The 55,208-nt window shown below is 72.6% G+C and carries 57 protein-coding genes (2 of these 57 only partly in view); 35 read left to right on the top strand and 22 right to left on the bottom strand.

The annotated features are described in order from the left end of the window. The 3 genes from ACPA54_RS12455 to mshD all read right to left on the bottom strand — a co-directional run. A protein-coding gene (locus ACPA54_RS12455; protein ID WP_423528930.1) for a CHAD domain-containing protein crosses the window boundary here: on the bottom strand, positions 1-168 show its start. It extends 915 nt beyond the left edge of the window; the window shows 168 of its 1,083 coding nt (coding positions 1-168); the start codon lies at positions 166-168; the stop codon falls past the left edge of the window. Next, positions 155-2,359, bottom strand: coding sequence for an RNA degradosome polyphosphate kinase (locus ACPA54_RS12450; RefSeq protein WP_423528928.1), 2,205 nt, complete (start codon positions 2,357-2,359; stop codon positions 155-157). Before ACPA54_RS12450 ends, ACPA54_RS12455 begins: the two co-directional genes overlap by 14 nt. A gap of 187 nt (positions 2,360-2,546) precedes the next feature. Further along, positions 2,547-3,494 carry a mycothiol synthase gene (gene mshD, locus ACPA54_RS12445; protein WP_423528926.1) on the bottom strand — a complete coding sequence of 316 codons (948 nt, stop codon included), beginning with the start codon at positions 3,492-3,494 and terminating at the stop codon, positions 2,547-2,549. Between the two features lie 203 nt (positions 3,495-3,697). Here mshD and ACPA54_RS12440 point away from each other — a divergent pair, with 203 nt between their 5' ends. Together ACPA54_RS12440 and ACPA54_RS12435 are read left to right on the top strand one after the other, a co-directional pair. After that, positions 3,698-4,009 (top strand): hypothetical protein, encoded by a 312-nt coding sequence (locus ACPA54_RS12440; protein WP_423528924.1) that lies wholly within the window; start codon positions 3,698-3,700, stop codon positions 4,007-4,009. Next, on the top strand, positions 4,006-6,357 hold the full coding sequence (locus ACPA54_RS12435) for an outer membrane protein assembly factor BamB family protein (protein WP_423528923.1): 2,352 nt from the start codon (positions 4,006-4,008) through the stop codon (positions 6,355-6,357). The genes ACPA54_RS12440 and ACPA54_RS12435 overlap by 4 nt, the downstream gene beginning before the upstream one ends. Positions 6,358-6,587: 230 nt before the next feature. Here ACPA54_RS12435 and ACPA54_RS12430 read toward each other — a convergent pair whose 3' ends face one another. The 3 genes from ACPA54_RS12430 to ACPA54_RS12420 all read right to left on the bottom strand — a co-directional run bounded on the left by ACPA54_RS12430 (position 6,588) and on the right by ACPA54_RS12420 (position 9,935). Continuing rightward, entirely contained in the window at positions 6,588-7,844 is a 1,257-nt protein-coding gene (locus ACPA54_RS12430; protein WP_423528922.1) for a hypothetical protein, read from the bottom strand. Positions 7,845-7,973: 129 nt separating this feature from the next. Next, on the bottom strand, positions 7,974-8,990 hold the full coding sequence (locus ACPA54_RS12425) for a LacI family DNA-binding transcriptional regulator (protein ID WP_423528920.1): 1,017 nt from the start codon (positions 8,988-8,990) through the stop codon (positions 7,974-7,976). 198 nt (positions 8,991-9,188) lie between these two features. Further along, entirely contained in the window at positions 9,189-9,935 is a 747-nt protein-coding gene (locus tag ACPA54_RS12420; protein ID WP_423528918.1) for a response regulator transcription factor, read from the bottom strand. A gap of 312 nt (positions 9,936-10,247) precedes the next feature. Between ACPA54_RS12420 and ACPA54_RS12415 the strand changes: the two genes are divergently transcribed. The 3 genes from ACPA54_RS12415 to ACPA54_RS12405 all read left to right on the top strand — a co-directional run bounded on the left by ACPA54_RS12415 (position 10,248) and on the right by ACPA54_RS12405 (position 12,794). Further along, the gene (locus ACPA54_RS12415; protein WP_423528916.1) at positions 10,248-11,024 is read left to right on the top strand and encodes an alpha/beta hydrolase; all 777 of its coding nucleotides are present in this window, start codon (positions 10,248-10,250) and stop codon (positions 11,022-11,024) included. Between the two features lie 154 nt (positions 11,025-11,178). Then, a complete protein-coding gene (locus ACPA54_RS12410; protein WP_423528914.1) occupies positions 11,179-11,439 on the top strand; it encodes a MoaD/ThiS family protein in 261 nt (86 codons plus the stop codon). Further along, positions 11,436-12,794, top strand: coding sequence for a hypothetical protein (locus tag ACPA54_RS12405; RefSeq protein ID WP_423528912.1), 1,359 nt, complete (start codon positions 11,436-11,438; stop codon positions 12,792-12,794). Before ACPA54_RS12410 ends, ACPA54_RS12405 begins: the two co-directional genes overlap by 4 nt. 70 nt (positions 12,795-12,864) lie before the next feature. Here the strand turns inward: ACPA54_RS12405 and tnpB are convergent, their stop codons facing one another. After that, on the bottom strand, positions 12,865-14,319 hold the full coding sequence (gene tnpB / locus ACPA54_RS12400; RefSeq protein ID WP_423528910.1) for an IS607 family element RNA-guided endonuclease TnpB: 1,455 nt from the start codon (positions 14,317-14,319) through the stop codon (positions 12,865-12,867). Continuing rightward, positions 14,319-14,450, bottom strand: coding sequence for a hypothetical protein (locus ACPA54_RS12395; protein WP_423528908.1), 132 nt, complete (start codon positions 14,448-14,450; stop codon positions 14,319-14,321). The genes tnpB and ACPA54_RS12395 overlap by 1 nt, the downstream gene beginning before the upstream one ends. A gap of 342 nt (positions 14,451-14,792) precedes the next feature. Between ACPA54_RS12395 and ACPA54_RS12390 the strand changes: the two genes are divergently transcribed. The 7 genes from ACPA54_RS12390 (at position 14,793) to ACPA54_RS12360 (ending at position 18,958) form a co-directional block, all read left to right on the top strand. Beyond that, positions 14,793-15,419, top strand: coding sequence for a sigma-70 family RNA polymerase sigma factor (locus ACPA54_RS12390; RefSeq protein ID WP_423528907.1), 627 nt, complete (start codon positions 14,793-14,795; stop codon positions 15,417-15,419). Further along, a complete protein-coding gene (locus tag ACPA54_RS12385) occupies positions 15,416-16,531 on the top strand; it encodes an anti-sigma factor family protein (protein WP_423528905.1) in 1,116 nt (371 codons plus the stop codon). Before ACPA54_RS12390 ends, ACPA54_RS12385 begins: the two co-directional genes overlap by 4 nt. Before the next feature lie 102 nt (positions 16,532-16,633). Next, a complete protein-coding gene (locus tag ACPA54_RS12380; protein WP_423529021.1) occupies positions 16,634-16,714 on the top strand; it encodes an Ms5788A family Cys-rich leader peptide in 81 nt (26 codons plus the stop codon). Positions 16,715-16,990: 276 nt separating this feature from the next. Next, complete coding sequence (locus ACPA54_RS12375) at positions 16,991-17,830, top strand: sulfurtransferase (RefSeq protein ID WP_423528903.1); 840 nt, start codon at positions 16,991-16,993, stop codon at positions 17,828-17,830. A gap of 36 nt (positions 17,831-17,866) precedes the next feature. Next, the gene (locus ACPA54_RS12370; protein WP_345677167.1) at positions 17,867-18,157 is read left to right on the top strand and encodes a DUF1416 domain-containing protein; all 291 of its coding nucleotides are present in this window, start codon (positions 17,867-17,869) and stop codon (positions 18,155-18,157) included. 259 nt (positions 18,158-18,416) lie between these two features. Continuing rightward, positions 18,417-18,740, top strand: coding sequence for a DMT family transporter (locus ACPA54_RS12365; RefSeq protein WP_345677166.1), 324 nt, complete (start codon positions 18,417-18,419; stop codon positions 18,738-18,740). Continuing rightward, positions 18,737-18,958: a DUF3099 domain-containing protein gene (locus tag ACPA54_RS12360; RefSeq protein WP_423529019.1), complete on the top strand. Its 222-nt coding sequence runs from the start codon at positions 18,737-18,739 to the stop codon at positions 18,956-18,958. The genes ACPA54_RS12365 and ACPA54_RS12360 overlap by 4 nt, the downstream gene beginning before the upstream one ends. A gap of 55 nt (positions 18,959-19,013) precedes the next feature. Here the strand turns inward: ACPA54_RS12360 and ACPA54_RS12355 are convergent, their stop codons facing one another. Continuing rightward, positions 19,014-19,376, bottom strand: a complete 363-nt coding sequence (locus tag ACPA54_RS12355; protein WP_423528901.1) for a DsrE family protein — start codon at positions 19,374-19,376, stop codon at positions 19,014-19,016. A 344-nt stretch (positions 19,377-19,720) separates the two neighbouring features. Here ACPA54_RS12355 and ACPA54_RS12350 point away from each other — a divergent pair, with 344 nt between their 5' ends. After that, positions 19,721-20,233 carry a heme-binding beta-barrel domain-containing protein gene (locus ACPA54_RS12350; protein WP_345677163.1) on the top strand — a complete coding sequence of 171 codons (513 nt, stop codon included), beginning with the start codon at positions 19,721-19,723 and terminating at the stop codon, positions 20,231-20,233. Positions 20,234-20,273: 40 nt separating this feature from the next. Here ACPA54_RS12350 and ACPA54_RS12345 read toward each other — a convergent pair whose 3' ends face one another. After that, a complete protein-coding gene (locus ACPA54_RS12345) occupies positions 20,274-21,461 on the bottom strand; it encodes an LCP family protein (RefSeq protein ID WP_423528899.1) in 1,188 nt (395 codons plus the stop codon). 75 nt (positions 21,462-21,536) lie between these two features. Between ACPA54_RS12345 and ACPA54_RS12340 the strand changes: the two genes are divergently transcribed. Then, positions 21,537-22,013, top strand: a complete 477-nt coding sequence (locus tag ACPA54_RS12340; RefSeq protein ID WP_423528897.1) for a Fur family transcriptional regulator — start codon at positions 21,537-21,539, stop codon at positions 22,011-22,013. Between the two features lie 10 nt (positions 22,014-22,023). Beyond that, positions 22,024-22,989: a CAF17-like 4Fe-4S cluster assembly/insertion protein YgfZ gene (gene ygfZ / locus ACPA54_RS12335; protein WP_423528895.1), complete on the top strand. Its 966-nt coding sequence runs from the start codon at positions 22,024-22,026 to the stop codon at positions 22,987-22,989. A 39-nt stretch (positions 22,990-23,028) separates the two neighbouring features. Here the strand turns inward: ygfZ and ACPA54_RS12330 are convergent, their stop codons facing one another. Together ACPA54_RS12330 and dtd are read right to left on the bottom strand one after the other, a co-directional pair. Further along, a complete protein-coding gene (locus ACPA54_RS12330; protein ID WP_423528893.1) occupies positions 23,029-23,217 on the bottom strand; it encodes a hypothetical protein in 189 nt (62 codons plus the stop codon). A 123-nt stretch (positions 23,218-23,340) separates the two neighbouring features. Further along, the gene (dtd, locus tag ACPA54_RS12325; RefSeq protein WP_423528891.1) at positions 23,341-23,766 is read right to left on the bottom strand and encodes a D-aminoacyl-tRNA deacylase; all 426 of its coding nucleotides are present in this window, start codon (positions 23,764-23,766) and stop codon (positions 23,341-23,343) included. 113 nt (positions 23,767-23,879) lie between these two features. On the opposite strand from dtd, the gene ACPA54_RS12320 reads away from it, so the two are divergent. The 3 genes from ACPA54_RS12320 to ACPA54_RS12310 all read left to right on the top strand — a co-directional run bounded on the left by ACPA54_RS12320 (position 23,880) and on the right by ACPA54_RS12310 (position 26,654). After that, positions 23,880-24,434, top strand: a complete 555-nt coding sequence (locus ACPA54_RS12320; protein ID WP_423528890.1) for an RsiG family protein — start codon at positions 23,880-23,882, stop codon at positions 24,432-24,434. Positions 24,435-24,539: 105 nt separating this feature from the next. Then, positions 24,540-25,574 (top strand): asparaginase, encoded by a 1,035-nt coding sequence (locus ACPA54_RS12315; RefSeq protein ID WP_423528888.1) that lies wholly within the window; start codon positions 24,540-24,542, stop codon positions 25,572-25,574. Positions 25,575-25,640: 66 nt separating this feature from the next. After that, a complete protein-coding gene (locus tag ACPA54_RS12310; protein ID WP_423528886.1) occupies positions 25,641-26,654 on the top strand; it encodes a DUF2804 domain-containing protein in 1,014 nt (337 codons plus the stop codon). Between the two features lie 42 nt (positions 26,655-26,696). On the opposite strand, the gene ACPA54_RS12305 is transcribed toward ACPA54_RS12310, so the two are convergent. Then, a complete protein-coding gene (locus tag ACPA54_RS12305) occupies positions 26,697-27,164 on the bottom strand; it encodes a DUF6228 family protein (RefSeq protein WP_423528884.1) in 468 nt (155 codons plus the stop codon). A 119-nt stretch (positions 27,165-27,283) separates the two neighbouring features. On the opposite strand from ACPA54_RS12305, the gene ACPA54_RS12300 reads away from it, so the two are divergent. The 3 genes from ACPA54_RS12300 (at position 27,284) to ACPA54_RS12290 (ending at position 28,793) form a co-directional block, all read left to right on the top strand. Beyond that, positions 27,284-27,685, top strand: a complete 402-nt coding sequence (locus ACPA54_RS12300; protein WP_423528882.1) for a helix-turn-helix domain-containing protein — start codon at positions 27,284-27,286, stop codon at positions 27,683-27,685. Between the two features lie 9 nt (positions 27,686-27,694). After that, positions 27,695-28,309 (top strand): hypothetical protein, encoded by a 615-nt coding sequence (locus tag ACPA54_RS12295; protein ID WP_423528880.1) that lies wholly within the window; start codon positions 27,695-27,697, stop codon positions 28,307-28,309. Positions 28,310-28,478: 169 nt separating this feature from the next. Further along, on the top strand, positions 28,479-28,793 hold the full coding sequence (locus tag ACPA54_RS12290; protein WP_345677212.1) for a DUF2516 family protein: 315 nt from the start codon (positions 28,479-28,481) through the stop codon (positions 28,791-28,793). Between the two features lie 150 nt (positions 28,794-28,943). Here the strand turns inward: ACPA54_RS12290 and ACPA54_RS12285 are convergent, their stop codons facing one another. Together ACPA54_RS12285 and ACPA54_RS12280 are read right to left on the bottom strand one after the other, a co-directional pair. Beyond that, positions 28,944-30,413, bottom strand: coding sequence for a C40 family peptidase (locus ACPA54_RS12285; protein ID WP_423528878.1), 1,470 nt, complete (start codon positions 30,411-30,413; stop codon positions 28,944-28,946). A gap of 289 nt (positions 30,414-30,702) precedes the next feature. Further along, entirely contained in the window at positions 30,703-31,536 is an 834-nt protein-coding gene (locus ACPA54_RS12280; protein WP_423528877.1) for a class I SAM-dependent methyltransferase, read from the bottom strand. A 368-nt stretch (positions 31,537-31,904) separates the two neighbouring features. On the opposite strand from ACPA54_RS12280, the gene mshA reads away from it, so the two are divergent. The 3 genes from mshA (at position 31,905) to ACPA54_RS12265 (ending at position 34,756) form a co-directional block, all read left to right on the top strand. After that, the gene (gene mshA / locus ACPA54_RS12275; RefSeq protein ID WP_423528876.1) at positions 31,905-33,239 is read left to right on the top strand and encodes a D-inositol-3-phosphate glycosyltransferase; all 1,335 of its coding nucleotides are present in this window, start codon (positions 31,905-31,907) and stop codon (positions 33,237-33,239) included. 123 nt (positions 33,240-33,362) lie between these two features. Beyond that, complete coding sequence (locus ACPA54_RS12270) at positions 33,363-33,890, top strand: type III secretion system chaperone family protein (RefSeq protein ID WP_423528874.1); 528 nt, start codon at positions 33,363-33,365, stop codon at positions 33,888-33,890. A 107-nt stretch (positions 33,891-33,997) separates the two neighbouring features. Next, the gene (locus ACPA54_RS12265; RefSeq protein ID WP_423528872.1) at positions 33,998-34,756 is read left to right on the top strand and encodes a phosphoglyceromutase; all 759 of its coding nucleotides are present in this window, start codon (positions 33,998-34,000) and stop codon (positions 34,754-34,756) included. Positions 34,757-34,889: 133 nt separating this feature from the next. Here the strand turns inward: ACPA54_RS12265 and ACPA54_RS12260 are convergent, their stop codons facing one another. Continuing rightward, a complete protein-coding gene (locus ACPA54_RS12260) occupies positions 34,890-35,075 on the bottom strand; it encodes a hypothetical protein (protein ID WP_423528870.1) in 186 nt (61 codons plus the stop codon). A 413-nt stretch (positions 35,076-35,488) separates the two neighbouring features. Here ACPA54_RS12260 and ACPA54_RS12255 point away from each other — a divergent pair, with 413 nt between their 5' ends. Both ACPA54_RS12255 and ACPA54_RS12250 read left to right on the top strand, forming a co-directional pair. Next, the gene (locus ACPA54_RS12255) at positions 35,489-36,715 is read left to right on the top strand and encodes a sensor histidine kinase (RefSeq protein ID WP_423528868.1); all 1,227 of its coding nucleotides are present in this window, start codon (positions 35,489-35,491) and stop codon (positions 36,713-36,715) included. Beyond that, positions 36,712-37,392 carry a response regulator gene (locus ACPA54_RS12250; RefSeq protein WP_358351960.1) on the top strand — a complete coding sequence of 227 codons (681 nt, stop codon included), beginning with the start codon at positions 36,712-36,714 and terminating at the stop codon, positions 37,390-37,392. Before ACPA54_RS12255 ends, ACPA54_RS12250 begins: the two co-directional genes overlap by 4 nt. 335 nt (positions 37,393-37,727) lie before the next feature. Here the strand turns inward: ACPA54_RS12250 and ACPA54_RS12245 are convergent, their stop codons facing one another. Then, positions 37,728-38,447, bottom strand: coding sequence for a copper chaperone PCu(A)C domain-containing protein (locus ACPA54_RS12245; protein WP_423528866.1), 720 nt, complete (start codon positions 38,445-38,447; stop codon positions 37,728-37,730). Between the two features lie 473 nt (positions 38,448-38,920). Here ACPA54_RS12245 and ACPA54_RS12240 point away from each other — a divergent pair, with 473 nt between their 5' ends. The 6 genes from ACPA54_RS12240 to ACPA54_RS12215 all read left to right on the top strand — a co-directional run bounded on the left by ACPA54_RS12240 (position 38,921) and on the right by ACPA54_RS12215 (position 45,272). After that, the gene (locus ACPA54_RS12240; protein WP_231779029.1) at positions 38,921-39,403 is read left to right on the top strand and encodes a CarD family transcriptional regulator; all 483 of its coding nucleotides are present in this window, start codon (positions 38,921-38,923) and stop codon (positions 39,401-39,403) included. 455 nt (positions 39,404-39,858) lie between these two features. Continuing rightward, positions 39,859-40,593, top strand: a complete 735-nt coding sequence (ispD, locus tag ACPA54_RS12235; RefSeq protein ID WP_423528864.1) for a 2-C-methyl-D-erythritol 4-phosphate cytidylyltransferase — start codon at positions 39,859-39,861, stop codon at positions 40,591-40,593. Then, positions 40,571-41,134: a 2-C-methyl-D-erythritol 2,4-cyclodiphosphate synthase gene (gene ispF / locus ACPA54_RS12230; protein ID WP_423528862.1), complete on the top strand. Its 564-nt coding sequence runs from the start codon at positions 40,571-40,573 to the stop codon at positions 41,132-41,134. Before ispD ends, ispF begins: the two co-directional genes overlap by 23 nt. A gap of 76 nt (positions 41,135-41,210) precedes the next feature. After that, complete coding sequence (cysS, locus tag ACPA54_RS12225) at positions 41,211-42,620, top strand: cysteine--tRNA ligase (RefSeq protein WP_423528860.1); 1,410 nt, start codon at positions 41,211-41,213, stop codon at positions 42,618-42,620. Positions 42,621-42,780: 160 nt separating this feature from the next. Beyond that, positions 42,781-43,752, top strand: a complete 972-nt coding sequence (rlmB, locus tag ACPA54_RS12220) for a 23S rRNA (guanosine(2251)-2'-O)-methyltransferase RlmB (RefSeq protein ID WP_423528858.1) — start codon at positions 42,781-42,783, stop codon at positions 43,750-43,752. A 191-nt stretch (positions 43,753-43,943) separates the two neighbouring features. Then, positions 43,944-45,272, top strand: coding sequence for a TQO small subunit DoxD (locus ACPA54_RS12215; protein ID WP_423528856.1), 1,329 nt, complete (start codon positions 43,944-43,946; stop codon positions 45,270-45,272). A 299-nt stretch (positions 45,273-45,571) separates the two neighbouring features. Here the strand turns inward: ACPA54_RS12215 and ACPA54_RS12210 are convergent, their stop codons facing one another. Next, positions 45,572-46,681, bottom strand: a complete 1,110-nt coding sequence (locus ACPA54_RS12210) for an ABC transporter ATP-binding protein (RefSeq protein WP_423528854.1) — start codon at positions 46,679-46,681, stop codon at positions 45,572-45,574. Positions 46,682-46,930: 249 nt separating this feature from the next. Between ACPA54_RS12210 and ACPA54_RS12205 the strand changes: the two genes are divergently transcribed. Both ACPA54_RS12205 and ACPA54_RS12200 read left to right on the top strand, forming a co-directional pair. After that, a complete protein-coding gene (locus ACPA54_RS12205) occupies positions 46,931-48,037 on the top strand; it encodes a LacI family DNA-binding transcriptional regulator (protein ID WP_423528852.1) in 1,107 nt (368 codons plus the stop codon). 139 nt (positions 48,038-48,176) lie between these two features. Continuing rightward, positions 48,177-50,015 (top strand): tetratricopeptide repeat protein, encoded by a 1,839-nt coding sequence (locus ACPA54_RS12200; RefSeq protein WP_423528850.1) that lies wholly within the window; start codon positions 48,177-48,179, stop codon positions 50,013-50,015. Between the two features lie 545 nt (positions 50,016-50,560). Here ACPA54_RS12200 and ACPA54_RS12195 read toward each other — a convergent pair. The 3 genes from ACPA54_RS12195 to ACPA54_RS12185 all read right to left on the bottom strand — a co-directional run bounded on the left by ACPA54_RS12195 (position 50,561) and on the right by ACPA54_RS12185 (position 53,676). Then, positions 50,561-51,541, bottom strand: coding sequence for a hypothetical protein (locus ACPA54_RS12195; RefSeq protein WP_423528848.1), 981 nt, complete (start codon positions 51,539-51,541; stop codon positions 50,561-50,563). 81 nt (positions 51,542-51,622) lie between these two features. After that, on the bottom strand, positions 51,623-51,904 hold the full coding sequence (locus ACPA54_RS12190) for a heavy-metal-associated domain-containing protein (RefSeq protein ID WP_423528846.1): 282 nt from the start codon (positions 51,902-51,904) through the stop codon (positions 51,623-51,625). 305 nt (positions 51,905-52,209) lie between these two features. Continuing rightward, entirely contained in the window at positions 52,210-53,676 is a 1,467-nt protein-coding gene (locus tag ACPA54_RS12185) for a carboxylesterase/lipase family protein (protein ID WP_423528844.1), read from the bottom strand. Positions 53,677-53,812: 136 nt separating this feature from the next. Here ACPA54_RS12185 and ACPA54_RS12180 point away from each other — a divergent pair, with 136 nt between their 5' ends. Further along, positions 53,813-55,039, top strand: a complete 1,227-nt coding sequence (locus ACPA54_RS12180) for an ROK family protein (RefSeq protein WP_423528842.1) — start codon at positions 53,813-53,815, stop codon at positions 55,037-55,039. Positions 55,040-55,047: 8 nt separating this feature from the next. Here ACPA54_RS12180 and ACPA54_RS12175 read toward each other — a convergent pair whose 3' ends face one another. Continuing rightward, positions 55,048-55,208, bottom strand: the 3' portion of a protein-coding gene (locus ACPA54_RS12175) for a type II toxin-antitoxin system HicA family toxin (protein WP_423529017.1). Its footprint extends 13 nt past the window's final position; 161 of the gene's 174 nt are visible here — the last part of the coding sequence; its start codon lies off the right edge, out of view; the stop codon is at positions 55,048-55,050.

The raw sequence follows: 55,208 nt of genomic DNA, 5'->3' as shown, positions 1-55,208 counted from the left end.
ACGCACCTTCGTGCCGCCCCTTTTGCCGGCCTTGCCGGTGGTGCCGGTGGTGCCGGCGTCCGTGCCGTCTTTGTGCGCCCGCGGGCGCGGAACCTGGGGTTCCGCCGCCGTGCCGCCGGGGTCCGCCGTGCCGCCGTCCGCCTTGGTCCGCCGTTCACTCCGGCCCACGCCGCCGCCTCCTCAGTTCGATGAGGTGCTCCTGTACGTCCCGCAGCACGGTGCCGTCGGGGGCCGTGGCGTGCCGCGTCCACGTCCCATCGGGGCCGAGGTGCCACGACGCGGTCTCGGCGCTCATTCCGAGGTCGACGAATTCGGCGATCTGGTCCCGGTGCCGGCCGCTCAGACGTACCGCGGCCTCGACCCGCCGGTCAAGGTTCCGGTGCATCAAATCCGCCGAACCGATCCACACTTCGGGCTCTCCGCCGTTCGCGAACACCCAGACCCGCGAGTGCTCCAGGAAGCGGCCCAGGATGCTGCGCACCCGGATGTTCTCCGACAGCCCGCGTACTCCCGGCCGCAGCGCGCATATGCCGCGGATCCACAGGTCGACCGGCACACCCGCCTGCGAGGCCCGGTAGAGGGCATCGATCACGGTCTCGTCGACTATCGAGTTCGACTTGAGCCGGATGTACGCGGGATCGCCCTTCTCCTGGTTGGCGATCTCCCGCTCGATGCGTTCGACGAGGCCGTTGCGCAGCGAGTGGGGCGCGACGAGCAGCCGCCGGAACGTCTGCGCGCGCGAGTACCCGGACAGCCGGTTGAACAGGTTCGACAGGTCCTCGCCGACCTGCGGGTCGACGGTGAGCAGACCCATGTCCTCGTACAGGCGTGCGGTCTTCGGGTTGTAGTTGCCCGTGCCTATGTGGCAGTAACGGCGCAGCGTGTCGCCTTCCTGCCGGACGACGAGCGACAGCTTGCAGTGCGTCTTGAGGCCGACGACGCCGTGCACGACGTGGCAGCCTGCCTGCTCCAGCTTGCGGGCCCATTCGATGTTGGCGCTCTCGTCGAAGCGGGCTTTGAGTTCGACGAGGACGAGGACCTGCTTGCCGGACTCGGCGGCGTCGATGAGCGCGTCCACGATCGGCGAGTCGCCGGAGGTGCGGTACAGGGTCTGCTTGATGGCCAGGACCTGCGGATCGGCGGCGGCCTGCTCGAGGAAGGCCTGCACCGACGTCGCGAACGAGTCGTAGGGGTGGTGCACCAGCACGTCGCGGCGCCGCATCGCGGAGAACACGTCGGCGGAGTGCGCGGTCTCCACCTCGGCCAGGTCGCGGTGGGTGCCCGCGACGAACTTGCGGTACTTCAGCTCGGGGCGGTCCAGGTCGGCGATCGCGTGCAGCCCGGTCAGGTCGAGCGGCGCGGACAACGGGTAGACCTCCTTCTCCGCGATGCCGAGTTCGCGGACGAGCAGGTCGAGGACCATCGGATCGATGGTTTCCTCGACCTCCAGGCGCACCGGCGGGCCGAAGCGGCGGCGCATGAGTTCCCGCTCCAGGGCCTGGAGCAGGTTCTCGGCGTCGTCCTCCTCGACTTCCAGGTCCTCGTTGCGGGTGACCCGGAAGGCGTGTCGGCCGAGGATCTCCATACCGGGGAACAAATCGCCCAAGTGTGCGGCGATGACGTCTTCCAGCGGCACGAACCGGGCGGGGGAGACCTCGATGAAACGCTGCAGCAGCGGCGGCACCTTGACGCGCGCGAAGTGCTGGTTGCCGGAGCGCGGGTTGCGCACGACCACGGCCAGGTTCAGCGACAGGCCGGAAATGTAGGGGAACGGGTGCGCGGGGTCGACGGCCAGCGGGGTCAGCACCGGGAAGATCCGCTCGCGGAAGAGCGTGTAGAGCGACTGGTGCTCGCCCTCGGTCAGGTCGTCCCAGCGCAGCAGCTCGATGTCGGAGTCGGCGAGCGCGGGCAGCACGTCGTGGTGGAAGCAGGTCGCGTGTCGCGCCATGAGGGCGCGGCTGCGGGACCAGATGTTCTCCAGCACTTCGCGGGGCTGGAGGCCGCTGGCCGCGCGCACGGCCATGCCGGTGGCTATGCGGCGCTTGAGGCCGGCCACCCGGACCATGAAGAACTCGTCCAGGTTCGACGCGAAGATGGCCAGGAACCGGGCCCGCTCCAGCAGCGGCGTCGCGGGGTCCTCGGCGAGTTCGAGGACACGTTCGTTGAACGCGAGCCAGCTTCCCTCGCGGTCCAGGAACCGGTCGGCGGGCAGGTCGGACGGGCGGTCGGATCCGACGACGGCGACCGCGGAACCCCCTGCGGCGGCGTCCGCGTCGCGGGCCCCGGCGTCGACAGGAGTGACGACGGGAGCGACGGCGAGGTGGCGCGGACGGGCGGAGGCGGGCAGATCGGCGGTCATCGGATCATCCTCTCCGGCGTCGATGTCTCCAAGGTAAAGAGCAAATGGCGAAACAGCCTGCCGGGAGGTGCGGCAAGGCACGGGGAGCCGTCACGTGGCGGGCCCGCCCCCGCCGGGCGGCGGGGGCGGCGGGAGGCCGTCGGATAGTCGGGTTGTCGGGTGCGGCGGCGCCGGGGCGCCGGGCCGGTCAGCCGGTGTACCGGTACATCACATCCACGGTATGCACACGGAAGCCCAAGCGGGTATAGACGGAAACCGCGGCTTCGTTGTCGGCGTCGACATAGAGCAGGACCTCGGCGAGCGGCCCTCCGTCCGCCTCCGTCTGGGCCAGATGGCGCAGTCCGACCGCGGTGAGCAGTTTGCCCAGGCCGCCGCCCTGCGCGGCCGGGTCGACCCCGACCACGTAGACCTCGCCGAGGGGGCCCTCGTCGGCGGTCGCCGGGTGCACCTTGGTCCAGTGGAAGCCGACCAGGCGCCCCGACTCGTCCTCGGCGAGGAAGAACCCGGCCGGGTCGAACCACGGCTCGGCGATCCGGCGGCGCAGGTCGTCCTGCGTCCAGGCGCCCTGCTCGGGGTGGTGCGCGAAGGCCTTGGCATTGAGCGCCAGCCACGCGTCGTCGTCTTCGCCCGGCACGAAGGTGCGGACCGAGATCCCGGGCGGCGGGGCGGTGTCCGGCACCGCCAGGTCGGTGGCACGGCGCATCTGCCACAGCTCACGGAAGGCGGCGAAGCCGAGTTCGGTCGCCAGGTGCTCGGCCGCGCCCTGCTTGCCGTGCGCCCATACGCGCAGCCGCCCGGCGGCGTCCTTGTGCCGGGCTTCGTCGAGCAGCGCGGCGACGAGCTTGCGCCCGTTGCCGCGGCCGCGCGCGGCGGGGCCGACGAACACTTCGCCCGCGGGGCCCTCGCCCGGGTCGGACACGTCGAGGTGCGCGTAGCCGGCGACCGTGCCGTCCGGTTCCCGCAGCAGCAACTCGCGGGCGCCGGGCGCTCCGTGCCGCAGCTCCAGCCGGGTCTGTTCGGACAGCGGTGCCGCCCCGTCGACCCGCGCGGCCTCCTCGGCGAGTGCCAGCACCGCCACCACATCCGCGGCATCCGCGCGGCTCGTCCCGTCGATGAAAGTCTCGGAGTGCACCATGGGGCAACGGTACGGGGCGGGCCTGCCGGCAGCGGGCGGCGCGGCGGGCCCACCACGGGACAAGAGCGGATGAATCATCCGCAACCGGTGCACAGGCGCCGTCCAACTCGGAGGCTGGACCCCTGACTTGGGCGGCGATGGGGCCGGGCCCGATAACGTGTCGAGGCTGATCGCAGCAGATCCCCCAAGAACAGGATTCGACCATGTCGTACGCGCCTCCGCCAGGCCCGCACGGCGGCATCCCCGGTCAGCGCCAGTGGGGTGCCGCGCCATCGCCGCAGGCTTACCGAGGACCGGCCCGACCGCGGAAGTTCCTGGTGGTCGTGGTCGGGCTGCTGGTGAGCGCCGCGGCCCTCGCGGGCATCGCGGCGACGGTGCTGTGGTGGGACAACACCATGCGGCAGATGGGCGTCACCGATACCAACACCGTCAAGGACAAGCTGCCCGGCCCGCGCGGGCTCGGCGCCGACCTGCCGCCGTCTCCGGCCGCGCCGTCCGCGGGAGGCCGTTCGTGACGAACCCGCCGCCGCCGTTCCAGGTACCGGACGACAACGAGCCGCCGCAGAACGCCGACCCGGTGCAGCCGCCGGCCGGGCCCGGCGCAGCGCCGTGGGGCCAGGGCGCGCAGTACCCGCCGCCGCAGGGGCAGGCGTACGGGGCCCCGCCTCAGCAGCCTTACCCCGGGCAGCAGCCGCAGCCGGGACAGCAGCCTTACCCGGGACAGCAGTTCGCGCCCCCGCAGGCACCGCAGCCGCAGAACCCGCAGTTCGCCCCGCCGCCGCCCGCGCAGCAGTACCCGGCGCCGGGGCAGCAGTACGGGCCGCCGCCGGGGCAGCCGGCCGCCCAGCCGTACGCCGCGCCTGGGCAGTTCGCCGCGCCGCCCCCGGCGGGCGGCCAGCCGCCGCAGCCCGGATCCCCGTTCGGCCCGCCGCCCGCCGCCCCGCAGCCGTCCGCGTGGGCTCCGCCGCCCCCGGCCGACGCCCAGCCGCAGCCGGCCGCGCAGCAGTGGGCTCCGCCGCCCGCCGCACAGCCGTCTCCGCAGTCGTCGCCCCCGATGGGCGCGCCGGCCGCACAGCCGTTCGTCCCGCCGCAGAGCGGCCCCGGGCAGTGGCAGGGCGGGCCTGGCGGTCCGGCCGCCGCCGCGGCCGCAGGCGGGGCAGGGGCGGCCGCCGGTGCCGCGTGGGCGCCGCCGCCTTCGCCGGCTCCCGGCGGGTCCGCAGGCGACCCGTGGGGCGGGCCCGGACCGGCGTCCGGGACCATGCCGCCGCCGTCCGGTGCGCCGCCGTACGCGGCGGCCCCGTACACGAGCAGCCCGCAGCCTTCCGGGCCGTTCGACGCGATGCTGCCGCCCGGCGCGTACCCGCCGCCGCACCAGAGCTTCGGCACCGGTGCGCCGTCCCACGGGACGCCGCATTCCGGCCGCCACGAACTGCACTTGGGGCCGCCGCGCGCGCCGCGGCCGCCGAAGCAGACGCGGTCGGTTCTGCTGGCGTCGGCCATCGCGGCGGTGCTGGTCGGCGTGGCCGCGGTGCCGATGGCGATCCACCAGGCGAACCGCGACGTGTCCGACGGTTTGGGCAAGTCCCAGCAGCAGGGTGACGTGCTCTGGTCGATCATGGAGCACCGCGACGGGCCGACGAGCCCGGAGAAGCCGGCGTTGGAGCGCCCCGGCGCGTGGTTCACCGACACGACTGTCGTGGTGGCGGAAGCGGCCCGGCTTGTCTCGTACAACCAGGACACCGGCAAGACCGAGTGGGAGTACAAGGCGCCGGAAGGCTCGCTGGTCTGCGATGTGACGCCCCAGACCGATACGCGGTACGCCTTGGCCGCGTTCGGCAAGGACGACCAGTGCACGACGCTGGAGGCCGTCGACCTCAAGACCGGCAAGAAGGTCTGGTCGGTCGATGTCGGCACCGATCCCGGCGCGATCCCGGGTCTCTCCGGGTACGGCCTGACCAAAGGCATCGCGGTCACCGGCGACACCGCGGTCTTCGACGGCAAGGCGTACCGGGTGTCCGACGGCAAGCCGCTGTGGGACTCGGCGACCGCGCTGCCCAAGGGGTGCACCGACCCGGAGTACCTCGGCGGCAAACGCCTGGTGGCCAAGTGGACCTGCGGATTCCAGGCGCCGACCTCGGTGGCCGAGATCGATCCGGCGACCGGCAAGCCGAAGTGGACGTTCACGGCGCCGAAAACGGCGTCCGTGTTGGACGACGTCAAGATCGCCGCGGTGGATCCGGTCATGGTCATGCAGGGGCAGGCCATAGGACTCGGCAAGGAGCCGCCGACCGTCATCGTGCTGGACGACAGCGGCAAGGAGAAGTTCCGCCTGCAGGACCACCCCGTCATCAACCCGCCGGGGACGTCGATCAGCGCCGCGGCTCCGGTCCTGGCGACCGACAAGGTCGTGTATGTGCCGGGCAGCGACATGTCCGCCTTCATGGGCACCGGCGGCAGCGACGTCAACCAGATCACCGCTTACGACCGCGAGAGCGGCAAGAAGCTGTGGACCAAGACCGTCGCGGGTACGAACACGGTCGGGATGAAGCAGCAGGCGAAGGTCTACCCGATCCGGGTCGACGAGAACGGCGACGTGCTGGTGGCCGCGGCGGGCATGGCGCGCCCGATCCACTTGGTGAAGCTGTCGGCCTCGGACGGGACGGTGACCAACCTCAAGGAGTTCCCGGGGCGGGTCGGGTGGGGCACGAACTTCATGTGGGGGCCTAGTGTTTTCGAACGCAATGGTCAGGTGACGTTCGTCGGCGCGCCGTCCGAGCAGAACATCAAGGTCAGCACCAAGGACATCGTCGGCAAGACCGTGGAGTCGGACACCGCGTACTACCGGGTCATCACGATGCGCTAGCCGCACCGACCTGCGAAGAGGGGTGGGGGCGGCCCGGGGGGGGGGGCCCCCCCGCGGGGGGGGCGCGGGGCGGCCGCGGGGGGGGGGGGGGGGGGCCCGTGGGGGGGGGGGGGGGGGGGGGGGGGGGGGGGCCCCGCCGCGCCCCCCCCCCCCCGGCGCGTGGGGGGGGCCCCCCCCTCGGGGGCGCCCACCCCTCTTCGTGTCCCCGTTCGCTTCCGCGGGCGGTTCGGTCAGCGCGAACCGTTGGGGCCGCTGCGGAAGTTGATGCCGTTCCACTTGTGGAGCCGGGACATCTCCCAGATGGCGAGTACCGAGATGATGGTGGCGCCGAGGACGCCGGTGCCGGCCTTGACGTTGTCCGGGACGGTGTTCGACCCGGCGGCGAGACCGTTGAGCAGGCCGTCGCCGAGCTTGAGGGTCAGGTCGTTGACGGTCATCGTCCAGGCCAGCCAGATCGTCAGCAACGGAAGCAGCAGGGGGTGCCCGTCGGCTGCCGCGAACAGGTGCTTGGTGACCTGCCACAGCGCGCCGACGGCGAACAGGATGCACCACACGGCGATGAACGCGGCCACCCAGGACAGGATCAGTTCCTTCTGAGTGCCGTCCTTGTTGATCAGGAAGACCTTGTGTTTGGTCCCGGCCGCGTTGCGGACGAGCACATACGCGGTGATGCCCACGGCCATGACCCCGCAGAAGATGAAGATCACCTTTATGGGGTGCACCAGTTGGCGGACTGTGTGGTCGCGCACATGGGGGTGGGCGAACAGCGACAAGAGGACGCCGATCACCACGATGCCGAGGGCGCAGAAGATCGGCGCCAGGACGATGCGGTGGACGATCGACGAGACGGCTTCCTGACCGACGCTGAGCGCGTCCAGCATGTTGTTCGCCTTGCCGACCATGTCGGTGCTCTGGTCCTGCAGCTTCTGCAGTCCCGGGTCCACCGTCCGCCCTGTCGGGATGCCGGTCGGCATCGACGTCGAGAAGTTCGTCGGCAGCTTGGGGTAGCCCGACGGGAACAGCGAACTGAGATCCGTCGGGTAGTTCGTGGGGAAGTTCGTCGGCAGCCCCGTCGCCTGCGGCATGGGCGTCGGCAGCGCGCCGTTCGCGAGTGCCTCGCCGATCGGCGACGACGTCGGGCCCGGGGCCGGCATGCCGTTGGTGACCGGCATGTTCGGCATCAGCGGCGTGTTGTTCTTCCGGTGCCGGTAGAAGATCGCCAGGAAGACGCCGAACACCAAGGTGAGGCCCAGCCACGCGCGGGCGCGGTTGACGTTCTCCATCATGGGGTCCGGGCGGCCGTGCCGGTACTTCGGCTTGAGCAGCTTGCCGGCCAGGATCACCGGGAAGGTGACGGAGACGATGTTTCCCAGCCACCGCCGTTCCGTCTCGATCGGTGTCTCGCCCCGGGCGTTGCGTGGTGGTTCCGGGGGGTGCAGGCCCGGTGCGGCCGCCGTGCCCGGCGGGTAATGCGTCGGGTTCGCCATGCGGATGAAGCCCCTCCCCGTGAAGCCAAGATGTGGAACAGGGACGGAGCTTAGCGACGGACGGAGTCTGCGGGGCGGCCGCCTTCTCCATCAACCGTTTGGTTCAGTCCGGCAATTGCCCCGGCGGCGTCAGCAGCCGCAGCTGCGGCGGACCACGAGGCGCGCCGGGAAACTGCGGATTCGCACCTCGCCCGGTGCGGCCGGTTCCCGCTCCATGGCCAGGTCGACGGCCGCCTCGGCGATCGCCGCGCGGTCGGCGGCGACGGTGGTGAGCGGGACGTCCGCGAAGGCCGCTTCGGCGATGTCGTCGAAGCCGACCACCACGAGGTCGTCGGGCACCCGCAGTCCCAGTTCGCGGGCCGCGCGCAGCACGCCTATTGCCTGGTCGTCGGTCGAGCAGAACAGCGCGGTCGGCCGGTCCGGCTCGGCGAGCAGGTCGCGGGCCACGCCGTAGGCGCCGAAGCGGTTGAACGGCGCCCCGCGCAGCAGCCCGTCCGGGGCGATCCCGGACTCCGCCAGGGCCCGGCGCCAGCCGCTGACGTGGTCGGTGACCGGGTCGCCCAGGTCCGGCGTCGACGGCGGGCCGCCGAGGCAGTGGATGCGGGTGAGGCCGTGCGCCTCGATCAGGTGCCGGGTGGCCAGGTAGGCGCCCTGCACGTCGTCCAGGACGACGGCGTCGCCGTTGAGCGCGTTGGGCTGGCGGTGCATGAGCACGACGCGGACGTCGCGCGTGGCGATCTCGGCCGCGGCCCGCTCGGACAGGCCCTGGCTGACCAGCACCAGCCCGGATACCTGCATGCCGAGGAACGCTCGGACGTAGTGCAGTTCCCGGTCGTCGTCGTAGTCGGAGTTGCCGATGAGGACCAGGCGGCCCTTGTCGAACGCCGCCTTCTCCACCGTGTGCGCGAGCTCGGCGAAGAACGGCTGGCGGGTGTCCGGGAGGACCAGGCCGATCAGATTCGTACGCCGACTCGCCATCGCCTGCGCGACGCTGTCGGGGCGGTAGCCGAGCTGCTCTATTGCGGCGAGGACGCGCTCGCGTGTCGCGGGGGCGACAGGCCGCGGTCCGTTGTTCACCACATAGCTGACCACCGCGGTCGACGTCCCGGCGAGGCGGGCAACGTCGTCGCGGGTCACCTTGGGCACGGACCCATTGTAGGGACGACGGCCGAGGCTCATATCCGCACCGTCTCCGCTCGTTCCGCGCTCTGTGACCGACCCGCGGTCGGAATGTCCTCGATGTGCGGCATGTCGATGTCGTGTTGCGACCGCATGCTGCCGGAATCACCGGCGGAATTCGACCGGAATCGTACGCAAAGCAAACCAAACGCTCCCAGTGAACTCTCAGGAAGCCTGACCGGGCACCGGCTCGCCGACCGGCACACCGGTGCCGCGCGCATCGGCTTCCGCGCTGCGGTCCGGCACCACGAACCGGTAGCCGACGTTGCGCACCGTCCCGATCAGCGACTCGTGCTCCGGCCCGAGTTTCGCGCGCAGCCGCCGCACGTGCACGTCGACCGTGCGGGTGCCGCCGAAGTAGTCGTAGCCCCACACCTCCTGAAGGAGCTGGGCGCGGGTGAACACCCGGCCCGGGTGCTGCGCCAGGTACTTCAGCAGCTCGAACTCCTTGAACGTGAGGTCGAGCACCCGGCCGCGCAGCTTCGCGCTGTACGTGGCCTCGTCGATCGTCAGGTCGCCATTGCGGATCTCGGTCGGCTCGTCGTCCGCGCCCTGCGCCGCCTGCAGACGGCCGATGGCCAGTCGCAGGCGCGCCTCGACCTCGGCCGGGCCGGCCGTGTCGAGCAGCACGTCGTCGACGCCCCAGTCGGCGGTGAGCGCGGCCAGGCCGCCCTCGGTGGTGACCAGGATCAGCGGCGCGCCGACGCCCGTGGTGCGCAGGACCCGGCACAGGCTGCGCACCTGGGGCAGGTCGCGGCGGCCGTCCACCAGGATGACGTCCGCGGGCGGTGCGTCGACCAGCGCGGAGGCCTCCGCGGGCGCGACCCGCACCTGGTGCAGCAGCAGACCCAGCGCGGGCAGCACCTCGGCCGACGGCTGGAGTGCGTTGGTGAGCAGCAGCAGGGCACTCAAGTGGGCTCCCCTCGCCCGGCGCGGACGATGGAGTCCACACCTGTTCGGTGGCGGGCGCACGACGGCGTAACGGACGTCGTGGGTCCGGTTCCGCACCGCATGACACCTCCACGAAAACACGAAAGGACCCGGGGCGTCGTCGCCCGGATCCTCATGTCGGGTCCGCTGGGGGTGGTGATAGCCGGTCCGGAGACATCAGGTCGGCACCTTCCAGCCCGGCCGGGCGAACCGGCCGTTTCCACCCCAGTGGACTCGCGAGTCAGGATAGCCGACATGGCATGGCTTTCCGATGGAGAAGGCGAACGTCCCGTAATGCGGACGGACGCGACCACAGATTCCGGGGTACCCGGTCACGATGTGCTGATCAGTGCGGACGGCGTCCGCATCTCGGCCGTCCACCATCCGGACGCGGCCCGCGGTCTGTGTTTCGTGGTGGCGCACGGATTCACCGGATCGTGGCGCCGTCCCAAGGTCGCCGCCGTCATGGCCGGGCTGCACCGGCACGGCGGCGTGGTCGGTTTCGACTTCCGCGGCCACGGCGCGTCGGGCGGCGCCAGCACCGTGGGCGACCGCGAGGTCCTCGACCTGGACGCCGCCGTGGCCTGGGCGCGCCGGCTCGGCTACCGGCGCCTCGCGACGATGGGCTTCTCGATGGGCGGCTCGGTCGTGGTGCGGCATGCGGCGCTGTACGGGGGAGTCGACGCGGTGGTCGCGGTCAGCGCGCCGTCGCGCTGGTACTACCGGGGGACGCCGCCGATGCGGCGGCTGCACGCGGCCATCGACCACCCGGTCGGCCGCTTCGTCATCCGGACGGCCCTGCACACGCGCGTGTCGGCGCGCCGCTGGAGTCCGATCCCGGCGGCGCCCAAGGATGTCGCGGCCCGGCTGTCGCCGATTCCCCTGCTGGTGGTGCACGGGGACAGCGACACCTACTTCCCGATCGACCACCCCCACCAGCTGTATGCGGCGGCCCGCGAACCCAAGGAACTGTGGATCGAACCGGGGCTCGGGCACGCGGAGAACGCCGTAGGGCCGGAATTGGTCGAACGGATGGCGCGGTGGGTGGGGGAGCACGTGGCCGAGAGGTGAGGCGGCCGCGGTATTTCGGCCGTCGCATGCTGGTTCCCGAGGTGCCGGTCGGGTGCGGACAGCGGCTCCGCGGGCGGGATGATGGGGCACTCTTGGGGGACTCTTGTGGGCCGCTGTCGTTGAAACAGTGGTTCTGTCGAAGGAAGTAGGCGCGATGGCGGTCGGCACGATGCGGTACTGGGCCGCGGCCAAGGATGCCGCGGGCACGGCCGAAGAGCCGTACGACGCGGCGACGCTCGCCGACGCGTTGCGCGCGGCGGGGGAGCGGCACGGCGACTCCCCGCGCTTCGCACCGCTGGTGCGCACGTGCTCGTTCGTCGTGGACGGCCACCCGGTCGGCAAGCGCGACCACGCCGCGGTGGCCTTGACCGAGGGCGGAACCGTCGAGGTCCTGCCGCCCTTCGCCGGCGGATGAGCACGCCGCCGCAGCAGGGGCCGGGCTACGGGGAGTGGACGCCGGGCGCCTCATATGACTCCTATGACGAGTACGCGGGTGGGGGCGAGTACGCGGCCGGGCCCGGGCAACCGGTGACGCCGGAGTACGCGGCCGGGCCGGGGCAACCGGTGACGCCGGAGTACGCGGCCGGGCCGGGGCAACCGGTGACGCCGGAGTACGCGGACCCCGGAGCGCCGGGGGGCATTCCCGCACAGCAGGCCTACGGATACGAGGCGCCGTACTACGCCGGTGAGCCGGCCGCCGGGCCGGACTACGGCGCGTCGTACGGCTATGCGCCCGAGCCGACGCCGATCGGCGTCGGCGACGGATCGCCGTACGGAGACGCGGCTTCGTATGCCGCCGACCCGGGCGTCGCCGACTACGGATACCCGCCGTCGGCGGACTGGTCCGAGCAGCCCACCGCGTGGCCGGAGCAGGACGCGTGGGATGCCGGCAGGCACCCGGGCGGTGCCGACCCGGCCTGGGACGACGTCGATGCCGCCGCGCTGCCGATTCCGGCGCCCTCTCCGCCTCCGGAGGCCGAGAGCCTGCCCAAGCAGGAGAAGCCGAGCCTGCGGGACCTGGTGCCGATCTGGCATCCGCCGGGGTTGGTTCCGGCGGCGTTGACCGGCGGCGTGGCCGCGCTGCTCGCGGTCACCGCCCTGGCCGGTGGACCGGTGGCGGTGGGCGGCGTCTTCCTGCTGCAACTGCTCACCGCCGCGGGATGGTTCCGCCTGCACGGCATGTGGCCGGCGCGGCAGGGCATCGCGATCGGCGTGCTCGCGGGCATCGCGGCGGATGCCGCGGTGTTGGCGGGCGGCGATCACGCGGTGCGGGTGCTGCCGGGGGTGCTGGCCGGCGTGCTCGCGTTGGCGCTGGTGCAGCAGTTGGTACGGCGCGACGGACGGCCCGAGTTGTTGCCCGCGTTGACGGTTACGGCGTCGGCGGGGCTGCTGGCCGCGCTGGACGTGCTGTATGTGGTCGCCGCGGACCTGGAAGGACCGGGCGTGCGCGACGGGGCCGCGGTTGTGGTCGCGGTGGCGGCGGTCGCGGTCGCCGTGCTTGCGGCGGCGCTGCCGGTGCCCGGGGTCGTGGGGCATGGGCTGGGTTTGGCGTTGGCGGCCGGGGTGGGGGTTGTCGGCGGCTCGGCGGTGGGGCTGGGCAGTTCGGCGGTGGTGCTGGGGGCCGGCGCCGGGTTGTTGGGGCTGATGGGGCGGCGGGTCGCCGGGTACGACCATCCGTCGCGGTTCGTGCACATGACCGCGGGGGTGGCGTTGCCGTTGGCTTTGGCGGCGCCGACGGCGTACTTGCTCGGCCGCGTGGTCATCGGCTGATCCTTACCGTTGCGTGGAGCTTCGGTAGCTCTCGGCATTCCGGTTCTTTCGACCTGGAAGGTCCGTCGCATCACCAAAGCGTGTGGGCTTCGGTTTGAGTACGGTCTCTCGTTTCCGTCTGCCGCGGCTGCGGCAGGGTTGCGCCGCCTGCCCGCCTCGTCCCGGCCGCGTGGCCGGGTCGGGTGGCGCGGGTCTTGTGGTCGGCTCCACGAGGTTTCGGCGCCGCGGGGGCGGTGCCCTGGTCTCCGGCCACTCCGGTACCAGTTACTGCGGTTGCCGCGAGTGCGGCGAGGTTGCGCGCGGCGTTGTCGTCCCGATCTCGCACCAGGCCGCACACGTCGCATGTGTATGTCCGGATGTGCAGCGGCAGCTTGGCTTTCACCGCGCCGCACCCGGAACAGGTCTTGGAGGAGGGGTACCAGCGGTCGGCGACCACCAGGCGGGTGCCGTTCCGCAGGCGGGTCTTGTACGTGAGTTGGCGGCGGATCTCCCCGAATCCGGCATCCGCGACGCGGCGGGACAGGCGCCGGTTGCGGAGCATCCCGGCGACGTTGAGGTCTTCGACCACGATCGTGCCGTACTCGCGGGCCACCGCGGTGGTGAGCTTGTGCAGGGCGTCCTCGCGCAGGTTCGCCACCCGATGGTGGACCCGGTTGCGGGCCGCGTTCGCTTTCTCCCAGCGTTTCGAGGGCTTCTGCCCGGTGCGGCGGTCGGGGCCTTGGCGGCGGGAGACGGTGCGGGACCTGCGGCGCAACTGCTTCAGCGCGGTGTCCAGGTGCTGTGGATTGGCCACCTGCCGGACGTCCCCGGCGCTGTCGGCCATGACCGCGAGGGTCTTCACGCCCAGGTCGATGCCCACTGCCGTGTCCGGGCGCTCGACCCGCGCGAAGTCCCGCTTGACCTCGACCTGGAACGAGGCGAACCAGCGTCCTCGCTCGTGCCGGACGGTCGCCGACAGGATCCGGGCCGTCCCGGACCGGATCCGCGCGAGGAGTTTGACCGTGGGCTCGTGGGCGCGGATCGTGCCCAAGCGGGGCAGGGTGACGTGCCGGCCGTCCTCGTCGATGCGGACGACGCCGGTGGTGAACCGGCACGACAGACGCGCCTTCCGCTTCGTTTTCAAACGGGGCATGCCCACCGCCCGGCCACGGCGCCTGCCCTGCTTCGACTTCGCGTAGTTGTCGAACGCGGCCGCGGCGTTCGCCAGGCCGGTGTTGTACGCCTCCTTGGAATTCTCCTGCCACCAGGACGCGAACAGCGGGTCGGTGTGCTTGGCGGCGTTGAACGCCTTCCGCAACGACGGAAGCGACCACGGCCGCCACCCGGTCAACTTGTCCTCGGGAATGCCGTAGGTCGCCTCCGCGCGGCGCTGCCACCACGACGCGGCCACCCACCCCACAGCCCAGTTGTACGCCGTCCTGGCAGCACCGCAATGCGAACGCAACGCCCGCTCCTGGGCCGCGTTCGGATCCAACGCGAACCGATACGCCTGCACCACAAACCCGGGCTGAGGACGGAACTTCATCACCCGGCGCCCCCGCAGGTCGCTTCGATGGCGCTGCCGGCGTCGACGATCGCGCCCCGCTTGGCATCGACGAGCAACTCCGATGCAAGGAGCAGTAGTTCTGTCAAGCCTTCGTGCCGCATGCTTCGCATGGACAGGACGCTAGGACCAGATCGCAACCCTGGGCAACCGGATGGGTACAGAAAGACACCTTCGAATGGATAATCGATCCCGCGGCCGCGGCCTTTCGGCACCGAAGCTTTCGGGTGCAGGATCGTGGGCCGGCACGGTATGCCTCGAAGCGCGTACCACCCACCCGTAGCGCTTCACAAGACCAGTACAACAACGGGGGAAGCCAAGATTCACTGGCGAATCACGCAGCACTGCTAGCTCCCCCGACAAGATCCCGGCAAGATGCCCTCATGTCGTGGAGACGCCGTCGGGAACGCCCGAACTCCGCTGAACCGCCGCCGGGTTCCGCACGTGCCGACGGTATGAGCGGTGAACCGGTCCTCGCCCTCCCGTCCTCGGGCGTACTCGCGCCCGAGGGCGCCGCAGCCCTGCCCGGGAACACACCCGACGACCCCGCCTTCCGCCACCTCTCCACCGCCGACGAAGCCGTCATCCGCGCGCTCTACATGGAGCACGCCGGACCGCTGCTCGGCTACGTCCTCCGCCTCAACGGCGGCGACCGCCCGTGGGCCGAGGACATCGTCCAGGAAACCCTGCTGCGGGCCTGGCGCCACCCCGAGGCGCTCGACCCGGCGCGCGGCCCGGTCCGCGGCTGGCTCTGCACCGTGGCGCGCAATCTCGTCATCGACGGCGGACGCGCCCGCCGGGCCCGGCCTCCGGAGACCGGCGACGGGCCGCTCGCCGCGGTCGCCGACCTGCGCGCGGAGGACGAGTTCGACCGCGCCCTGCTGTCCTGGGAAGTCGCCGAGGCGCTCGGCGCGTTGAGTCCGGAGCACCGTGCGGTGCTGATCGAGACGTACTACCGCGGCCGCTCCGTCGCGGAGGCCGCCAAGGTGCTCGGGGTGCCCGCGGGCACCGTCAAATCGCGTACGTACTATGCGCTTCGCGCGCTGCGCGTCGCCCTGGAAGAACGGGGGCTGGTGCCGTGACCGGCAACGACGAGCCGCACGCTTTCCCGCCGAGGCCCGCGGAACCGCCGCGGCGCCCCGAACCGGCGACGCTCGAACCGGCGGACACCACAGGCGCCACGGACATCCTGGGCACCGCCGCCGCCCCGTCCGACGCCGCCCCCGAGCCGCCGGAGACCGCAGCCGTCCCCGCGACGACCGCCGCCGCCCCGGCCAAGCCGACGACGCCCGCGCCCGGCGCCCCGAAGGAGACGGAGCCCGCACCCGTCCCCGCCAAGCCCGCCGCCGCGCCGGCCGGGCCGGCGGAGCCCGCCCCCGCCGAGTCCGAGCCTGCGTTCCCGCCCGCCACTCCCACCCCCGACCAGCAGATCTGCGGCGCTCTCCGCCTGGACCTCGGCGCCTACGTCCTCGGCACCCTCGACGAGACCGAGACCCGCTGGGTGCGCTCGCACGTCGCCGTCTGCCCTGAATGCCGCGCCGAGTACGACGAACTCGCCGTCCTCCCGGCCTTCCTGGCCCGCCTCACGCCCGCCGAGGCGGAAGCCACCGGCACGTCGCTCACCACCCCGCCCGAGCGGGTCTTCGCGGACGCCGCCGAGAAGCTGCACCGCGACCGCCGCACCCGGACGGTCCTGCTCGCCGCCGCCGCGGCCTGCGCCGTGCTGTTCGGCACGCTCGGCTGGGTGCTCGGCAGCAACGACGACACCAAGTCCGCCGCCGCGCCGCCGCCTTCGAGCACGTCCAGTGCCAAGCCCGCGCCGCCCGCCCCGTCCGCGGCCCCGGCCGGCGAGCAGCGGGTGTCCGCGAACAGCCCGTCCGGCACCGCGGTGACCGTCGCCTACCGCCCGGTCGACTGGGGCACCGCGATCGACATGAACCTCAAGGGCGTCGCGCCCGGCACGCGCTGCCAGTTGGACGTCTACGGCACCCGCAACCGCAACGAGACCGCGTCGTCGTGGATCGTGCCGCCCGGCGGCTACGACGCCCCGGCCGGAGTGTCGGTCCCGGGCGGGACGAGCATCCCGCCGGCTGAGATCACCCGGTTCGTGATCTCCGTAGTCGGCCAGGAACGCGTACTCATCGCCGCAACCCCTACTCCCACACCGCAACAAAACGCGACAAACAACCCCTGACTCGGGCCGGAAATCGGCCACCATCTCGACATTCGGGCATTTGCGTCTCGAAATATGGAACGGGCATGACAGTCGCGGTCATACCTCCCTACGATCGGTGGCGTGAAGCGACAGGCAGACCTCACCAAGCGGCGCGCAGTGGACCTGTGCCGCACGGCCACCTGCCTGTGTTGCCCGCGCTGACGCGCACCCGGGAGCACAGGTCGGCCGCACCCTCGATGTGACCGTACCGACCGTGATCCGCGGCCGAGCGCCCTCCCGCGGCATGCATCCGCATGCCTGCCGGGAAACCGCGCCGCCGTGCACCGGACGACCCCCGCCGCACCCGACCGGGCCCCGAGCCCGCATTCCGGCGGACCCGCGCGTCGCCACAGCGCCCCCCGAACTTTTCCCTGCCCGTGCAGAGCCCCTTGGGCCTGCCGCCTCCGTGCGGCTGCGCCCACACACCGGAGGTACACAATGAGCCGCTCCGACGTACTCGTCGACGCCGCCTGGGTCGAGGCCAACCTCGACAACCCGAAGGTCGTCCTGGTCGAGGTCGACGAGGACACCGCCGCGTACGAGAAGAACCACATCCGCGGCGCGGTCCGCATCGACTGGCGTTCGGACCTGCAGGACCCGGTCAAGCGCGACTTCGTCGACCAGGAGGCGTTCTCGGCGCTGCTGTCGGCCAAGGGCATCGCGAACGACGACACCGTCGTCCTCTACGGCGGCAACAACAACTGGTTCGCGTCCTACGCGTACTGGTACTTCAAGCTGTACGGCCACGGCGACGTCAAGCTCCTCGACGGCGGCCGCAAGAAGTGGGAGCTGGACTCCCGCGAGCTGGTCGTCGAGGTGCCGGAGCGCGCCGCGACGAACTACGCCGCCAAGCCGCAGGACACCTCGATCCGCGCCTGGCGCGACGACGTCCTCGCCGCGATCGGCACGACCAACCTGGTCGACGTCCGTTCGCCCGACGAGTTCTCCGGCAAGCTGCTCGCCCCGGCGCACCTGCCGCAGGAGCAGTCGCAGAAGGCCGGCCACGTCCCGACCGCGAAGAACATCCCGTGGTCGAAGGCCGCCAACGACGACGGCACGTTCAAGTCGAACGAGGAGCTGACCGTCCTCTACTCCGGCGAAGGCGTCGACCTGTCCAAGGACACCATCGCCTACTGCCGTATCGGCGAGCGTTCGGCCCACACGTGGTTCGTGCTGCACGAGCTGCTCGAGCAGGGCAACGTCCGCAACTACGACGGTTCCTGGACCGAGTACGGCGCGCTCGTCGGCGTGCCGATCGAGCTGGGCTCCGGCAAGTAAGCGCTTCAGCGCAGCAATCGGCAAGGGAGCAAAGAGATGTGCGGCGCTAAGGCCGGCGGGCCGGATCTGGCAGGAGTAGACGTGGCGAACGAGACGATCATCCAGGGTTCCGTGACCAAGGGCGGGCAGCCGATCAACGGCTACGTCCGTCTCCTGGACGCGGGCGGCGACTTCACGGCGGAGGTTCCGACGTCGGCGACCGGGCAGTTCCGGTTCTTCGCGGCGCCGGGCAACTGGACCGTGCGCGCGCTCGTCCCGGGTGCGACGGTCGACCGTTCGGTCGTCGCCACCAAGGGCGACGTCGCCGAGGTCGAGATCGCGGTCTGACCGAGGCTTTTCACGCGGCACGACCGCACAGCGCGGGTCTCCTTCGGACGTACACCCACGGGCATCCGAATGCGGCGGTCGTGTCGGACGCCGGGCGGCGTCCCTCCCATCCGGGAGGGGCGCCGCCCGGCGCGTTTCCGGACCCCGGGTGCGCGTGGCAGGGCCGTGCGTCGGGCAAGATCGGCGTTGTGACAAACCCATCGTCGGCAGAAACGATTCCGGTGCCGGAGCGCGGCGGACTGCGAAGGAGGGGCCGCTGATGGCCTGGCTGCTCGTCATCATCGCGGGCTTCCTGGAGACCGGGTTCGCGCTGCTGCTCAAGGCCAGCCACGGGTTCACCCGGTTCTGGCCGACGGTCGGGTTCGCGGCGTGCGCGATCAGCAGCTTCGGGCTCCTCACGCTGTCCCTGAAGACCCTCGATGTGGGCCCGGCCTACGCGGTGTGGACCGGCATCGGTGCGGCGGGCACCGCGATCATGGGCATCTGGCTGTACGACGAGCCCGGTTCGGTCCTGAAGCTGGTCTCCATCGGGCTCATCCTGGCGGGCGTGGTGGGGCTCAACCTGTCCGGCATCAGCCACTGACGCCGCGGACGTACCGTGGAAGCGTGCGTACGCGCAAGAAGCTCTACTTCGCGCTCATGGGGACGTGCCTGACGCTGTTCGTGCTCTCCTGGGCGGCGATCCGCTTCGTCTCGGTGCCCGCGGCGGTGGCGATGAGCGTGGTCGCGATGGTCATTCCCCCGGTCGCGGCGATCGTGGCCAACCGCCGCGGGCCGGGGGACAAGTGGTGGGACGAATAACGGGGCGGGTCCGGAGCGGCGCCCGGCGGACGAGCGCCGCACGGAGGCGAGTGCCTCAGTAGACGAGCGCCTGTGCGCCGTCCGCGAGCGACTCGTGCACGAAGACCTGCGCGCCGGCGATCCGGACCCCCGGGATCACGTCGTCGCCGGTGATGTTGCGGCGTGCCGCGCACTGCGAGCACAGCGTGACCCGGCCGCCGGCCAGCACGGCATCGAGGAGGTCGGGCAGCGGGGCCGCCTCCGGGAGGTTGAACTCGGCGGCGCGGCCCGGCAGGGCGAACCACGCCGACTCGCCGGCCAGCCACAGCGAGACGTCGACGCCGCCCGCCACCGCGACGGCCGCGACGTTGAACGCCTGGGAGCAGCGCTCGGGCGCGTCGAGGCCCGCCGTCACCTTCACCACGAGAGATCGCTTCATCCGGATCACGGTAGCGGCGTGCGGCGCGGCGGCTTTGCGCCGTTCGCCGCGCGGCAACGTGTCGTACGGCACCCTGACCGCGTCCGGAGTGGGTCCCGGCCGTACACTGATGCCGATTTGGCCCGGCACGCGGCTACGCGCGGCAGTTCCGCACGAGCCGACGAGCCACGAGTCCGCGCGAGGAGCACCACGTGCACGTCTTCTTCATCACGCTGCTGGTCCTGGTCGGCATCCTGGTCGCCTGGTTCGCCGCCCTGACCGTCGCGAAGCTCTACAAGGGCCAGAGCTGACGGGTTGCCGGTAGGCTCGGGGCTGCCCGAAGTCCCCGTACCAGGCCGGATGACATGATCGAAATTCCGGACGACATGCACCCCGACGTCGTCCCGCTCGCGTTCCTGCTCGGCACGTGGGAAGGCGCCGGTGTCGGCGACTACCCGACGATCGACGCGTTCCGCTTCGGCCAGCAGGTGACTTTCACGCAGGACGGCAGGCCGTTCCTGGCGTACACCTCGCGGACCTGGCTCCTGGACGACGACGGGAACCGGGTGCGTCCGCTGGCGACCGAGACGGGCTACTGGAAGTCCAAGCTCGACGGCAGCGTCGAGGTCACCCTCGCGCACCCGACCGGCATCGTGGAGATCTGGCTGGGCGAGACCGACAACGGGCGGGTGGAGATCCGCACCGACGTGGTCGCGCGCACGGTCGACGCCAAGGAGTACACCGCGGGGCACCGCCTCTACGGCCTGGTCAAGGGCGAACTCATGTACGCCTACGACATGGCCGCGATGGGGCAGCCGCTCCAGGCGCACGTCTCCGCGCAGTTGAAGAAGGTCGACACGGAGATCGCCGCCGACTAGGGCGCCCGCGCCGCGTTCCCGCGGCGGGGACGCACGGCGGTCAGCGGATCATCGACGGCTCCGGCAGCTCCGCGTTGGGGTAGCGCCGCAGGTAGATGTCCATGCTGTCGTCGCGCAGGTTGTCCCACAGGAACTTGCTCTGCTCCGGGGCCAGGATCGCCGCATCCTGGCCCTGGATCGTTTTGAGTTCGGACACCGGCGCGGTCAGGAACTTCACGTCGTCGCCGTGCACCCGGCGCAGGCTCCACGCCAGGTCGCGCAGGTCGCCGTTGGACATGCGGTCGTCGACGCTGACCGCCGCGGTGAGCGCGTCGAGCAGGTCGGGCAGCCCCAGCGGGTCGCGCAGGGTGCCTTTGGACAACAGCTTCTCCATCACGGCGCGCATGAAGTTCTGCTGGCGCTGTACGCGGTCGAGGTCGCCGCGGGGGAGGCCCTTGCGTTCGCGGACGTACATCAGGGCGTCCTCGCCGTTCATGTGGTGCTTCCCGGCGGTCCAGCCGCGGGCTTCGCCTTCCTGCGGGATGTCCTGGGCGATCTCGACGTCCACGCCGCCGAGGGCGTCGGTCAGGCGTTTGAAGCCTTCCCAGTCGATCGCGGCGAAGTGGTCGACGCGGATCGCGGTCAGCGTCTGCATGGTGTCGATGAGCATCGGGGGGCCGCCCCACGAGAACGCCGCGTTGATCTTCGCGTCGCCGCGGCCGGGGACGGTGACCCACGCGTCGCGCGGGATCGACACGACGTACACCTGCTCCCGGTCGGCCGAGATGTGCAGGAGCATCGTGGCGTCGCTGCGTTGCGCGCCTTCCTGCCACAGCGGGCCCTTGGCGTCACGGCCGGTGGTGGGCATGTCGGAGCGCGCGTCGAGGCCGACGAGGACGAAGTTCGTGCCCTTGCCGCGCGGCGGCTGGTCGGCGGTGACCGGGAAGGCGTTCTCGATCCGGTCCACCCGGCCCGCGTAGTGGTCGATGAACCACCACACGCCGACGGCGGCGAGCAGGACGAGCGACAGCATCATCACGAGCATCGACACGAGGACGGTGCGGACGCGGCGGCGCCGCCGCCGTTTGCGCCGGGCCGGGTCGGAGTCGGGAGTCTCCGGCGCGGCGTCCGGGTCCGCCTCGGGGTCCGCCGCGGGACCCGCTTCGCTGTCCGGGTCCGCGGGGATCTCGAGGATCCGCAGCCCGGCGTCGTCCGGTATGTCCCCCACCCGGGACTCGTCGTCGTCCACGAGGGGCATTGTGACGCCGCGGGGTCGCTCGCACGTGCGAATCCGCCAAGTCCGCGGATTGCCTAGAATTCAACGGTGACCACGGACTGGACGCAGGAGCTGCGGCAAAAGGGCTATCGGCTGACGCCGCAGCGCCAGCTCGTCCTGGAAGCGGTGACCGCCCTGGGGCACGCCACCCCGGACGAGATCCTCACCGAGATCCGCAAGACCGCGAGCGGCATCAACATTTCCACCGTGTACCGCACGCTGGAACTCCTCGAGCACCTCGAGCTGGTCAAGCACACCCACCTGGGGCACGGCGCGCCGACCTACCACCCGGCGGGCCGCAGCGACCACCTCCACCTGGTGTGCCGCGACTGCGAAGCGGTCACCGAAGTCGAACTCGGCCTCGCCGAGCCGCTCGCGCACACCGTGGAAGCGCGGTTCGGCTTCGACATCGACCTCCGGCACTTCGCGATCTTCGGCCGCTGCGCGTCGTGCACGAAGGCGCGCGGCTCGGGTGCGGCGGGCGCCGGGTCGCCCGCGCCGCCGCCCGCTGCGCCCGGTGCTTAAGCTGGACGGCATGGCCGTCACGAGTCCCGCCGTCAGCCCGCTGCTCTCCCTCCCCGGCGCGGTCGCCGCCGAGGCGCCCGACGAGGGCGTCGCCGCGCATTACGGCGACCCGCTGCGCGAACAACGCCGCCTCGCGAACGGCCAAGGCTTCGTCGACCTGTCGCACCGCGGCGTGGTCCGCGTCTCCGGCCCCGACCGGCTGTCCTGGCTGCACTCGCTGACCACCCAGCACCTCACCGAACTCCCGCCCGGACAGGCCACCGTCACGCTCGTGCTGAGCCCGCACGGGCACATCGAGCACGCGATGTACGTGGTGGACGACGGCGAAGCGCTGTGGGCGCACGTCGAACCGGGCACCGCGCCCGCGCTGGTCGCGTTCCTCGACCGCATGCGGTTCCTGCTGCGCGTCGAGGTCGAGGACCTGACCGACGCGTACGCGGTCGTCTACGAGCCGGTCCCCGAGCCGCCCGCCGACTCTGCCCTCCCGGCCCGCGTCACCGACACCGGCCGCGAGCTGTTCCTGCCCCGCGAGCGTCTCGCCGCCTACGGCGCCGAGCACGCCGACCCGGCGGGCGTGTGGGCCTACGAGGCACTGCGGATCGAGGCGCACCGCCCGCGCGTCGGCAACGAGACCGACCACCGCACGATCGTCCACGAACTCGGGTGGATTCCCTCGGCCGTGCACCTCGACAAGGGCTGCTACCGGGGGCAGGAGACGGTCGCGCGCGTGCAGAACCTCGGCCGCCCGCCGCGCCGCCTGGTGTTCCTTCACCTGGACGGCACCGAGGAGAAGCTGCCCGCGACCGGGGCGCCGGTCGAACTCGACGGCCGGCAGATCGGTTTCGTGACCAGCGCGGCACGCCACCACGAACTCGGCACCGTCGCGCTCGCGCTGGTGAAGCGGAACACGCCGGTCGACGCGGTGCTGTCCGCGGACGGCGTGCCCGCGTCGCAGGACGTGATCGTCCCGGCGTGATCCGGTCGGCGGCGCTCGCGGGCGCCGCCGTTCGCACCGTCAGGGCAGCCGACGGTTGCGCATGTTGCGGATCCGGCGCCGCTGCCCGCGGTCGAGTGTCAGCCACGCCACGACCGGGATCCCGATCAGCGCGCCGAACACGAACCACGCCAGCCAGCCCGGGATGATCCACAACGCGATGATCGCCAGGACGACCCCGGTGGCGATGTACGGGCCGCGATTGGACATGTCGAACCCCCTCGGAAAGGCCTTCGCCCTGCCATTGTCCGCCGTCGGCGGGGTTGCTCAAGGGGGATATCCCCCCAACCGGTGAACTCGCGGCGCCGCGGGTCCGCCGATCGGGGGTGGTGGTCAGATGTCCAGGACCAGGGTGATCGGCCCGTCGTTGACCAGCCCGACCTTCATGTCGGCGCCGAAGACGCCGGTCTCCACGTGTGCGCCGAGCGTGCGCAGTTCGGCGACGACCGCGTCGACCATCGGCTCGGCGACTTCGCCCGGTGCGGCGGCGTTCCAGGTGGGGCGGCGGCCCTTGGACGCGTTTCCGTAGAGCGTGAACTGGCTCACGACCAGGAGCGGGGCGCCGAGGTCGGAGCAGGACTTCTCGCCGTCGAGGATGCGCAGGCTCCACAGTTTCGCGGCGAGCCGCTTGGCGTGCTCGCGGGTGTCGTCGTGGGTGACGCCGACCAGGACGCAGAGGCCCGGGCCGAGGATCGACCCGACGACCTCGCCGCCGACCGTCACGGATGCTTCGGAGACACGCTGTACGACTGCTCGCATGCGCCCATTGTCCCGGGCCCGTCGCGCGGACGGACGGTTGGTCCCGACCCGTCCGGGGCCAATCGCCCGCGCGCGGCACGCGCGGGTCGGCGGGGCGTGGCACGATGCGTCTCATGGCAGACCCGCTGAAGCCTTCCGCACCGCGCTCCGAAGGCGTGCCGGCCGTGCCGTCGCCCGAGGCGGTGCGCGCGCTCGACCTCGCCACGGTGCGCACGCTGCGCCGCGAGGCGCAGCTGGAGGAGAGCGACCTGTCGTATCTGCGGCGGCTGCTCCAGGGGCGCATCGACATCCTGCGCGCCGAGTCGGCGCGCCGCCGTGACCCGGCGGCGGGCGGGCCGGCGCCGGTGATGGAGCAGTTGTCGGAAATCCTGTCCGAGACGCCCGCGCCCGCGCGCGGCGGCGCCCGGCACGTCACGGTGCATCCGCCGGGGACGTCGCGGTACCGGCAGCGCATCGAGCGGGTGCTGGCCGATGTCGCGTGGTCCGACCTGCCGGCGCTGGACGACGCCGGGCTGCTGGCCGCGCTGGACCGGCTGACGGGATACGAGCACGAGGTGTCGGCGCGCCGCCAGGAACTCCAGCGGGTGGCCGACCAATGCGGCGCGGAGATCGCGCGCAGGTACCGTGAAGGGGAGGCCAGGGTCGACGACCTGCTCTCCGGCCGCTGACCGGCGGTCCGGGCGGCGGGCGGCGGTGCCGGCCTCCGCGCCGCGGGCCGTGCGTCCGCGGGTGCGCCGACCGTGCCGATCTTGTCCCGGAGAGAGCGTCCGTCCATGACCGTTCCGCCGTCCCCAGGTTCCCCGGAGTCCGCGATAACCGCCGTGCACGCGGCGGCGTCGGGGCCCGGCGCGGACCGCGTCCCCAAGGACGCGCCGCCGGTGCTCGCCGAAGTGGTGCGTTCGGGGTTCGTCGAGGGGCGGCACCGCGGCGCGCTGGTGGCGCTGGACGCGGACGGGTCGGTGGCGTTCGCGCTCGGCGACGTGGACCGCCCGGTGTTCCCGCGCTCGTCGGCCAAGCCCGCGCAGGCCGTCGCGGCGCTGCGGGCCGGGGTCGAGCTGGACGGGGAGCTGCTGGCGCTGGCCGCGGCGAGCCATTCGGGCGAACCGTTCCACCTGGACGGCGTACGCAAGATCCTCGCCGCCGCGGGGCTGGACGCGGGTGCACTGCGTACACCGCCGCAGCTCCCGTTCGGCGAAGCCGCATGCGAGCAGTACCTGCGCGCGGGCGGGCAGCCCGATCCGCTGGTCATGAACTGCTCGGGCAAGCACGCCGCGTGGCTGGCCGCGTGCGTGGTCAACGGGTGGGACACGGACTCCTACCTCGACCCGGTGCATCCGCTCCAGCAACTGGTGCTGCGGACCGTCGAGGAGCTGGCCGACGAGCGGATCGCGCACCTGGGCGTGGACGGCTGCGGGGCGCCCGTCCCCGCGCTGAGCCTGACCGGGCTGGCCCGGCTGTACCGGGCGATCGCCGCGTCGTGCGCGGGCACGCCGCAGTCGCGGGTGGCCGCGGCGATGCGCGCACACCCGGAGTACGTGGCCGGGACCGGCCGCGTCGACACCCTCGTCATGCGCGGCATCCCCGGGGTCGTCGCCAAGATGGGCGCCGAAGCGGTCCAGGCCGTGGCCCTGCCGGACGGCCGCGCGCTGGCGTTCAAGGTCGACGACGGGTCGGTGCGCACTCTCGGCCCGATCCTCGCCGCGGCGCTGCGCCGGCTCGGCGTGGACGCGCCGGTGCTCGCCGAGCTTGCCGAACTCCCGCTGTACGGCGGCCCGCACCCGGTCGGTGCGGTCCGCGCGGCGTTCTGACCCGAGGGCCCGCCGGAGGCCGCGGAATCCGTTGACGCCGGGTGCGGCGCGGGGCAGGCTTCCGCCATGCCTGATCCGCGCAACCTCGTCGACGCCGGAACTCGCCACTACGGCCGCTTCGGCGCGCGGCCCGCGAACGTCAACCCGCTCGACGAATTCGGCGGCCTCACGCGCGTGCTGCGCGGCCTCCGGCTCAAGGAGTGGATCGGCTTCACGCTGCTGCATCCGGACTGGTACGCGTCGCTGATCATGCAGGACGCGCACTACCTGGCCAGCTCGGAGTTCTACGCCTACGACCGGGCCCGCGGCGCGCTGCACCAGCACGCGGCCAACGCGCGCGGCGGATCGCTCGGCCTGCCCGCGGACCTGCTCGGCGGCAGCCGGTGCGCATTCCGGCGCGGCGGCTACGCGCTCGCGTACGAGTTCGCCGAGGCGTCCGGCCGCCACCGGCTGCGCTTCGACATCGCGGCGACGGCCAAGGCCCCGGCGGTCTCCGGCGAACTGGAGCTCGACGCGGCGGCCGCGACGGCTCCGCTGTCGGTGAGTTCGCGGCTGCCGGGAGGCGGGCGGATGTACACCCACAAGGCGGTGTTCCCGGTCGAGGGCACGCTGCGGGTGGGCGATGCGGAAGTCGTCTTCGACGGGGAGCACGACCTGGCGATCCTCGACGAGCACAAGTCGCTGCTCCCGTACCGCACGTCGTGGCTGTGGGGGACCTTCGCGGCGCCCACCGCCGCGGGCGTGGTGGGTGCGAACTTCGCCGACCGTGCGGAAGTCCCCGGCGAGCAGGAGGAGTCCTGCATCTGGTCGCCGACGGCGGCCGAACCCCTCGCCGACATCGTCTTCACCCCGGAGTCCGACGACCCCGCCGCGCCGTGGCGGATCCGCTCCGCGGACGGCCGCCTGGACGTCCTGTTCGAACCCGAGGGCCGCAAGGTGGTCAGACACCAGCTCGGGATCCTGGCGATCGACTACTTCCAGGCGTTCGGCACGTACACCGGCACGCTCCGCACTGCGGGGGCGACGCACACGGTCAGTGGCGTCCACGGCGTCTGCGAGAGCATGCGCGCGAGGCTCTGACGGGTCGCGGCGGTCGCGGACGCGGGGTGCGGGGCCGGCGGCTCAGCCGCGCGGGCCGTCACCGTCCGGGGCGAGGAACCGGCCGATGTCGTCGGCCGCGGCGGACAGCTGCGCGCCCGCTTCCAGCCACGTCGTGGCCGACGCGCTCCAGGAGCCGTCCGCCGACCGCCAGGGCCGTACCGTCCAGGTGATGCCGACGTGGCCGCGGGACCGGAACACCGCGGTGAGCGCGAGATCCCGGTCCGCGGTCCGCCAGGTGCGCTCGCCCGTCCAGCCGCGGAAGTCGCCCGCGAGCGCGGCCAGGAACGCGCCGGGGTCACCCGACGCAGGCCACGCCACGATGTCGTCCAGCCGGGCGGCCAGGCCCGGCGCCCGCAGCTCGACGGCGTAATGGACGGGGTCGGGAACGAAGCCGGTCCGGTCCCGGAACCGCACCTCGACGAGCGGGTTGTCGCCGCAGCGAAGGGTGACGCCCGCGGCTTCGTCGGCGCCGGTCTCCTGGGAAGGCATGGGGCGACGCTAGGGCGACGGGCCCCTCTCCGTCATCTGCGTTCCCCGGCCGCGACACGTCGTACAGTTGCAAGCAACCTGCTTGCAAAAGTTAGCATCGGCGAGGCATGGTGGAGGGCATGGCCGGCCTGAATGTGGGATCGCTCGGCGAATACATCCGCGAGCAGCGGCGCAGTGCGCAGTACTCGCTGCGGCAGCTCGCGGACGCGGCGGGCGTGTCGAATCCGTACCTGAGCCAGATCGAGCGCGGGTTGCGGCGGCCGAGCGCGGAGATCCTCCAGCAGATCGCGAAGGCGCTGCGGATCTCCGCGGAGACGTTGTACGTGCAGGCCGGGATCCTCGAAGAGCGCTCCGAGGGCGTTCGCGAGGTGCAGACCGCGATACTCGCCGACTCGCACATCAGCGAGCGGCAGAAACGCGTGCTGCTGGAGATCTACGAGGCGTTCCGCAAAGAGAACGCCGTGGCGGACGTGCAGGCCGCCCACCCGAACGCGCAGGACGGCCTCGACCCCGAGGAGTGAGGAAACACCATGGCGATTGCCACGGACATCAGGAAGACCCTGGCGGACAGCACCCCCTTCCACGCGGTCGTCGGCGCGGGCGACCTCGCCGTCGAGAAGATCCGCGGGGTGCCCGAGCAGGTGGCGGGCATCGCCGCGAAGGCGCCGAAGCTCGACGTCGCGAAGCTGAAGGCCACCAAGATCGACGTGCCGAAGTTCGAGATGCCGAAGTTCGACGTGTCGGCGGTGCCGACCGACCCGAAGGTGATCCGCGAGAAGGTCGCGGGCACCGCGAACGACGTGCAGGACTTCGCCAAGACGCAGTACGGCAAGGCGCGCGTCCAGGTCGAGACCCAGTACGGCAAGGCCGGCGACTACGCCGAGCGACTCCGCGAGATCTACGCCGAACTCGCCGCCCGCGGCCAGAAGATCGTCGAGGAGCGTCTGGGCACCCAGGACGACACGGCCGCCGCGCCGCTGCCGGCCGTCGCGCAGCCGCCCGCGGCCACTGAACCCGCCACTGAACCCGCCACTGAGTCCGCCGCTGTGCCCGCCGCCGAGCCCGCGCCGAAGCCGGCCAAGCCGGCCGCCCGCAAGGCGCCCGCGAAGCGCCCCGCGAAGAAGACCCCGCCGCCGGCCGAGTGACCGCGGACGGGCGGCCGCGCATGGTCCCGTCCGGCGCGCCACCGTGCGAGACTGGCGGCACCGGGGGCGCGCGGGCGCCCTTCGGGTCCGGGACCGGGCCGTCCGGCCGGATCCGGAAGACGACGGTGGTGGAGGAGGAACGATGCCGGGTCAGGTTCTGGCCGGCGGGGTGCTGCTGAGCACGTTCGGGAACGTGGTCGCGTGGCTGTTCCTCGGCCTGCTCCTGTTCAAGGTCTTCTGCTTCGTCGACGCGGCGTTCCGGCGCGAGGACGCGTACCGGGCCGCGGACAAGCAGAAGAAGGTCTTCTGGCTGGTCATCCTGGGTGCCGCGGTCGCGTGGGACCTGCTGCTCGGCTCGCTGATCGGGGTGATCGCCGGGATCATCGCGGCGATCGTCTACATGGTCGACGTGCGTCCGGCGCTCAAGGAGGTCGGCAACGGCCGCCGCGGCGGCGGCCGGATGGGACCGTACGGCCCCTGGTGACCCGCCCGCGGCCCCGCCGTGGAGGAACACCGGGCGCGCAACGGAGCACGGGAAAAGGCCGGAACACCCCCCGAGGGTGCTCCGGCCTTTCGCGTGCGTCGATCCTAGGGGCTCCCCCCACCCGGCGCGGGAGCGCCGGGCGGACCGGGATCAGGTCGGGCCCGTGGACGTCGCCGTGGTGGTGGACTTCTCGCTCGCCCCGCTCTGCGTCGCGGTGCCGGTCGCGGGCGGCGTGGTGCCGGGCGCCGACGAGGTCCCGGACGGGGTGCCGGTGCCGCCGGGCGTGCCGGACCCGCTCGGGGTGCCGCTGCCGCTCGGGGTTCCGGACCCGCCGGGCGTACCCGTCCCGCCCGGCGTCTCGGTGCCGCCCGGGGTGCCGGTGCCGGTGCCGGGCGACGTGGTGCCGCCGCCAGGTGTGGTGGTTCCGCCGCCCGGGGTGTTGGTCGGGGTGTTCGTCGCGGGCGGGGTGCTCGGGTTGCCCGTGCCGGGGTTCGACGGCTTGGGCGCGTTGGGCATGTTCGGCACCGGCGGCGCCTGCACGGTGCCCGCGCCGCCGTCCGGCCGGACCACGCCGAGTATCGGCATCGAACCGGCCTGCGCGATGGTGACCCAGCGGCCCGGCCGCGGCGCGTGCACCATCAGGCCGTTGCCCAGGTACATCGCGATGTGGCTGGCGTCCGCGAAGTACACGATCAGGTCGCCGGGCCGCATGTCGGAGACCGGCACGCGCGGCAGCCGCGCCCACTGCTCCTGCGACGTCCGGGGAATCCGCAGGCCGGCGGACAGCCACGCCTGCGAGGTCAGACCCGAGCAGTCGTAGCCGGCCGGGCCGGTGCCGCCCCACACGTAGGGGATGCCGATCTTGCTCAGCGCGAACGAGATCGCCTGCTTCGCGGCGGGCGTGGTGAGCTGGTCGGGGCGGGTGAGTATGCCGTACTGCGTCAGCTGGGCGTTGTTGGTGTTGGCGATCTGGGCGTCCAACGCCTCCAGCGCGGCGAGCTGTTCGGGCGTCAGACCGGCGATGAGCTTCTCGGCCTCGGCGACCTTCGTCTCTATGTCCGTCTTGGCCCTTTGCGATTCCTCTTCGAGGCGCGCGCTCTCGGCGAGCTGCGCGTCCTCGCTCTTCTGCATGTTCTTGAGCTGCTGCTCCGCCTGCTTCTGCCGCCGGATGGTGTCTTCCTGCGACTGGCTGATGCGGGCGAACGTCGGGGCCTGCTGGAGGAATTGCTGCGGGTTCGAGGACAGCATCAGCGACATCAGCGGGTCGACGCCGCGCGTCGTGTACTGCAGACGGGCGATGCGGCCGATCTCGTCGCGGGATTCGGCGATCTGCTGCTGTGTCCAGACGATGCCCGCGCGGATGTCGTTGACCTTGACCTGCTGCGTGCCGCGTCGCTCGTTGCTCGCGTTGTAGCGCTCGGTGGCCTGCTCCGCTTGGCGGTACAGGTCCTGCAACTGCGTCTGCACGGTGGCCAGATTGAACGGCTCGAGCGGCTGCCGACCCGGGTCCGGGGCGGCGGCTGCCTGCCCGGCGAAGAGCACCGCGCACAGCAGTGCCACTCCCCCCGTGGTCGCGGCACGCCTCATGCGCCGCCGACGGCGGACCCCCGGTATCGCCATGCGCTGACCCTTCCGATCAGTCGGATGCGCTCGCGCCGCGCCTCTGTTCGGATTCCGAACGCGGTCGAACCGGTTCTCAAGAGGACGGAGGTGGCTCTTGAGAACCGGTTCCAGCGACGGATCCTTGCATGTTCCGGCGGGGAACGGCAGAGGAGTTTGCGTGATCGTCCGGATACTTTAAGGGGTGGCTCCGGTGAAATACGGATAAAACGCAGCCGGAAAATCCGTGTCGCGGCCGGATTTTGCCGGGTTACCCCGCAGTCCAGTGGCGCAGTGATGTGACGAACAGTCAGATCGGCAGGGGGGCTACGGCATCCCAGTCGAGTGTCACTTCGCCGCCGCGCGCCCGCGCCGGCGTGGTGCGCACCGGCCAGTCCGGCGCCAACGACCGTACCGCGGCGGCCCATCGCTGCCGCGCGCCCAGCGGGGCCAGCGGGGCGAAGGTGTCCCACGCGCGGTCGAACGCGGTGAGGAACGCGTGCACCGGCTCGCCCGGCACGTTGCGGTGGATGAGCGCCTTCGGCAGCCGTTCGGCCAGATCCGACGGACGGCCGAGCGTCGCCAGCCGCGCCGCGAGGGTGAGCGTGCGCGGCCGCGCGTCCGCGCCGACGGCCACCCACGTGGCCAGGCGCCCGAGTTCGTCGCAGGTGCCCTCGACGAGCACGCCGTCCGGCGCGAGCCGTGCGCACATCACCGACCAGGCCTGCGCGACGTCGCCCTCGCCGTATTGGCGCAGCACGTTGAACGCCCGGATCAGCACCGGCCTGCGGCCGCCCGGCAGCGGCACCTCGAACCCGCCGCGCACGAACGACAGCCCGGGGCCGGCGAACGGCAGCGCCGCCGCGACGCGTTCCGGATCGATCTCGATGCCGACCATGTCCACGTCGCCGCGCACGGCGGCGAGGCGGCGGCGGAACTCGACGGTGGTGACGGGGGAGGCGCCGTAGCCGAGGTCGACGACGAGCGGATCCGCGGCCGAACGGAGCAGCCCGGCGTACTCGGCGGCGACCCACCGGTCGATCCGGCGGAGCCGGTTGGCGTTGGTGGTGCCGCGGGTGACGACCCCCGTCGGCTTCGCCGTCGCGCGGGGGCCGTGTGCACTCCCGGCGCCGCGCTTGACCATGCGGGGAAGTCTAGGTCGTGGCCGGGCGCCGGGCCGGAAGCGGGCCGCCCGCGGACCGGCGTTCGAAGGGGCGGCAGAACTTAGCGCATATGTTCGATTGCCGAGCGTGTCCGACATCACGCATGGGGGGTGGGAATCGGCGGCAAGCACCTATCGGTTATCACTTGACTAGGGGTGTTGTCGTCCGAATTAACGGCAGCGCCCGGGAGGGGAACCGGATCGAGGTGCGCCCGCCGCCTGGCGGCCGGGTGCCGAACGGCGTGCCCGGCGCCGCGGACGGCGGGACCGGGAGCGGGCATGGGCACAGGCACAGGTATGCAGTCGCAGGCAGAGGAGGACCTGGTGGGCGAGCGAAGCGAGGCGCGCGGATGAGCCATCACGTGCCGCGGGCGGCCGCGCCCGGAGCGCGCAAGCACACGCTGGCCGGGCGTCGGGGGGCGCCGCGCCGGATCGCCACGTTGAGCGTGCACACCTCCCCGCTGCATCAGCCGGGCACCGGCGACGCGGGCGGCATGAACGTCTACATCGTCGAGATGTCCAAGCGCTTGGCCGCGCTCGGCGTCGAGGTGGAGATATTCACCCGCGCCACCGGGCGCGACCTGCCGCCCGTCGTGGAGATGGCGCCTGGCGTGCTGGTTCGGCACGTGACCGCGGGCCCGTTCGAGGGCCTGTCGAAGGAAGACCTGCCGGCGCAGCTGTGCGCGTTCACCTCCGGTGTGCTGCGTACCGAAGCCATGCGCGAGCCCGGCTACTACGACCTGGTGCATTCGCACTACTGGTTGTCCGGGCAGGTCGGTTGGCTCGCCAAGGAACGCTGGGGCGTCCCGCTCGTGCACAGCATGCACACCATGGCGAAGGTCAAGAACCTGTCACGCGCCGCGGACGACCCGCCCGAGCCGTCCGCCCGCGTCATCGGCGAAAGCCAGGTCGTCGAGGCGGCCGACCGGCTCGTCGCGAACACCGTCGAAGAGGCCGAGCAGCTCATCGGCTTGTACGACGCGGACCCGGAGCGGCTGGCCGTGGTCAACCCCGGGGTCGACCTCGACACGTTCCGGCCGGGCGACGCCGCCGAGGCCCGGCGCCGCGTCGGGGTGCCGGAGGACGCCACGGTGATCCTCTTCGCGGGCCGCATCCAGCCGCTCAAGGCGCCGGACGTCCTGCTGCACGCCACCGCGCACCTGCTGCGCGCCCACCCGTCGCTGCGCGAGAACCTCGTCGTCGCGGTCGTCGGCGGCCCCAGCGGCACCGGCCTCGCCGCGCCCGAGCACCTGCACAAGCTGGCCGCGTCGCTCGGCGTGCAGGACGTCGTGCGGTTCCGCCGCCCGGTGCCGCAGGACGTGCTCGCCGACTGGTACCGGGCCGCCTCGGTCGCGGTCGTGCCGTCCTACAACGAGTCCTTCGGCCTCGTCGCCATCGAGGCGCAGGCGTGCGGCACGCCCGTGGTCGCGGCGTCCGTCGGCGGCCTGCCCACCGCGGTCTGCGACGGCGTGTCCGGGATCCTCGTGGACGGCCACGACCCGGCGGACTACGCCGCCGCGCTCGGCACCCTGGCGCTCGCGCCGCGGCTGCGCGACCGGTACGCCGAGGGCGCGGTCCGGCACGCCGCCAACTTCGGCTGGGCGGCCGCCGCGGCTTCCATGGCCGACGTGTACGCGCAGACCGTCGCGGAAGCCGGACGCGTCCGGAGCCTCGCGGCACGCTAGGGCGTGAGACCACCGATCCGGCCCGCGGTACGCCAAGGCGTGTCCGGGGTGTCAAGATCCCCCGGACAAGCCCTAGCGTGGACAGCCCGACAACCGACCGACATCCGAACCCTGAGGTGCACCGTGCAGCACACCCGGGCGCAGGCGGCCGAGACCATCCGGCTCGCCCTCGACGACGCCGAGGTCACCTGGGAGCGCCCCGACGACGACACGTTCGTCGTGACGCTCCCGGGCACCCGCAAGCTCAAGACCACCTGCGCCCTGAAAGTCGGCCGGCACACGGTCACGGTGACCGCTTTCGTGGTGCGCCGCCCCGACGAGAACCACGAGGCGTTCTACCGCTGGCTGCTGACCCGCAACATGCGGCTCTACAGCGTCGCGTTCTCCCTCGACAAGCTCGGCGACGTGTACCTGACCGGCCGGGTCCCCCTGCACGCGGTCACCGCCGACGAGGTCGACCGGATTCTCGGCGTGGTCCTGGAAGCCGCCGACGACAGCTTCAACACGCTGCTCGAACTCGGCTTCGCCACGTCGATCCGGCGCGAATGGCAATGGCGCACCGAGCGCGGCGAATCCACCCGCAACCTGGACGCGTTCACCCACCTCCTCGACACGCCGGGCGAACCTGCCGCGGAACCCCCGGCCGGCTGAACCGCGGCACGCCGCGGACCGGCGGGGCGGGCGCACCGCCGGTCCGGCGCCGCTGCCGGTCCAGACCGGCAGAAAGCCGTACCTCCGCCTCCATTACGCTCGCCCTCATGGCCGACACCGCATACAAGCTCGTCCTCCTCCGCCACGGTGAGAGCGACTGGAACCGCAAGGGTCTCTTCACCGGCTGGGTCGACGTCGACCTGACCGATACCGGCGAGAAGGAAGCCGCCCGCGGCGGACAGCTCCTCACCGACGCCGGCGTGCTGCCCGACGTGCTGCACACCTCGCTGCAGCGCCGCGCGATCCGCACCGCGCAGATCGCCCTGGACGCCGCCGACCGGCACTGGATCCCGGTGCGCCGCTCGTGGCGCCTCAACGAGCGCCACTACGGCGCTCTCCAGGGCAAGGACAAGGCCGCGACGCTCGCCGAGTTCGGCGAGGAGCAGTTCATGCTGTGGCGCCGCTCCTACGACACCCCGCCGCCGCCGCTCGCCGACGACGACACGTACTCGCAGGTGCACGACCCGCGCTACGCCGGCCTGCCGGACGAGATCCGCCCGCGCACCGAGTGCCTCCAGGACGTCGTCACCCGCATGCTGCCGTACTGGTACGACGCGATCGTGCCCGACCTCGAGGCCGGCCGCACCGTGCTGGTCGCCGCGCACGGCAACTCGCTTCGCGCGCTGGTCAAGCACCTCGACGGCGTCTCCGACGAGGCGATCGCGGGCCTGAACATCCCCACCGGCATCCCGCTGCTCTACGAGCTGGACGCCGACCTGCACCCGGTCACCCCGGGCGGCCGCTACCTCGACCCGGAAGCCGCCGCCGCGGCCATCGAGGCGGTCAAGAACCAGGGCCGCAAGTAGCAGGTGGCCCTCGGCCCGCACGGTCGAACAGCGAGCGCCCGCCCCGCAGCACGGGGGCGGGCGCTCGCCGTTTCGCGCCTTTCCGGGGTGTCGCGCGCGGCCGTTGGTCGCCCGTCGGCCGCACCGGGGCGGATCAGCCGCAGCTGCCGCCGCAGTTGCACGCGGAACCGGCCTTGCAGCCGCAGCCGCACGACGACGGGCAGCTGCACCCCGGCGTCGGCGCGGGCGGCGTGCGCAGGACCGCGGACCGCGGCGTGATCTCGACGGCCACCGGGGCCGTGCGGACGGTGGTGGGCGAGTCGGGCAGGGAGCCGGGCATGGACGACCTCCGTTCACCGGTGGACGTGCCCGGGCCGGCGCCGCACGGGCGTGGACGTCGAACGGGTGTGCGGTGCGAGGCGCGGCGCCGCCCCGGCGGCGTGTGGCGTGGGCCACAGCGGCTCCGGTGGCGAAGCGCGCGGCCCGCGGTGTGCCGGACCGTGCACGGTGCGTATTCGAGTCAACCCGCCCCGCTCGGCGGCGTCAACGCCGGATGTGGCCAAAGCCTGCGACCAGCCATTTTGTCTATTTTTAGTAGAAGTGGTGAATATTTGCGGAGATCTGGGCGGGCTCCGGACCGCCGCCAAACGGGCTGAACCGGGTGCGGCGCAGCGATGAACAGTCGATGAAGTCCTCAGGTCAAGGCCATCGGGAGGGGTTTCACCCGTTCGTGTCCCCTTTACTCTGGGTGCCGTGGACGTGAACGTGGCCGCGGCGGCCGTAGCCGCCGTGTGTGGGCTGGCTGTCGGTGTTGCCGGGACCCTGGCGTTCCGGTGGAGCGAACGCACCCAGGGCCAAGGCAGCGGCACGGCGCCCTCCGGGCCCGTCCTCCCGCCCGGCGTGGCGACCGTGCTGTCCGTGCTCCGCTCGTCCGCCGTCGTCCTCGACGAGCACGACGCGGTGGTCAAGGCCAGCTCGGCCGCGTACACCTTCGGCCTCGTCCGCGGCGACCAGCTCGTCCCCGACGAACTCCTGCGGATGTCCCGCGACACCCGGCGCGACGGCGAAATAAGACAGCGCGACCTGCTGCTCCCGCGCCGCGACGGCCAGGAACTCGAAGTGTCCGCCCGCGTCGCCCCGCTCGGCTCCCGCCTGGTCCTGCTGCTCGTCGAAGACCGCACCGAGGCCCGCCGCGTCGACGCGGTGCGCCGCGACTTCGTCGCCAACGTCAGCCACGAACTCAAGACCCCGGTGGGCGCGCTGTCCCTGCTCGCCGAGGCCGTCCTGGACGCCAGCGACGACCCGGAGGCGGTCCGCCGCTTCTCCGGCCGCATGCAGGTCGAGTCGGCGCGCCTGACCAACCTCGTGCAGGAACTCATCGACCTGTCGCGCGTGCAGAACGACCACCCGCTCCAGGACATCGCCCCGGTGCCGGTCGACGACCTGGTCGCCGAAGCGGTCGACCGCTGCCGCCAGGTCGCGCAGAACAAGCAGATCACCCTCGCCGTCGGCGGCGATCCCGGCCTGGTCATCCCCGGCGACCACAACCAGCTCGTGATGGCGCTCGGCAACCTGGTCGAGAACGCCGTCAACTACAGCCCGGAGCGCACCCGGGTCGACATCGACGTCCGGGTCACCGGCCGCAAAGCCGTGATCGCGGTGTCCGACCAGGGCATCGGGATCCCGCACCGCGATCTGGACCGCATCTTCGAACGGTTCTACCGCGTCGACCCGGCCCGCTCGCGCGCCACCGGCGGGACGGGCCTGGGGCTCTCCATCGTCAAGCACATCGTGGCCGGACACGGGGGAGAGGTCACCGTCCGCAGCCTGGAGGGCGTGGGAACCACGTTCACTCTGGTGCTGCCACTTCTGCCCGCCGACGACCGGGGCACCGGCCCCGACGCGGCGTCCACCGCGGCCCAGCAGCCGTCCCCGACCGGGCCGGCTGTGTCGTACAACTCCCGGGAGGCTTCCGGATGACCCGAGTGCTCGTCGTCGAGGACGAGGAGTCCTTCAGCGACCCGCTTGCGTTCCTGCTGCGCAAGGAAGGGTTCGAGGTCGCCGTCGCGGTCACCGGGCCCGACGCGCTGGAGCAGTTCGACCAGGGCGGTGCCGACCTCGTACTGCTCGACCTGATGCTGCCGGGCCTGCCCGGCACCGAGGTGTGCCGTCGGCTGCGCGCCAAGTCCAACGTGCCGGTCATCATGGTGACCGCCAAGGACAGCGAGGTCGACAAGGTCGTCGGGCTGGAGATCGGCGCGGACGACTACGTCACCAAGCCGTTCTCGTCCCGCGAACTCGTCGCCCGGATCCGCGCCGTGCTGCGCCGCCAGGGCGAGCCCACCGAGGTCGAGCCGACCGCGCTGGAGGCCGGCCCGGTCCGCATGGACGTCGACCGGCACCGCGTCACCGTCGACGGCGTCAAGGTCGAGCTGCCGCTGAAGGAGTTCGACCTGCTCGAACTGCTGCTGCGCAACGCCGGCCGGGTGCTCACCCGCATGCAGCTCATCGACCGGGTGTGGGGCGCCGGCTACGTCGGCGACACCAAGACGCTCGACGTCCACGTGAAGCGCCTCCGCGCCAAGATCGAACCGGACCCGGGCGCGCCGCGGTACCTGGTGACGGTGCGCGGCCTGGGCTACAAGTTCGAGCCCTGATCGGCCGGATCACCCGCAGAGAGCCGTCTTCCGCGCGACGCGGAGGGCGGCTTTCGCGTGTCGGCGGAAGGCACGTGCCGGCCTGATTTCCGACCGGTGGAGTCCCCTGGCGGGCCCGGTCCGGCACGCGAGCAGTGGAGGCCGGCGGTGGTTGTCCCCCATCCCCACAGTGGTGGTTGTCCCCAGGACGTGGGGGCGTTCGCGCCGTGGGGAGCTTGCGGGGTGTGTATCCGGCCGGGTGCCAGGCCGCGTCGCGCTGTTGCGCTCTCCCCCGAACGCGCGAGCGGCTGCGGCCCCGGCAGGGGCGCAGCCGCTCGCGTGGCGTTGTGCGTGCGTCAGCTCGCGTTGGGGCTGACGGTGTTCGCCGGGCGGGTCGCGGTGCTCGTCGCGGTCGCGGCGCCCGTCGGGGCGTTGCTCGCGCCCCCGGTCGGGGCGCCGGTGGCCGGCGCCGAGGCAGGAGCCGAAGCGGTGGCCGAAGCCGGGGCGGACGGCGACGCCGGAGCGGTGGTCGGCGGGGCGGCCGGCAGGCTCGGAGCCGGGGCGGACGGCGCGAGCTGCTTGAAGTAGTCCTCCGGCGAATGCACCTGGACGCGCACCGAGCCCGAGCCCGCGGTCTTGAAGGTCAGCGTCACCTTGGCGTACTTGCCGGGGGTGACCGGGCTGTCCCCGGACACCGAGGCGACCTTGGCGACCACGCTGTCCGCGCCGCCGGTCAGGTAGACCGCGCCGTGCGCGGGGATGGTGATGGCGCCCGTGCCGGACGCCGACTTCAGCTCGGCGTTCCCGGTCGCACCGTCGACGGCCACCTGGGTGAGCGTCTCGGCCTGGTCGCCGTCGTTGATGAACGCGCCGCCCAGCGCCATGGCGCCGGACGTCGGACCGCCGCTCACCAGCGTCAGGTTCTGCACCTTGACGTTGCCGACCTGGACGGAAGCGGTGTCCGGCTTGATCTTGGTGGTTTCCGCGTCCGTGCCACTGGAGCAGGCGGCCGCCAAGGGGGCCAGCGCGAGGGCGATGGTTGCGGCGACGGCACCCCGTCGAATGCTGCGGCTCACGGCGGGCGAATCTCCTTGGTCCTTTGTGTCCTTGACAGCCTCGGCGGTCCCGGACAAGGGGGACCGGCGCAAGCCTACTCAGGCGGGATGGGCCACTTGTACGCGGCTCGGATCCCGAGGGTGAAACGGGGACAGCCCGGGCGGGGACACGGCATCCGGCCGTCGGATCACCCGCGGCGCACACACGGACAAGTCGGGCGACCCGCCGTCCGGCGCACTGCTGTCCAAAAACAGATGCCTCGGCCCAGTGTGTCCGGTAGGGCCGATAGTCGATTCCATGTTCGAATGGAGGTGGGTGCAAGTTGCCCGTTTTGCCCGGTTTACGGATCACCATGTCGGTCCCGGCGGGGCGGCGCATGCATGTCCGAGTGGCCATTGTCAAGCCCTGACTAAGGCCCTGACCTGCGGAAACGCCATTCAGGCGCGGCGTGACCCGTGTTACCCTAGAAAGCCACGGAAGGGGTACCTGTCACATGACGTTCAAGGTTGGCGACACGGTGGTCTACCCCCATCACGGGGCCGCACTCATCGAGGCGATCGAGACTCGCACCATCAAGGGCGAGGACAAGATCTACCTGGTGCTGAAGGTAGCCCAGGGTGACCTCACGGTCCGAGTCCCCGCTGACAACGCGGAGTTCGTCGGTGTGCGCGACGTGGTGGGCCAGGACGGCCTCGATCGCGTCTTCGAGGTGCTGCGGGCTCCGCACACCGAGGAGCCGACGAACTGGTCGCGACGCTACAAGGCGAACCTGGAAAAGCTCGCTTCCGGTGACGTTATCAAGGTTGCCGAGGTCGTGCGCGACCTTTGGCGCCGGGAGCGTGACCGCGGCCTTTCGGCCGGCGAGAAGCGGATGCTCGCGAAGGCTCGGCAGATCCTGGTGAGCGAGCTGGCGCTCGCGGAGAACACCAACGAAGACAAGGCAGAGGCGATCCTCGACGAGGTTCTCGCCTCCTGACGCGCGATGCCGGGCGGAACGGAGCGGCGGCCCCAGGCCGCGGCCCTGTCTGTACCGGCACGGTGAAGGTGGCCCGTCGGCCGGAGCGATCCGGCGGACCGGGCACCTTTTCGCCACGGGCTTGCGCGGCCCGGTCCGTCGGCGCGCGCCGTATCCGATCGGCGCGCGCGGCGGCGGACAGCCGTCGTCGGCGCACGGTCGGCGACGTACGTCCATACGCCCGGCTCTCGGGCCTCGCGGCGCTTCTCGGCGGCGCGGATTGACCCGTGCGGGTGACGCATGACGTCCGGCTCGGCAGTAGGTCGGCCACGGCGGTGTGCTGCTCAGGGGCACCTGCGGAAGGCCTTCCCCGGCGGCTGCGCGGATACACCCGGTTGCGGCCCGGTACCTTCGGGTGGTCGGTCTCGGGGCGGTGCTGCCGTCCCGGGTTCCAGCGCGCCAAGTGAGGGTGTTCGGTGAGAGCTGCTGTTCTGGTGCCCGCGGCCGGGCTCGGGCTGCGTCTGGGCGGCGGCCTGCCCAAAGCTCTGCGGGAACTCGGCGACGTGCCGATGCTCGTGCACGCGCTGCGGTCGCTGCTGTCCGCGCCCGGTGTCGGTGCCGCGGTCGTCGCCGCGCCGCCGGACGGTGTCGCGGAAGTGCGCGGCCTGCTGGCCCGTGAACTCGGCGCGGACGCGCCGGTGACCGTGGTGGCCGGCGGCGCGACGCGCCAGGAATCCGTCTCTCTTGCCTTGGCCGCGCTCGACGGCGACTGCCCCGTGGTGCTCGTGCACGACGCGGCGCGCCCGTTCGTGCCGGTCGGCGTCGTGGAAGCGGTCGTCGCCGCGGTCGAGTCCGGCGCATCCGCGGTGGTGCCCGCGCTTCCGGTGGTCGACACCGTGAAGGAGGTCGTGGCGGAGGACGGCGCCGAACGCGTCGTGCGGACCGTCGACCGGGCCTCGCTGCGGGCCGTGCAGACGCCGCAGGGGTTCCGGCGGGACGTGCTGGCCGCCGCGCACGCGGCGGCGGCGCCGGGCGGCGACACGACCGACGACGCGGGCATGGTCGAGCGCATGGGCGTGGCCGTGACCGTGGTGCCCGGGTCGGAGGAGGCCTTCAAGGTCACCCGGCCGTTCGATTTGCTGCTCGCCGAAGCGCTGCTGGCCAAGCGCCGGGCGGAGCGCGCGTCCGATGCGGAGGTCCCCGTTGTCTGAGCCGTCCGAGCCGTCCGAGCTGTCCCGGCCGCCCCAGCCGTCCGCGTCCGCGGGGCCGGTGAGGGTGCTGCTGCCGCGTACCGGCATCGGCGTCGATGTTCATCCTTTCGAGGAGGGCCGCGACCTGTGGGTGGCGGGGCTGCACTGGCCGGGGGAGACCGGGCTGGCCGGGCACTCGGATGCCGACGTGGCCGCGCACGCGGCGTGCGACGCATTGTTCTCGGCGGCCGGAATCGGCGACCTGGGCGCGCACTTCGGCACGTCGCGGCCGGAGTGGTCGGGGGCCGCGGGCGTGACGCTGCTGGCCGAGGCCGCGCGGCTGGTGCGCGACGCGGGGTTCGAGATCGGCAACATCGCGGTGCAGGTGGTGGGCGTGCGGCCGAAGATCGGGCCGCGGCGGGCCGAGGCGGAGAAGACGCTGTCGGAGGCCGCGGGGGCGCCGGTGTCGGTGTCCGGGACGACCACCGACGGGCTCGGGCTGACCGGCCGCGCGGAGGGCTTGGCGGCGATCGCGACCGCGCTCGTGGTGCCCGCCGGGTAACACGTCCCGGTTCCGGTTCGGGACCCGGGGCGGAATCCGGGGGCCTCCCGGCGTGCGCACCCCGTAAACTCGCAGGGTGAGCATGCGCCTATACGACACCAGCACCCGCACGGTCCGCGACTTCGTGCCGCTCGTCGAGGGCACCGTCTCGATCTACCTGTGTGGCGCGACCGTGCAGGCGCCGCCGCATATCGGGCACGTCCGCTCGTACCTGAACTTCGACGTGCTGCGGCGGTGGCTCGAGTACCGGGGCAGCGACGTCGTGTTCTGCCGCAACGTCACGGACATCGACGACAAGATCATCGCCAAGGGCAACGAGGCCGGTGTCCCGTGGTGGCGCATCGGCTACCCGAACGAGCGGGCGTTCAACGAGGCTTACGACACGCTCGGCTGCCTCCGCCCGACGATCGAGCCCCGGGCCACCGGCCATGTGCCGGAGATGATCGAGCTGATGCAGCGTCTGATCACCACGGGGCACGCCTACCCGTCGGACGGGGACGTCTACTTCGACGTGCACTCGTTCCCGGAATACGGCGCGCTCAGCGGCCAGCGCCTGGACGCGATGCGTGACCAGGGCGACGGCGGCGCGGGCGCCAAGCGCGATGTGCGCGACTTCGCGCTGTGGAAGTCGGCCAAGCCCGGCGAGCCTTCGTGGGACACCCCGTGGGGCCGCGGGCGCCCCGGCTGGCACCTGGAGTGCTCGGCGATGGCGCACCGCTACCTCGGCGAGCGCTTCGACATCCACGGCGGCGGCCTCGACCTGGTGTTCCCGCACCACGAGAACGAGATCGCGCAGTCCAAGGCGGCGGGCGACGGCTTCGCCAACTACTGGATGCACAACGCGTGGGTCACCATGAGCGGCGAGAAGATGAGCAAGTCGCTCGGCAACTCGGTCCTCGTGTCGGAGATGGTGAAGCGCTGGCGGCCGATCGTGCTTCGCTACTACCTGGCGTCCCCGCACTACCGCTCGATGATCGAGTACAGCGAGGATGCGCTGCGCGAGGCCGAGGTGTCGTTCTCCCGCATCGAGGGCTTCCTGGAGCGGGCGGCGGAGCTGACCGGCCCGGTGGAGCCGGACGCGCGGGTGCCCGACGCGTTCGCCGAGGCGATGGACGACGACCTGGGCGTGCCGCAGGCCATGGCGGTCGTGCACAACACCGTGCGCGAGGGCAACACCGCGCTGGCCGCGGGCGACAAGGACGCGGTCGCGGCGCACCTCGGTGCGCTGCGCGGCATGCTTGTGGTGCTCGGCCTGGACCCGGCGGCGGAGCCGTGGGTGTCGGGCGACGCGGGCGACCGCACGGGCGATCTGCGGCACGTCGTCGACTCGCTGGTGCATCTCGCGCTGGCGCAGCGGCAGGCGGCGCGCGAGCGCAAGGACTACGCGGCCGCCGACGCGGTGCGCGACCAGCTGACCGCGGCGGGCGTCGTGGTCGAGGACACCCCGCAGGGGCCGCGCTGGACACTGGAGCGGCACCGGCAGTAGGCCGGGGACTGCCCGGGGCCGCACGGCCGCCGGGTTTCGGAGCATCGGACGAGTAGCCGCCCGCGGGCGGTGGGCGTGCGACGGATTCGACGCGGCCGGGCCACGGGCCCGGCCGTACCGTTGTACGTGCGAGACGAGCACATCGAAGGGACGTCATCACATGGCCGGCAACAGCCAGCGCCGCAACCGCCGTAACCCGGGCAGCAAGAAGGGGGCCCAGGTCGGCACCGGCGGGCACAGCCGCCGCGCGCTGCGCGGCAAGGGGCCGACGCCGCCGGCCGAGATGCGCAAGGGGCACGCGAAGCAGCGGGCCGCGAACGCCGCGGCGAAGCGCGCCCAGCAGGACGGCGGCGGCGGGCGCCGCGGGGTGCAGCGCGGCCGGGGCGGCCGCGGCGACAAGGAGATGGTGTACGGCCGCAACTCGGTGGTCGAGGCGCTGCGTGCGGGCATTCCGGCGAATGCGATGTACGTCGCGCAGTTCATCGACTCGGACGACCGGGTGCGCGAGGCGCTCAAGCTCGCCAACGACATGGGGGTGCCGCTGCTGGAGGCGCCGCGTCCGGAGCTGGACCGGCTGACCGAGGGCGGGCACCACCAGGGGCTGGCGCTGCAGATCCCGCCGTACGAGTACGCGCACCCGGACGACCTGGTCGAGGTCGCGCACGACAACGGCGAGGTGCCGCTGATCGTGGTGCTCGACGGCATCACCGACCCGCGGAACCTGGGTGCCGTGATCCGCTCGGCGGCGGCGTTCGGCGCGCACGGCGTCGTGGTGCCGGAGCGCCGCGCGGCGGGCATGACGGCGGGCGCGTGGAAGACGTCGGCGGGTGCCGCGGCGCGGGTGCCGGTGGCGCGGGCGTCGAACCTTCGGCAGGTGCTGGAGTCGTACCAGAAGCAGGGCCTGTTCGTGGTCGGCTTGGCCGCCGACGGATCGGTGGACCTGGGCGACCTGGACACGGCCCAGGAGCCGCTGGTCGTCGTGGTCGGCTCGGAGGGCAAGGGCCTGTCGCGTCTGGTCACCGAGACCTGCGACCAGACGGTGGCGATCCCGATGGCGGTCGGCAACGAGTCGCTGAACGCGGGTGTGGCGACCGGGATCGTGCTGTACGAGGTCGCGCGGCAGCGCGCCTGAGTTTCCGGCGGGGGGGGGGGGGGGCGCGGCGGGGGGGGGCGGGCCCCCCCCCCCCCCCCGCTGTTTCCGGGCTATTTGCGGGTTTTCCGGGCGGGATTCCGGGCGTCGGCTCGGTCGGATGATCAGATCGGCCGGAAGATAGTTCCGCCTCCGGCCGCATCCTCGTGCCCCGTTCGGCGGTTAGTGCATGCGTGGAGACGAGAACGGACGGCGGCTACTCCGGCGGCCAAGGTGCTCAGAACAAGCGGCGCCCCGACCTCGCGGGGCCTTCGGATTTCGGCGGTGTCGGCGGTGTCGCGACGCTGGCGCGGGATGCCCGCGCCGCGTCCACGCGCAGTCTGCGGGTGGTGATCGGCCCTCCGCCGCTCACCGGCCGCGACACGCTGCTGCCCGGTCAGCGGGCCGCCACCGACCCCATGGCGGTCACCGCGGAACTTCCGCGGATCACCGAGGATTTGCGGAAGGTACGGCGCAGTAACGCGCTGCCCCGGGCGCGGGCGAAAGCCGCCGAGCGCCGGGCGGCCGGGGTGCGTCCGGCGCCCGCGGCCCCGGCGCGCGCCGTGAGTGCGGCGGCCAAGCGCGGGCCCGTGCAGCCCGGGATGTTCCTGCTTCCGCTGCGGGTGTTCCTCGGGTTGGCGTTCCTGCTGGAGGGCCTGCGCAAGTTCTACGACCCGGGGTTCCTGGACGCGGACGCGCCGGATTCGTTCGCGCACCACATCGAGGCCCTGCACGACGGCAGTTGGTTCCCGCCGGTGATGGACCTCGCGGCGGACCACGCGATCACTACCGGCCTGCTGTTCGCGTTCGGCCAGGTCCTGGTCGGCGTCGGTGCGCTGCTCGGGCTGTGGACGCGCCTGATGGGCCTGATCGGCATGCTGCTGGCGTTGGGCGTGCTGATCGCGGTGGGCGGCAACTCGTCGCCGTACCACGGCGCGTATGTGGTGTTCCTGGCCGCGTGGAGTCCGCTGGCGCTGGCCGGCGCGCCGATGTACTCGGTGGACTGCTGGCTGTCGCTGCGGAAGTGGCGCGGTCCGCTGACGACTCCGGTGCGGGCGCGGCGCCGCAAGCTCGGCTACGGCTCGATCATCGCGGGCCTCGCGGTCGGCACGACCCTGCTCGCGGGTGCGCTGTTCGGGCATCCGGCGCGCGACGGGTCGGCGCCGGGCGCGGACGAGACGACGGTCACCGGGCCGCCCGCGGTGCGGACGTCGACCGGCCCGGCGGGCCCGGCTCCCGCGGCGCCGCCTGCCGTGTCGGCGCCGCCCGCGGCGAGCGGCACCGCGTCCGCGACGGCCAAGCCGACCGCCGGGGCGGGCAGTTCCGGTACGGCCGCGCCGAAGGCGTCGGCGAGCGCCCAGCAGAAGACGTCGGCCGAGGGCACGACGACCCGCAAGCCCGCCGCAGGCGGGGGCAACGCGGCCCCGACGTCGCCGAATTCGCCGCGGTCGGTGGCGGAGAAGCCGTCCGACACCAAGACCATGGGCGGCAGCGCGCCCCTCGGCGGGCTGCTGGGGGGGTGATCGGGGACGTCGGCAATGGCCGGTTGGGCGGCTGAGCTTCCTCTCGGGAGGCGGAAGCCGTCGGCAGCGGAATCGGGGGAGGGGCGCCGGGATCACCGCCCGAGGCGGGAACGGCGCAAGCGCGCAGGCAGTGCGGCGGAACCGCGGTTCCGGTCCGCGCCTCGTGCGGGGAACGGCTTCGAGGCCGCGGCGGCAGCCGCCGGATGCGGCGCGGCCCCCGTCCGGGAGATCCGGGCGGGGGCCGCGTGCGTGGTGCGTCGGGCCCGACTGTGTCGGCTGTGTCGGCTGACCCGGTTGCGTCAGTCGGCCAGGCGCTCGCCGGTGACGGTGCTGAACAGGTGGGTCTCGCCGGAGTGCGCGACGACGTGCAGGGTCACGCCCTTGCGCGGGACGTTCCGGCCGCTGACCCGGACGACGACCTGCTTGGGCTCGCCGTCGATCTTCGCGGTGCCGTAGACGTAGGCGTCGGAGCCCAGTTCCTCGACGACGTCGACGGTGACCGGCAGGCCGTTGCCGGACTTGTCGAGGCTCTCCTCGCCGCGGATCTCCAGGTGCTCGGGGCGGATGCCCAGCGTCACCTTGGTCTCGCCGGCGGCCGCGGCGCTCTCCCGGGCCTCGCGGGACACCGGGAGGACGGTGTCGCCGAAGCGGACGCCGTCCTCGGCCAGGTCGACGTCGAGCAGGTTCATGGCGGGCGAGCCGATGAAGCCGGCCACGAAGACGTTCGCCGGGCGGTCGTACATGTTCCGCGGGCTGTCGACCTGCTGGAGCAGTCCGTCCTTGAGCACCGCGACGCGGTCGCCCATGGTCATGGCCTCGACCTGGTCGTGCGTGACGTACACGGTCGTGATGCCCAGGCGGCGCTGGAGCGAGGCGATCTGCGTGCGGGTCTGGACGCGGAGCTTGGCGTCGAGGTTCGACAGCGGCTCGTCCATGAGGAACACCTGCGGTTCGCGGACGATCGCGCGGCCCATCGCGACGCGCTGGCGCTGGCCGCCGGAGAGGGCCTTGGGCTTGCGGTCGAGGTATTCGGTGAGGTCGAGGATCTTGGCGGCTTCCTCGACCTTGGCGCGGATGGTCTTCTTGTCCACGCCGGCGATCTTGAGCGCGAAGCCCATGTTGTCCGCGACCGTCATGTGCGGGTAGAGCGCGTAGTTCTGGAACACCATGGCGATGTCCCGGTCCTTCGGCTCGAGGTAGGTGACGTCCCGGTCGCCGATGTGGATGCCGCCCTCGGTGACCTCTTCGAGGCCCGCGAGCATGCGCAGCGAGGTGGACTTCCCGCAGCCCGACGGGCCGACGAGGACGAGGAACTCGCCGTCGGCGATCTCCAGGTCGAGGGCGTTGACGCTGGGGCGCTCGGCGCCCTTGTACGTGCAGGTCGCCTTGCGGTAGCTGACCGAAGCCATGAGAAAACTCCCCTTCACCGGCAGGAACGTGCCGGACGATCCGAGTGGAGGGTGAAATTGGTCTAGTCCACCTGGATGGACTCCGCTCACGGTACCTGCCGGGTCCGCTTTTTGTCAGCACTGGGGTGGCTTGCCGTTCATCACAGGCCCGGACGGGGCCCTGGCGCGGCCGAGCGGATTGCAAGTCCTTGCATGATCTGCAAGGCCTCTGCTGATTCCTGCATAATCCGTCAACTACGCTGGATCGTCATGAGGACACGGTTGGCGGATATCGCCGCACAGGCGGGTGTGAGCGAAGCGACCGTGAGCCGCGTGCTCAACAGCCGCCCGGGGGTCGCCGAGGACACGCGCCAGGCCGTCCTGACCGCGCTCGACGTGCTCGGCTACGAGCGTCCGTCCCGGCTGCGCCGCCGCAGCGCGGGCCTCGTCGGGCTGATGGTGCCCGAGCTGGACAACCCGATCTTCCCGGCGTTCGCGCAGGTCATCGAGCGTGCGCTGGCGCACCACGGCTACACGCCGGTGCTGTGCACCCAGACGCCCGGCGGGGTCACCGAGGACGACTACGTGGAACTCCTGCTGGAGCGCGGGGTTTCCGGCATCGTCTTCGTCTCCGGCCTGCACTCGGACTCCGCCGCCGACACCTCGCGGTACATGCGCCTGGTCGACCGCGGCCTCCCGGTCGTCTTCGTCAACGGCTGGGCCGACGGCATCGACGCGCCGTTCATCTCCAGCGACGAGGAGGTCGCCGTCGAGCTGGCGATAGGGCATCTGGCGTCTCTGCGGCACCGGCGGATCGGCCTGGCCGTCGGACCCGAGCGGTACGTGCCGACCGCGCGCAAGATCGCCGGATTCCGGCGCGGCCTTGCCGAGACGTTCGGCGTCGGCGACGCCGACCCGTGGATCGAGCGCTCGCTGTTCTCCGTGGAAGGCGGCCAGGCCGCGGGCGGCGCGTTGGTGGACCGCGGCGCGACGGCCGTGGTGTGCGGCAGCGACCTGATGGCCCTCGGGGTGATCCGCGCGGTGCGGCAGCGCGGGCTGAGCGTGCCGGAGGACGTGTCCGTCGTCGGGTACGACGACTCGCCGCTCGTCGCCTTCACCGACCCGCCCCTGACCACCGTGCGGCAGGCCGTCCCGGCGATGGGCGCGGCCGCGGTGCGCGCGCTGCTCGACGAGATCGGCGGCGGCCGCGCGCCGCGCACCGAACTCGTGTACCGCCCCGAACTGGTGGTGCGCGGTTCCACCGGCCACGCGCGCGACGGCAACGGCCCCGCGCCCGCACCGGTCGTGCTGCGGATGGCCGACGCGGCTCCGCCTGCGGTCTCGGGTGCCGCGCCGACGGCTCCTTCGGAGGTCTGACGACCCGCCCGACGTGCTCCGTTAGTGTCGATCACCGTCCGGCGGCGCTCCTCGCCCGTTTCCCGCAGGCGCCGACGCCCTGGATGCGATCGGGGCGGAACACAGGCCGTAGGCAAGCGAGGGGCGGGGGCGTACCACCGTGGGATTCGAGGACGCGCCGGGTCGGCAGCCGCACGAGTGCGGTCATCCGGCGGAAGGCATCGGCGACGCGACGCAGGAAGCGCACGGCGAACTGGCCATGGCCAGACTGGCGCTCGACGACGGGGAGACCGAGCACGCCGCGGTCCACGTCGCCAACGCGATCTTCTGCGAACCCCGGTTGCCGGAGGCCCACGAGATGCTCGGCGTCCTCGCGGCGCGGACCGGCGACGGCGGCGTCTCGCTGTACGGGCCCGACGAACGCGGCGGCATGTTCGCGGGCAGCGCCGCCGCGCTCGCCCACCTGCGCGCCGCCGCCGGGGACTTCGACCGCGCCTTCGGCGGCCTGGCGCAGGTCGCCGCGCACGAACCGCACCGCCCGTGGGGCGCGTCCGCGGCCTGGCTCGGCCGCGACCTGACCGCTCGGCTCGACGCGGACGCGTTCGCCCGCTCGGTGCTCGGCATGGTGCAGGTCCTCGACGACCCGGTCGACGAGGACCACCGGGCCGCCCTCGCGCCGTTCGCCGACCTGCTGCGTGCCATGGTCGCCGAGCACCCCGGACACGGCTTCCTGCTGTGGTCCGGGTCGTCGCTGATGCGCCGTCTCGACGAGATGGACGACGCGGTCGACTGGGCGTTCCGCGCGTGGACCCGCGACCGCTCGCTCGAAGCGGCGATCATGCTCGGCAACGCGTGGCGCCGGGTCGGCCGCGCCGCGGATACCGAGAAACTGTGGGCGTCCGTGCTCCGCGACCACCCCGGTGACCTCGACCTGCACGTCGACCTCGGCGAACTCCTGGCCGCCCAAGGCCGGTTCGACGAAGGCCTGGACTGGATCGAACGCGCCCTCGCGAGCGACCCCCGGCACCCCAAGGCGGCGCCCGCCGCGCACGGCGTGCGGTGGGCCCGCGACCGGGACATCGCCCACCTCGTCGCGCTCGTCGACCACCTGCGCCACCACCCGGACCACGGCTACGCCCACGAAATCCTGGGCCGGGCCTGCTCCGGGCCGTGGCTGCGGCACGTGCCCTATCCGACCGAGGCGCTCACCAACACGCTGCGCCAGCTCCTGGACCAGGTCGAGCCGGGCGACGCGGACATCGCCATCACGCTGAGCGCGCTCGAACCGCCGAGCGCGCTGCTCGCGGTCCGTGCCGCTTTCCCGCGGTTCGGGCTGACCGTGCAGTCGGTGCCGCAGCCGGACGCGCGAGAGCCGCTGCGGCGCGGGACGTGGGCGGTGTGGCGGTACGCGCCCGGCGCGACCGAGGCCGAGGCGGTGCCGGAGCCGCCCGGCACGGCGGCCGCGGAGGCGGTGCGCGGGATGGCGGAGGCGTCGTGGCCGCATCCGGCGCTCGCCTACGACCGCGCGGTGCTGCTGTCCGGGTACCCGCTCGACGACCTCCTCGGCGTGCTCGCGCACCCGCCCGCGCCGGACGACACCGAGCTGGGCCGGACGTTCGCCCGGCACGAGCCGGCGCTGTGGATCCGCATGGTGCAGGTGTGGGCGTGCCTGGGGATCGCGCACCACCGCGGCGACGAGCCGTGGGCGGAGTCGGTGCGGCGGTCGGTGCTCGTCGACCTGGCGTTCGGGCCCGAGGACTGGGTGTCGGACGCGGCGCTGTTCGCGCTGGTGGCGACCGCGTGGCTGGTGCCCGAGGCGCGCGTCGACGTGGCGACGGCGGTGGCGACCCGGTTCCTGGATGCGGAAGAGGCGTACCGCACGCGCGAGGTCACGGTGCTGCGGTCGCTGGCCGCGCTGGTACTCGCGACGCCGGAGATGCCGGAGCGGGTGGCGGAGCTGGCCCGGGAACGGGCGGCGGCACTGGACGCGGAGGACTGAGGTCCGGGGGCGTGGGCCCGGGATTGTGCGGGCGGGGCTCGGCGCGACGTGCGCGATTCGCGCTCGATTCACGGGCCCGACCCGTCGCCCCTGCAGATCACGCGGACCCGCCTCGCGCCCCGAACGTGTCGGCGCGGCCGATTCGTCGGCTCGGCGGACCCGGCGGTGACCCGTCGGCTCGGCGGATCTGCCGATCCGTGTGGCGTGTGCGAGCGGCGTCCTCGACCCGCGGCCCCACGCATCGTCCCTGTGACCACGCCGACCACGCCGACCGGTCTGGCCGGCCCAACCTGACGGCATGGTCTGACACCTTGGCCTGGTGGACCTGCCGCCGAGCCGCCTGACGCGCGTGATCCGGCCCCTCGGCCCGCGGGCCCCGGCGAGTCGTCCTGCGGACCACACCCGACTCGCCTGACGCGTCCAACCCGCCGCCTTCCCCGGCCCGCCTGGCGCGCGTGCGCCGCGGACGTGGGAACGCGGTGCCGCGACCGGTGGTCAGGTCGCGGCACCGCGAGTGGGAGGGGTGGGGCGGGGGCCGGGGCGGTTCAGTGGCGGTGGCCCGCGTGGCCGGCGTGGTTTGCGTGGTCGTTGTGGTTCTCGTGCCCGGCGTGGTTGGCGTGCCCGGCATGGGTGTTGTGGGCGGCGTGGTTCTCGTGGCCGCCAAGTCCGGCGTGGTTCGTGTGTGCGGCATGTCCGGCGTGGCCCTGGTGGTCGCCCTGTCCGGCGTGGGCGGTGTGCGCCTCGTGTGCGGTGGGCTCCGGGGGTGCCACGACGACGGTGAACTCCGCGGTGCGCACCACGCCGTCGTGTTGGAAATCGAGGTAGAGCCGGTAGGTGCCGGTGCTCGGCGCCTGGGTGTGGAAGCCGATGCCCGGGCCGGCCGGGGTGACACCGTCGCCCGGCTCGCCCTGCGGGTGGACGTGGAGGTAGGCGAGGTCGCCGAGGCGCAGCGCGACGAGGTGGCCGAACGCGCCGAGGTAGGGCTCCAGATCGGTGACCGGGCGGCCGTCCTTGTGGACCGACAGGGTGATCACGGTGCCGGTCTCGGCGGACAGGTCGCCGTCCAGGACCACGGTGTAGCCGTCGACTTCGGCGGTGCGGGACGCCGCCGGGAGCGGCGTCGGCCGGTACACGCCGGAGACCGCGACGTCGGCGCCCAGGGTGAGCGGTCCGGCCGGGTCGCCGGACGGCGCGAAGTCGGCGAATACCCGGTAGTCGCCCGCGGTGGCGAAGGTCAGCGGGATCGTCCAGGTGCCGTCGGCGCCGAGCACCGGGTGGACATGCCGGAAGTCGGACAGGTCGCGGCGGGCGACGATCAGGTGCAGTTCCTTGTCGTGCTGGACGTCGTACCGGGTCACCGGGTGCCCGTCGGGTCCGGTGATCCGGAACCGGAAGTCGGTGCGGGCGCCCGCCTCGACCGGGTTGCCAGCCGGGACCAGCGCGTAGCCGCGCTCCGAGACCTGCAGGCCCCCCGGGAGGCCGGCCTGTGCGTGGTTGCCGTGTCCTGCGTGCGCGTTGCCGCTCATGTCCCCGTGCTCCTCTGTGCGTGTCGTGCGGTGGTTCTCGGATGTCGGTCTCGGGTGGTGCGCTGCTGCGGTGGTGCGGGCTCAGCCGCAGCTGCCGCTTCCGCAGCAGCTGCCGGAGGCCTGGGGGAGGAGCGTGCGTTCGCGGGGGACGACCCGGTAGCCGGCTTCCGCGACCGCGGCGGCCACGGCCGCGTCGTCGATCGGGCCGTCGGCGGTCACCGTGACCCGGCCGGACGGGAGGTCGACGGCGACGTCGGTGACGCCGGGCAGCGTGCCCAGTTCGCCCTTGACCGAGCCGACGCAGTGGCCGCAGGTCATGCCGGTGACGGTGTAGGTCGCGGTGGCGGGGGCCGTGGTGGTCATGGCGGTGCCTCTCGTTCCTCGGTTCGTCCGTGGCGCGGCCGGTGCGGTCCGCGGGGCGGGTCGGGCTCGGCTGCTGTGTTGCCGTCCGAGGCGTTGCCTCGTTCCGACACCCGAAACAATACCCCAGGGGGGTATGTAGTCAAGAGGGTTCGGCGAGGCCTTTTTTCACAGGTCGTCGGGGTTCCCGATACGGGTACCCCCTAGCGGTGTCCTTCGCGGGACGCAAAAACGCGGCGGCGCCCGCCCCGTGGGTGGGGGCGGGCGCCGCCGCTGTCCGGTGCGGCCCGGGGCCGGCGGCCGTCCGGTCAGGCCGGGATGCCGGTCCAGATGCCGCGTACCGCGCCGAGGGCGTCCGGGACGACCGTCGGCTCGGTGTCCCACAGGCGGGTCGCCCGGTCCGCCGGGGTGTAGGCGGGCCAGTCGGCGCCCGGGTCGAGGGTGCCGATGAACGCGACCCACGAACCGTGGACGGCATCGGCAAGCGCCTGCGGAGCGTCCGGTCCGGTGGCCTCGACCGCGCGCTCGGCGTGCAGCGCGTCGAAGGCGAACGGCACGTCCAGGCAGTGGAAGGCCGCGGGGCCGTGCTCCGGGGACCCCGACGTCCAGTCGAACTCGTACAGCCACGTCGGGAGTCCGTGGGCGGCGCGGGCCTCGGCGACGAGCGTGGCCGGGCCGCGGAAGAAGGAGTCGGTGATGGCCTCGCCGATCAGCTCGCCGGCGTTCTTGCCCTCGTGCAGGGCGAGGTAGGTGGGGATGGCCTCGGGCGCTACACCGAACTTCGCCAGGACCGCGCCGGCCAGTTCGATCGGGGCCTCGGCCATGTACGCGCCGATCATGTGGAACTCGTGGCGGGTCGCGCCGAGCATCAGCGGCACCGTCGCGGCCGAGCCGTCGCGGAACGCGTCGTGTACCTGCTCCGGGACCAGCTCGCCGTCCGCGAACGGGGCGAGGACGAGGTCGATCGGCACCACGGCCTCCGGCCCGGGGGCGTTCACCTTGTCCTGCAGGTCCTGGATGTCGTCGTCGCCGAGGTCGCGCAGCGCGGCCGCGGTGGCGGGCAGGCCGGTGCGCTCGGTGAACCGCGCGGCCACCGCGACGCCGTCCTCGCGGCTCTGCGGGACGCGTACGGCGCCGGACATCGAGATCGCGGCCCGGAAGAGGCCGTGCGCGGACGGGGTGGCCAGAAGCGTCTGGACGGCGCCGCCGCCAGCCGACTGGCCGGCGACCGTCACCTTGGCCGGGTCGCCGCCGAACGCCGCGATGTTGTCGCGCACCCACGTGAGCGCGGCGATCCAGTCGAGCACCGCGCGGTTGTCCGGGGCGCCCTCGAGGTGCAGGAAGCCCTCGATGCCGAGCCGGTAGCCGATCGTCACGACGACGACGCCGTCGCGGTTGAAGGCGGCGCCGTCGTACCACGGGCTCGACGAGCATCCGGCGATGTAGCCGCCGCCGTGGATCCACACGAGCACCGGGAGGCCGGCCGCGCCGTCCGGGTTCGGGGTGAAGACGTTGAGGTTGAGGATGTCCGCGCCCGGGATCGACGGCTCGGGGATGATCGTCGGCCCGTCGCCGAAGCTGCGGCGCTGCGCGGTCGGGCCGTAGGCGGTCGCGTCGCGCGGCTCGGTCCACGGCTCGGGGGCCACGGGGGCGGCGAAGCGGAGGTCGCCGACCGGGGGCTGCGCGTACGGGATGCCGAGGAAGCGGGCGGATTCGCCCTGCCAGGCGCCGAGGACGGGCCCCGACGCGGTGGTGACGAGGGGTTGCTGCGACACGGGGGAGTCCTTTGCGCCGGGATCGTTCAGCCGAGTATCGACACCCCGCCCGATATTTTGCAAGGTCTGAAAAAAAGAGTGTGGGGTGGATCATGCCGCGGCGCGCCTTTCGGCTCGGCGCGGCAGAATCGGGGACGTGACGCACCCTGCGCCGGCTCCGGCCGACACCGCCGCCGTACGCCGCCACAACCTGGCGCTCGTGCTGCGCCGTATCGCCGCCGGGCCGTGCGCACGTACGGACATCGCGGCGGCGACCGGCTTGGTGCACGCGTCGGTCACCGGGCTCACCGCGGAACTGCTGGAGCGCGGGCTGGTCCGCGAGGTCGGCGCGGCGGCGACCGGCGGGCGCGGGCGGCCGCGGCGGCTACTCGAACTCGTCCCGGGGCGGGTGCTGACGATCGCCGCGCAGGTCACCCTCGAACGCGTCGAGACGATGGCGGCGGACTTGGCGGGCGCGGTCGTGCACCGTTCCTCGGCCGTGCACCGGGCACCGTACGGGGACGCCGACGCGCTCGCCGCCGCGGTGGCCCGCGAAGTGCGGCTCGCCGCCGACGCGGTGCGGGACCGTCCCGGCGCGCACCTGGCCCGGGTCGTGGTGGCGATGGCCGGGCCGGTCACCGGCCCGGGGGAGACGGTCGCGGCGGCGATCGACTTCGGCTGGCGCGGGCACACCGACCTGCGCGCGCTGGTCGCCGCCCACCTGCCGCGGCTCGACCGGCCGCTCGACGTGGTGAACGACGCGAACGTGGCGGCGCTGGCCGAGTACCACGCACGCGAGGACGAACTGCCGTACGTGGTGGCCTATGTGAAGGCCGACACCGGGGTCGGCGGCGGCCTGCTGATCGGCGGCCGCATCCACGCGGGCGCACACGGCGCGGGCGGCGAGATCGGCCACATGCCGATCGCCTTCGACGGCCCGCCCTGCCCGTGCGGCGCCCGCGGCTGCCTCGCCCAGTACATCGGCCCCGAACCCCTGCTCGCCACGGCCGGCTTGGCCGCCCTCCGCGACACGTCGGGCACCGACGCGGCCCTCACCGAACTCGACCGCCGCCTGCACGCCGAGGACCGGACCGCATGCGCGGCACTCCACGACGCGGGCGGCAAGCTCGCCGCGGCGATCCTCGCGGTCTCCGGCGTGACCGATGCCGGCGAGGTCATCCTCGGCGGCTATCTCGCCGACTGGTACACATGGCTCCGCCCGGGCATCGACGAAGCCCTGTCCACCCGCCGCACGCTGGTCCCGGACCTGACCCTGCGGGTCACCCCGGGCGCCCTGGGCCGCGACGCGACACTGCGGGGGGCGGTGGAGTCGGGGCGGCTGGGGGTGCTGGACGATCCGACGGGGGTGCCGGTGGTGGGGTGAGGGGTGGATCAGAGGGCGGCGACGAAGCGGTCCGGCTCGATGGCCGCTTGGCGGAGGACCGAACGCAATGTGCCCACCGCGAGTGGGGTGTGGAGCGGGATGATGGCGATCCGATCACCGTTGCGGACTTCGGCGTGAGAACCCTTGGTGGCGACGTGCTCGAAGCCGA

Origin of the sequence: Uniformispora flossi, from assembly GCF_049534875.1 — a bacterium.
Classification (GTDB): Bacteria; Actinomycetota; Actinomycetes; order Streptomycetales; family Streptomycetaceae; genus Yinghuangia; species Yinghuangia aomiensis.
This window is presented reverse-complemented; position numbering and strand designations above follow the sequence as displayed.

Bases quoted from the DNA above. Each gene is read 5' to 3' on its own strand.
- mshA (WP_423528876.1), top strand. From the start codon at position 31,905: ATGAGCCATCACGTGCCGCGGGCGGCCGCGCCCGGAGCGCGCAAGCAC.
- ACPA54_RS12210 (WP_423528854.1), bottom strand. From the start codon at position 46,681: ATGGCTTCGGTCAGCTACCGCAAGGCGACCTGCACGTACAAGGGCGCC.
- ACPA54_RS12260 (WP_423528870.1), bottom strand. From the start codon at position 35,075: ATGCCCGGCTCCCTGCCCGACTCGCCCACCACCGTCCGCACGGCCCCG.
- ACPA54_RS12375 (WP_423528903.1), top strand. From the start codon at position 16,991: ATGAGCCGCTCCGACGTACTCGTCGACGCCGCCTGGGTCGAGGCCAAC.
- ACPA54_RS12295 (WP_423528880.1), top strand. From the start codon at position 27,695: ATGGCGATTGCCACGGACATCAGGAAGACCCTGGCGGACAGCACCCCC.
- ACPA54_RS12300 (WP_423528882.1), top strand. From the start codon at position 27,284: ATGGCCGGCCTGAATGTGGGATCGCTCGGCGAATACATCCGCGAGCAG.
- ACPA54_RS12330 (WP_423528893.1), bottom strand. From the start codon at position 23,217: ATGTCCAATCGCGGCCCGTACATCGCCACCGGGGTCGTCCTGGCGATC.
- ACPA54_RS12395 (WP_423528908.1), bottom strand. From the start codon at position 14,450: ATGCGAAGCATGCGGCACGAAGGCTTGACAGAACTACTGCTCCTTGCA.
- ACPA54_RS12280 (WP_423528877.1), bottom strand. From the start codon at position 31,536: ATGGTCAAGCGCGGCGCCGGGAGTGCACACGGCCCCCGCGCGACGGCG.
- ACPA54_RS12405 (WP_423528912.1), top strand. From the start codon at position 11,436: ATGAGCACGCCGCCGCAGCAGGGGCCGGGCTACGGGGAGTGGACGCCG.
- ACPA54_RS12240 (WP_231779029.1), top strand. From the start codon at position 38,921: ATGACGTTCAAGGTTGGCGACACGGTGGTCTACCCCCATCACGGGGCC.
- ACPA54_RS12370 (WP_345677167.1), top strand. From the start codon at position 17,867: ATGTGCGGCGCTAAGGCCGGCGGGCCGGATCTGGCAGGAGTAGACGTG.
- ACPA54_RS12365 (WP_345677166.1), top strand. From the start codon at position 18,417: ATGGCCTGGCTGCTCGTCATCATCGCGGGCTTCCTGGAGACCGGGTTC.
- tnpB (WP_423528910.1), bottom strand. From the start codon at position 14,319: ATGAAGTTCCGTCCTCAGCCCGGGTTTGTGGTGCAGGCGTATCGGTTC.
- ACPA54_RS12350 (WP_345677163.1), top strand. From the start codon at position 19,721: ATGATCGAAATTCCGGACGACATGCACCCCGACGTCGTCCCGCTCGCG.
- ACPA54_RS12430 (WP_423528922.1), bottom strand. From the start codon at position 7,844: ATGGCGAACCCGACGCATTACCCGCCGGGCACGGCGGCCGCACCGGGC.
- ACPA54_RS12315 (WP_423528888.1), top strand. From the start codon at position 24,540: ATGACCGTTCCGCCGTCCCCAGGTTCCCCGGAGTCCGCGATAACCGCC.
- ACPA54_RS12320 (WP_423528890.1), top strand. From the start codon at position 23,880: ATGGCAGACCCGCTGAAGCCTTCCGCACCGCGCTCCGAAGGCGTGCCG.
- dtd (WP_423528891.1), bottom strand. From the start codon at position 23,766: ATGCGAGCAGTCGTACAGCGTGTCTCCGAAGCATCCGTGACGGTCGGC.
- ygfZ (WP_423528895.1), top strand. From the start codon at position 22,024: ATGGCCGTCACGAGTCCCGCCGTCAGCCCGCTGCTCTCCCTCCCCGGC.
- mshD (WP_423528926.1), bottom strand. From the start codon at position 3,494: ATGGTGCACTCCGAGACTTTCATCGACGGGACGAGCCGCGCGGATGCC.
- ACPA54_RS12415 (WP_423528916.1), top strand. From the start codon at position 10,248: ATGCGGACGGACGCGACCACAGATTCCGGGGTACCCGGTCACGATGTG.
- ACPA54_RS12250 (WP_358351960.1), top strand. From the start codon at position 36,712: ATGACCCGAGTGCTCGTCGTCGAGGACGAGGAGTCCTTCAGCGACCCG.
- ACPA54_RS12205 (WP_423528852.1), top strand. From the start codon at position 46,931: ATGAGGACACGGTTGGCGGATATCGCCGCACAGGCGGGTGTGAGCGAA.
- ACPA54_RS12305 (WP_423528884.1), bottom strand. From the start codon at position 27,164: ATGCCTTCCCAGGAGACCGGCGCCGACGAAGCCGCGGGCGTCACCCTT.
- ACPA54_RS12390 (WP_423528907.1), top strand. From the start codon at position 14,793: ATGAGCGGTGAACCGGTCCTCGCCCTCCCGTCCTCGGGCGTACTCGCG.
- ACPA54_RS12440 (WP_423528924.1), top strand. From the start codon at position 3,698: ATGTCGTACGCGCCTCCGCCAGGCCCGCACGGCGGCATCCCCGGTCAG.
- ACPA54_RS12450 (WP_423528928.1), bottom strand. From the start codon at position 2,359: ATGACCGCCGATCTGCCCGCCTCCGCCCGTCCGCGCCACCTCGCCGTC.
- ACPA54_RS12355 (WP_423528901.1), bottom strand. From the start codon at position 19,376: ATGAAGCGATCTCTCGTGGTGAAGGTGACGGCGGGCCTCGACGCGCCC.
- ACPA54_RS12265 (WP_423528872.1), top strand. From the start codon at position 33,998: ATGGCCGACACCGCATACAAGCTCGTCCTCCTCCGCCACGGTGAGAGC.
- ACPA54_RS12285 (WP_423528878.1), bottom strand. From the start codon at position 30,413: ATGGCGATACCGGGGGTCCGCCGTCGGCGGCGCATGAGGCGTGCCGCG.
- ACPA54_RS12410 (WP_423528914.1), top strand. From the start codon at position 11,179: ATGGCGGTCGGCACGATGCGGTACTGGGCCGCGGCCAAGGATGCCGCG.
- ACPA54_RS12310 (WP_423528886.1), top strand. From the start codon at position 25,641: ATGCCTGATCCGCGCAACCTCGTCGACGCCGGAACTCGCCACTACGGC.
- ACPA54_RS12195 (WP_423528848.1), bottom strand. From the start codon at position 51,541: ATGAGCGGCAACGCGCACGCAGGACACGGCAACCACGCACAGGCCGGC.
- rlmB (WP_423528858.1), top strand. From the start codon at position 42,781: ATGGCCGGCAACAGCCAGCGCCGCAACCGCCGTAACCCGGGCAGCAAG.
- ispF (WP_423528862.1), top strand. From the start codon at position 40,571: ATGCGGAGGTCCCCGTTGTCTGAGCCGTCCGAGCCGTCCGAGCTGTCC.
- ACPA54_RS12190 (WP_423528846.1), bottom strand. From the start codon at position 51,904: ATGACCACCACGGCCCCCGCCACCGCGACCTACACCGTCACCGGCATG.